Below are 42,987 nucleotides of genomic sequence, written 5' to 3' on the forward strand. Positions count from 1 at the left end.
TCCTTGCCTGCCACCTCATAGGTCACTGCGCGAACTTGCCAGTGTGTCGGCAACGCCGGGTTTTTCTTGCGAGCCTGAGGCGAGACCGTCATTTGCAACAGACGGTCACCGTCGCCATAGCGCTCAAGTTCCGTGTATACCAGCCCGTTGCGTTCCGGGATGAGCCAGTGACGGTCGGTGTCTTCGGCCTGAATACGCAGCAACAGGTCGGCACCGAAGAAGCCTTTATCCAGCAGGGTCACTGACTTGTCCGGCAATGAGTGAATGAACTCGCTGGCCAGGGGGATTTCCCCTTTGCGGTACGGGCTGATGGCCGCGTTGGCAATGACATGCGAGCGGACATTCATGAGCGTGACCAACCGCAGCATCGGGTAGGGTGTCTGCCGGTTGGTTGAGGTGTTACCCGAGCCGAAATGTGCTCTGAGTTCAGGCATATCCTGGGTTCGGAACAGGGCCCCATCGATGGCAAAGACCTGTAAACCGTGCCAATGGTCTTCAGGATAACGTTCCCGCCCCCACACATCGGCGCACTGTTTGAACAGCCACTCGAGCGGCTGTTTGCCGAGTCGCTGACGAGCCTGAGACAGGGCACTGTCCGCGAGCAAGGCATCATTGGCCAACCCTTCTGCACAGATGTTGAGGCGCCGAGCGACCTCGGAGATAGGCTCATTGCGGAAAAAGGCCATCCCCACGACGAGCCACAAGACCATATCAGAAGGTAAGCGGCGTCGGCGGATAGTGGCCTTTTCAGACAAGGCGGCAGCGGCAGTAATCCATTCGTCGGGAATATGGTCGGCAAAAATGGCCAGCCGAGCCAGCATGTCGCCAGATGCCTCAACAACATCGTTCAGATCGTTTGCAATAGACATAAAAAAATCCGGAACCAGTGATTGGTTCCGGATTGTCCTACAGCAGAAGGATCGGTCAATGGATCCTTAACTGATCAGCATTGCGCCAGCCGGCGGGCTTTTTGCTGGGCGTTATCTCATGGTCGCTCTCCATGGGGGACGTTCAGCCCGGGCGCCAGAAGGGCTTGTCCCCGAGAATGGTGGCCCTGTGCATCACCCGGCGTGCCGGCAGGTAGTCGGCATTGGCATAGTGCTGGGTCACCCTGTTGTCCCAGATGGCGATGTCGTTCTCCTGCCAGCGCCAGCGCACCTGAAACTCGGGGCGGGTGATGTGCTCGAACAGAAAGCCGAGCAGGGCCTCGCTCTCTTTGGGGGGCAGCCCGGGCAGCCGGGTGGTGAACCCCTCGTTGACGAACAGGGCCTGACGGCCGCTCACCGGATGGGTGCGGATCACCGGGTGGCGCAGGGGCGGGTGACGGGCCACGGCCGCCTGCCAGCGCTGGCGCGCCTCCTCGCTGTCATCATGGCGATGGGCGGGGAAGGACTTGGTGAAGTCATGCTCGGCTTCCAGCCCTGCCAGCAGGGTTTGCAGGGGCGGGGAGAGGGCCGCCAGCGCCGCGATGCCGCTGGCCCAGAGGGTGTCCCCCCCGGTGGGGGGCAACTGCTTGGCGGCCAGAATGGCCAGTGCCGGGGGAGTCTCGATAAAGGTCACGTCGGTGTGCCAGTTGTCGTTGTCCGGCGGATTGTCGTCGTGGGTATCGAGCACGATGATCTCCTCGGCCTCCTCCGTGTGGGGGTAGACGGGGTGGATGTGCAGATCCCCGAAGCGGTTCGCCAGCGCCCGCTGGGCTCGCGGGGTGATGGGCTGGTTGCGAAAGAACAGCACCTGGTATTTGAGCAGGGCGCGATGGAGCTGCTCGAACTGCCCCTGGCTCAGGGGCTCTGCCAGATTGACGCCGGCGATGACGGCGCCGATGTGGGGGCCGAGGGGGGTAATGGTCAACTTGTCGGTCATGGTCTTGCTCCATGTCTGGGGGCGTGAAGGCCCGATACCAATAGGAAAGGGGGGCGAAGGAAAGCGGTCAGCCTGTGGCTCATTGTCCTTCTCCATGCCAGGGGGTGAGCCTGCGCTGCAGGGCGCGCAGGCCCAGTTCCAGTACGAAGGCGATCAGGGCGATCACCAGGATGCCCGCCAGCACCACGTCGGTGGCGAGAAACTCGCCGGCGGATTGCACCATGAAGCCCACCCCCCGGGTGGCGGCGATAAGCTCGGCCGCCACCAGGGTGGACCAGCCCACCCCGAGCCCGATGCGCAGTCCGGTCAGGATGTCCGGCAGGGCGCCGGGCAGGATCACGTGCCAGAGCACCTGGGACCGGGATGCGCCCAGCGCCTGGGCCGCCCGCACTCGCACCGCGTTGGCGCTCTTCACCCCCGCCAGGGTCGCCAGGGCCACGGGCGCGAAGATGGCCAGATAGATGAGCAGCACCTTCGATGTTTCACCGATGCCAAACCAGATCACCATGAGTGGCAGGTAGGCGAGCGGCGGCACCGGGCGGTAGAGCTCGATGAGGGGATCCAGCACGCCGCGCACTGTGGGGGAGAGCCCCATGGCGATGCCCACCGTGATGCCAAAACACGCCGCGGCAGCGAGCGCCACCAGGATGCGCCCCAGGCTGGCCCCCAGGTGTTGCCACAGGGTGGCATCCATAAAGCCCGTTGGGCCTGCGATGGTGATGAGCTGTGCCAGCACCCGCTGTGGGGGCGGCAGGAACAGGGGATCGACCCAGCCGAAGTGGGCCACCAGCCACCACAGGGCCAGCAGCACGAGCAGGGTGGCGAGGCTCAGGGTCAGACGGCGGGACAGGGGCCAGCCCGCTGCCCGTGCGTGGGTGAGATCCCGTTGCCGGGCGAGGGCGAGGGTCATGCGAAGGCCTCCCGCTCTGCGAACACCCGTTCCAGCACGTATTCACGGCGCTCGATGAAGGCCGGATCGGACTTGATACTGCGGCAGGGCTCCCCGGCGGCGAAGCGGCGACCGAAATCCAGGGTCAGCCGCTCCGTCACCCGCCCGGGGGAGGGGGAGAGCAGCACCAGATCGGTGGCCATGAAGATGGCCTCCTCGATATCGTGGGTGATGAGCAGCACCTGACGCCGGTGCTCGTGCCACAGGCGCAGCAGCAGAGTCTGCATCTGCTCCCGGGTGAAGGCGTCCAGGGCGCCGAAGGGCTCGTCCAGCAGGAGCAGGCGGGGCTGGGTGGCCAAGGCCCGGGCGATGCCGACCCGCTGGCGTTGGCCGCCGGAGAGCTGCCAGATGGCGCGATCGCCGGCCCCCTCCAGCCCCACCTGACGCAGCAGTGCCTGGGCCTGTTCGGTGCGTTCGGCACTGGGCACGCCCGCCAGCTGCAGGCCGAGGGCCACGTTGTCTCGCACGTTGCGCCAGGGCAGCAGCCCCTCGCTCTGGAACACCACGCCGCGCTCGGCGCCGGGGCCGGTGACCGGCTTGCCCTCAAGGCTTATCTGGCCGTGGTGGCAAGGCTCGAAGCCCGCCACCAGGTTGAGGAGGGTCGTCTTGCCCGAGCCCGAGGGCCCCAGCACCACCATCAGCTCCCCCTCGGACAGGGAGAGGTTGATGTTGTCGAGCACCCGCCTGCCGGCGTACTCGGCGGACACATGAGAGAGCTGCAGCATGGTCGTCTCCTTGGATTTACTGGGCCACGGCTTTCACGAAGCGATCGGTCACGAACTGGCGGTAGTCCGAGGCGGCGTTCGCGACCTTGCCCTGGCTCTCGAGGAAGCGGGCGGTGTCGATGATGGTCTGGTTGACGAGGCGCCCGAGCTCGGCGCTCTGGGCCTTCGCATCGAGGTAGGTGTTGCCCTTCACCAGCGCGGGAACGTCCGCCTCGGGAACGCCGCTCAGCTTGGCCAGCTTGGCGAGGTTGTCCGGCTTGGTGAGCCAGCCGTCGGGGTTGGCCAGGTAGTCGCGCTGGGCGGCCAGGGTGCTGTTCACGAAGGCCTGCACCACTTCGGGGTGGGCCTTGGCAAAGTCCTTGCGCACCACCCAGACGTCCAGGGTCGGCGCCCCCCAGTCACCCACCTGGGCGGAGTCGGTCAGCACCTTGCCCTCCTTGGTGAGCTGGTTGAGGGCGGGGGCCCAGACATAGGCGCCGTCGATGTCGCCCCGCTGCCAGGCGGCGATGATGGCCGGTGGTTGCAGGTTGACGATCTGCAGCGTCGCGGGGTCGACGTTCCAGTGCTTGAGGGCCGCCAGCAGGCTGTAGTGAGTGGTGGAGGTATAGGGCACGGCGATGCGCTTGCCCGCGAGATCCTCGGGTTTTGCGAGCCCCTGCTTCACCACCAGGGCCTCGGACTCCCCGAGCTTGGAGGCGAGCAGGAACACCTCGATGGGTAGATTCTGGCTCGCCGCCACCGCCAGGGGGCTGGAGCCGATGTTGCCTATCTGCACGTCGCCGGAGGCGAGCGCCCGTACCACGCTGGCGCCGCTGTCAAACTTGCGCCAATCCACGGTGGCGCCGCTCTCCCTGGCGAAGCTGTTGTCGGCCTGGGCCACCTTGGCGGGTTCGGCGGAGGTCTGGTAGGCCACGGTGACGTCGAGGGCCTGTGCGGACTGGCCGAGCAGCATGGAGGCTGCGAGCCACAGAGAGATGCCTTTTGCTGTCATGATGCACTTCCTTGTTGGGGGGGGGGGGGAAGCCACATCTTTATCTGAACATCCCCGGGGGCGAAGGAACGAGAAGGGTGTTCTCATGCCGTTTGGTTCTTAGAAAAAGAACGGTAAATCAATGATCTGATTGAGATATGCCAGAAAGTGGATAGCTTGCTCACCCGCCATCTATCGGGTGGCTGGCGCAAGGGGTCAGCAGGTGCGTGCAGGGGCTGGCCAACAGGGAGGGCAGTGACTGGCAGGGAGAAGAGAGGAAAAGGCCCCGCCAGGGTGGCGGGGCCGGGGGATCAGCGCTCCACCAGCGGGGCCGAGCGGTAGCTCCACAGGCCATAGGTGCGCAGGGCGTCCCGGTAGATGCCAAGCAGCTCCTCCGGGCTTGCCTTGGCCAGGGCCGAGAGGGGCTTGTCCGGGTAGGCGACGCTGTCGATGCGGATGTTCGCCGGGCCGCTCTGCCAACAGGCGATTTCCAGCAGGGTCTGGCCCCGGCGCACATGGCTCGCCGAGCTCACCAGGGTGGCGAACTCAATCTCGTGGCGGGTGAGGGCATAGCCGCTGTAGAGGGCGTTCTCCACCGTGCTGGTGGCGTAGTTCTCCTCGATGATACGGGAGCGGTCGATGCCCTTTTTCGCCAGCCAGTCCGCCATCAGCTTGCCCTCGGTCTGGCGGTTCTGGGGCACGCCGCCGGTGAGGATGACGAGGGCCGCCGGATCGGCCTGGGCCAGGGCGCGGGTGGTCTCGAGGCGTCCCAGCAGGATGTCGTGCATGGAGCCGTCGGGATTGAGGGCATAGCCCAGGGTGACGATGGCGCGGCGCCCCTTCTTCTCGCCCCGTCCCTGACGCTCCTTGAGGGGGGTGGCGACCACTCTGTCCACGGTGGCGAACAGCCGCTGCAAGTCGGCGGCGCGACCGGCATTGAGCTCGCCGACCCGCTTGAGGTAGCCATCGGATTTGGCCTGGTTGCCCTTGAAGCGCTGCCAGGTGGCCAGATAGGTGTTGATGTCCAGATCGTCCGGGGCGGCGGTGAGGGCCTGCTCGAACAGGGCGATGGCCCTGTCCACGTTGCCGTTGTAGATCTGGGCGTTGGCCGCCGAGATGAGCAGATCGGTGCGATAGGGCTCGAGCTGGTGGGCCTCCAGCAGCAGGGTGGTCACCTGCTCCATGTTGCTCGGCATCTTGGCGGTAAAGCCCGCATCGGAGACCCGGGCGGGGGAGTGGAAGATGCGGGCGGCGTCTGCCAGCAGCTGATCCACCACCTGGCGCTTGCTGATGAACTGCTCGTAATTCTGCTCCTTTTGCAGGGAGCGCACCGGGGCGGCCCAGGCATCGGATGAGACAACGAGCGGCAGCGTCAGCAGGCTGGTGAGGGTCAGGGCAATCGCGGTTTTCTTCATCATGGGGCTCCCTCTGGGGTGCGGGGCGCGATGTCGTGGCTCGTCCCCTGAATGCTTTTCCAATAAAAACAGATGCTTGGTTTGCTGCCTACTCTACTCCCTTCCCGATGAAAAAACGTGAACCGTTCCGGTTATCCCGATGGCACCCCTCAGCGCAGCCCCAGACGCGCCTGCAGGAAGGCCAGCCAGGCCTCCACCTTGGCGGGCAGGTGGCGGCGCCTGGGATAGACGCACCAGATGCCGTGCTCGGGCAGGGCATGGTCTGGCAGGACGGGCACCAGCTGCCCGATGGCGAGATCCCGCGCCACGATGAAGTCCGGCATGTTGCCGATGCCAAGCCCCGCCAGCAGCGCGGTGTGGATGGCATCGCTGTTGTTGACCTCGAAATTGCCCCTGGGGGTGATGGCCACCTCTCCTTCGGGCCCGTGCAGCCGCCACTGGGTGCCGCCGCGAAACAGGGAGTAGAAGAGGCAGTTGTGGCGCTCGAGATCCGCCGGGGTGCGGGGCGTGCCGGCCTGCGCCAGGTAGGCGGGGGCGGCGCACAGGGTGCTGAGACAGGGGGCGAGGCGGCGGGCGACCAGGCTCGAATCCTCCAGCTCGCCGATGCGCACCGCCACGTCGAACCCCTCGGCCACCAGATCCTGCCGGGCGTCGCTCATCTCCAGCTGCAACTGCAGCTCGGGGTAGAGGGCGAGAAACTCGGGGACAAGGGGGGCGATGTGGCGCCGGCCATAGACCATGGGCACCGTCACCCGCAGCAGGCCGCGGGGGGCCGATTGCAGGGCGCCGATGGCATCTTCCCCGTCGCTGGCCAGGCGCACTGCATGGCGCACCGTCTCGAAGTAGCGCTCCCCCGCCTCGGTCAGGGTGAGGGAGCGGGTGGTGCGATAGAGGAGCTGGCAGCCGAGGGCCTGCTCGAGCTGGCTCACCTTCTTGCTCAGCACCGACTTGCTGAGGCCGAGCTGACGGGCGGCGCCGGAGAAGGTGCCCGACTCCACCACGGCGACGAAGGAGGGGAGCAGGGCGAAGGCTTCCTGGTTCATGTTGTTCTCGTTATGGAAGCAATATTGTTCCAGGAGGGTAGATTATCCCCAAATCAAAAACAATTTACCCTGCTCGTCAGTTGAACCAAGGAGCAACCCCATGATCCCCCCGCTTGTTGACCGCGGCCCCGGCCGCCCCGCCCTCGGACAGACACTTGGCCAGACCCTGGGTGCCCTGGCCGCCTTCGCCGCCGGCCTGCTGCTGGCGCTGATGATCGCCCAGAACGGCGCCCTGTCCCGCGCCACCGACCCCTGGCTCGCAAGTTGGCTGGCCCACGGGGTCGGCAGCCTGGTGGCCGGGCTCCTGTGGTGGCTCTCCCCAAGGCCCCCGACGCCGGAGGCGGCCCCGCCCTGGGCCTGGCTCGGCGGTCTGCCGGGGGCGCTCACCGTGGTGCTGGCGGCCCTGTGCCTCAACTCGCCCCTCGGCATGGCGGGCACCCTGGCCCTGCTGCTGCTCGGCCAGCTGCTGTTTGGTGCCCTGTGCGATGGCCTCGGCTGGCTCGGACTGGCTCGCCGCCGCCCCTCGGGAAAAGACGCGCTCGCCGCCCTGCTGGTGATGGCCGGCGCCCTGCTTATCGTGCTGCATTAGGAGAGACACCATGACCCTCTTGATCCTGCTGGGACTGCTGAACGGCGTGGCGGTGAGCCTGTCGCGCACCCTCAATGGCCGCCTCGCCAGCGCCCGGGGCGCCATGACGGCGTCCCTTGCCAACCACCTGCTCGGCTTCGGGCTGCTCGGCGCCCTGCTCATCCTCAAGGGGGCACCCTGGGAGCGGCTCGCCGGGCTCGATCCCTGGCTGCTGCTTGGCGGGGTGCTGGGGGCGCTGTTCGTCGCCATCAGCAGTTGGGCCATCGGCCGGATCGGCGCCCTGGCCTGCGCCCTGCTCATCGTCACGGGTCAACTGGCGGGGGGCGCCCTGCTCGATGCCCTGGCCGGACGGCTGGCCGCGAGCGATCTGCTCGGCATTCTGCTGGTGCTGGCGGGCGCCGCGCTGCAACGCTGGCAGGCCGGCAAGTCGCGCTCCCGAGGGTGAGTGATGCTGTGATGGCCTGGGTAAACCGGCAGGGATGACAAGAGTGTCGCCCTGCCTGGATGCCAAAGGCGGCTCGCCAGCCGGATCAGGGTCCAGATGAAAAGGAAAAGGCGAAAGAAAGGGAGGGAAAGGAAGAAACAGGAAGGTAAAAGAGAACAAAGAGAGAGGCGCCTGTCACCTTGGGCCGCCCTCAACAGCAGAACACCGGCGCAAGGCCGGTGTTCTGAACAGCATGGCGGCGGGCCCGGCGGGGCGCGCGGTCAGGGCCGCTTAGGCGTAGAAAGCCTCGACGGTGCCCTTGACGGTGATCAGCATGGGGTTGCCGTAGCGATCCTTGGCCTTGGGGGAGGGGATCTTCACCCAACCTTCGCTGATGCAGTACTCCTCGACATTGGTGCGCTCCTTGCCGTTTACGCGAATGCCGATCTCGTGCTCGAAGCACTCTGCCACATGGTGCGGGCTGCGCGGGTTGGCCGCCAGACGGTCGGGCAGTGCAGGTTTGTTGTCGCTCATTTTATTTACCTGAGTGTGATAAAAAGTGGGTCATTGTAGGCAATGCCCGTCATGGGCTCAAGGCCGGGTTGCGTCCCATGGGGGTGGACAAGGTCTGGCTACAGTTGCAGCTCGGGCAACAGCGTCGCCTGCGCCTGAAAATGGTGGCAACGGTGCTCAACGTCGTCTCTGTAACGTGCCAGATAAGCCAGCTCGGCGGGATTGTCTGTCTCAACCAGGGCGATGGCGGCATCAAGCTGATGCAGTATGTCGCTGGCCATCTTGTGCAAGGTCTGCTGCAACAGGCGTTTGGGCAGCTCGCATGCCTCGGCCATCTCCAGCAACTGCCATGCGTTGACCGCCTCGGGAGCAAACTCGTCGCCTATGGCCATGGCCAGATGCTGGTTGAACTCGGGGTAAAGCCCCACATTGACCAGATCGTACCAGGGGGTGGGCATCAGCCCTGCTTTTGATACGAAGAAGCTGTAGTTCTTGCCGTGGGCATCGTGATTGTTGACGCAGAGGTTGAAGAGCAGCCATTGCAGCATGTCCAGTCTGGCCTGCGCCGGATTGACGCAAAGTGCGCTGAGACTGAACAGCCGTGGCAGGCTCACCCCTTCCCGAATATGGGCCACGTCTCGCCCGTCACCGAAGTTGCGTTCATATTTTCGGGCGACGGGAAACCCCAGCCCCTGACAGGCATCGATCATGTGACGACGGCGCACCCTCAAGCCATCCTCGTCAAGGCGCCGATCGAACCGTTCCACCAGCAAGCTTCGGTGGGACTTATCGCCTTGGCCGACCCTGTGCAGTTCGACCCGCGCCACCGGCATGCCCAGCAGTGCGGCCAGTCGCATGGTCACGAACTCATTGATCACCAGATGAGGGTGATGCTCGAACTTGAGGAGGTGGGTGGAACAGAGCTCGCCCTCGCCAAATCCCAGCGCCCCCTCGAGTCGCAGCAGGTTGAGCTTGGCCTGCACACCCGCAACCGAGAGGCGGGGGCGACCATCCCAGACTTCCAGCGGCCAGATCTCGGGCTGTTCGAGGCGCAGCAACAGCTCCTCTGGGGTGATGGGGCGAAACCGGGTGGGGACGTCGGGCTCTGCGGGCAGGGTAAAGGTGACAGCCCCGGAGACATCGCGGCCGATGCCGTGGATCAGGGCAAAGAGATTGCTGCGCGAAACGGAGAGCGCCTCAATCAGATGGTCCAGCCCGCGATTTTCAGGCAGCAAGTTGCCGAGATACGCCCGGATCTGGGCACTGCTGGCCGATCCATCCAGCGCCAGTGGGGGGGAGAGCGGGAAGCCACGCGCCTGCCACTCAGGTGTATAGCCGAGCTGAAACGCATCCTGGCTGGAGTCATACTCGAGATGGCCGATCAGCTGGTTACCCAGCCGAAGTTCCAGCCGATGGCGCTCAGAACCATTCATCATCACCGACCTCGGGTTGGCTGTTGCCGCTCGCTACCTGTGAGCCCACTTCCTGCACCAGTTGCAAGTGCAGCCCCAGCGCCTTCATCACCTGCAGCAGGGTCGAGAGGTAGACATCTCCCCCTTTTTCAATCTTGATCAGGGTCTTCTTGGAGATGCCGCACAGTGAGGCCGTCACCTCCTGGGTCATCCTGGCGGCCTTGCGTCTCTCGCGGATCGCCAGCCCCAGGGAGGCGGGATCCAGTTCTTTCGGGCCGGCTTGCAACGATGCGTCTGCCATCATGATCACGAAAAAAAGTGTAGGTTGTTACACCTTAACTCATGGTAAGAGCAAACAGCAATTAAAAGTGTACGATAGTGCACTTTTTAAGGTCCTGGTGCTGGTTGAGATAAAAAGTGTAGAGGAGTTCACTTTTTAGAGAGGAAAAGTTGGTGAGGGATGGTCTGGGGGATGGCCGAGGGGCCGGGAGGATGTCGCTTGCAGAGCAGCATTGCACTTCACTTCACCGAGCGATGGCCTAAATTTCCTTTCGCTGAACCAGAGTGATAATTTTGGTTTCAGTGAAAAAACGGCTTATGGGGATGCGCAATGTTTTTCCAAACATATTACCGATTAGATCCGTGGAGATTTGAGCCGCCGCTAAGGAAAGTGCGAACAAGTATCCCACGAACAAAAAATGAAAATTTTAGTCATTTAATATCAATGGGTTACCAGTAAATGCTCTCGTGCCATATGACTTATTCGCACCTTCCCTAGTGCACGGGCGTGAAGAAACAGTAACAACCGAAGATGTACGCGAAATGCTCGAAGCCGTTCGCGACTTGCTGTACATGCTGGATTATTACCGAGGACATGGTTGGGCCATGAAGAGACTGAGTCCTGAAGTAGCTGCAAATCTCCAGGAGCAGTAGCACTCGTTGGCGACAGAACAAGGAAATAGAAAAGGGAGCCTGTCAGGCTCCCTTTTACGTGGTTATGCGAATTGGCATATCAGGTCCACAGACAGCTGACCCTATTCCTAACCTTATCGATTAGTCGCGGCCTTCATCCCTTCCACAAACTCCTTCAGACGGGTGAGCATATGCTCCGGGTTCTTGTGGTGGGTCTCGATGATCTTCACCACTGCCGAACCCGAGATGGCGCCGGCGGCGCCAGCCTTGATGGCATCGCGTACCTGGGCCGGTTCGCTGATGCCAAAGCCGAGCAAGGCGGGGGGGGCGTTGAACTCGCGCAGGGAGTTGATGAGGCCCTCCACCGGCATGCCGGCCTTGGTCTCGGCACCGGTCACGCCAGCACGGCTCACCAGATAGGTGTAACCGTTACCCAGCTCCGCCACCTGCTTCAGGGTTTCGGCGTCGCCATTGGGCGGGGCGATAAAGATACTGTCGATGCCGAACTTGTCGGCCGCCGCCTTGTAGGGGGCGCACATCTGCACCGGCACGTCGGCCACCAGCACCGAATCCACCCCCGCCTGCTGGCACTTCTCGTAGAAGCCGTCGATGTGGCGCACATAGACCAGGTTCGCGTAGACCAGGAGGCCAATGGGGAGCTGCGGGTACTTGGCGCGGATGCGGGCGAGCAGGCCGAAGCAGTCGTCCGGGGTGGTGTGGCTGGCAAAGGCACGCAGGGCGGCACCCTGAATGGTGGGGCCGTCCGCCACCGGATCGGAGAAGGGAATACCGAGCTCGAGGGCGTCGGCGCCCCCTTGGACCAGGGCATCGACGATGGCCAGGGACAGTTCGGGGGTGGGGTCACCCAGCATCACGAAGGGCACGAAGGCGCCCTGATTGGCCTTGTCCAGACGGGAGAAGAGTTGAGCGTAACGGTTCATGACAAGGTTCCTTCTTTTTCAAAGATGTCGGCAACGGTGAAGATGTCTTTGTCGCCACGGCCGGAGAGGTTGACGATGAGCACCTGCTCTTTTTCCGGTTCACTGCGGGCCATCTTGAGGGCATGAGCCAGGGCGTGAGAGGACTCCAGCGCCGGGATGATCCCTTCGGATTTGGCCAGCTCCTGGAAGGCGTCCAGCGCCTCCTTGTCGGTCACCGAGGGGTACTCGGCGCGGCCGATGGCGGCCAGGTGGGCGTGCTGGGGGCCGACGGAGGGGAAGTCCAGCCCCGCCGAGACGGAGTAGGACTCCTGGATCTGGCCCTGGTTGTCCTGCATCAGGAAGGAGTGCATGCCAAAGAAGACCCCCTTGCTGCCGTGACCCAGCGGCGCGCCGTGCTCGCCGCTCTCGATGCCGTGACCACCGGGTTCGACCCCGATAAGGCGCACTTCAGGGTTGTCGATAAAGTCCGCAAACATGCCGATGGCATTCGAGCCGCCGCCGACGCAGGCGATCACCGCATCCGGCAGGCGCTCCTCCTTCTCGAAGCACTGGGCCTTGGCCTCTTCCCCGATCATCTTCTGGAACTCCCGCACGATAGTGGGGAAGGGGTGGGGGCCGGCGGCGGTACCGAGCAGGTAGTGGGCGGTTTCATAGTTGGCAGCCCAGTCGCGCAGCGCCTCGTTGCAGGCATCTTTGAGGGTGCTGGAGCCGGAGTGCACCGGGATGACGGTGGCGCCCATCAGCTTCATGCGAAATACGTTGGGCTTCTGGCGCTCGCAATCCTTGGCGCCCATATAGACCCGGCACTTGAGGCCGAGCAGGGCACAAGCCAGGGCAGTGGCGACGCCGTGCTGACCGGCGCCGGTCTCGGCGATGATCTCGTGCTTGCCCATGCGCTTGGCAAGCAGGGCCTGACCCAGCACCTGGTTGGTCTTGTGGGCGCCGCCGTGCAGCAGATCTTCACGCTTGAGGTAGAGGCGGGTCTTGGTGCCCTTGGTCAAATTGCGGGTGAGGGTGAGCGGTGTCGGGCGACCGGCGTACTCGGTCAGGAGCGCCTGAAACTCGGCGACGAAAGCCGGATCATCCTTGGCATCGACGAAGGCCTTCTCCAGCTGGAGCAGGGCGGGGATGAGGATCTGGGGCACATACATACCGCCAAATTCACCGAAAAACGGATTGAGCAGGGTCATACATTATTCCTTGTGCTTATGCGCAAACGCAGTTCATTAATTCGTTGAATGAGTCACGGGGCGCTCACAGTTGGCGCAGGGCACCAAAGGCGGCCGCCAGCTTGTGGGCATCCTTCCTGCCCGGGGCACTCTCCACCCCGGAGTTGAAATCAAGGCCCACACAGCCCACCCGGGCGGCCTCGAGGGCGTTGTCGGGGTTGAGCCCCCCTGCCAGCATCAGTTTGCTCTTGTCGAGCCCGGCCAGCAGAGTCCAGTCGAACGCCTGACCGGTGCCGCCGCTCTGGCTGCCAACTTTGGTATCAAGCAGCAGGCGATCCGCCGGGTAGTCGAGGGTGGGCAGGGGCTCGCCGCTTGTGACTCCAATTGCCTTCCAGATCTGGCAGCCCGCCGGCAGCAGGGGGCGCAGGGTCTCGATATAGGCGGCGTCTTCGTCCCCGTGCAGTTGCACGGCGGCGAGCCCCAGCGCATCCACCGTCTTGGCGATGGTGGCGGGCTGGGCATTGCGAAACACCCCGACGTAAGAGAGCGGCGCACCCGCCATCACGGCGCGGGCGGCGGGAATGTCCACGTAGCGCGGGCTTTTCGCCACAAAAATGAGGCCGCCGAACACGGCGCCCGCCTGATGGGCGGCGGCGGCGTCCTCGGGACGGGTCAGGCCGCACACCTTGTTCTGGCCGAGCACGAGCTTGCGCACCGCGGCCTCCAGATCCGGCTCCGCCATGAGGGAAGATCCCACCAGGAAGCCCTTGGCGTGGTGGCGCAGGGCCGCCACCTGGGCGCGGTGGTTGATGCCGGATTCGCTGATCACCACCCGATCCCCCGGGATCCTGGCCGCCAGCTGCCGGGTGCGGGCAAGATCGACGCTCAAATCCCGCAGATCCCGGTTGTTGATGCCAATCACCGGGGCGCCGAGGTCGATGGCGCGGGTCAGCTCCTCCTCGTTGCTCACCTCGGTGAGCACCCCGAGGCCCAACTCTTTCGCCACTTTGAACAGGGCGCGATACCCCTCGTCGGTGAGCACGGAGAGCATCAGGAGGATGGCGTCCGCCTGATAGTGGCGGGCCAGATAGACCTGATAGGGGTCAATCATGAAGTCCTTGCAGAGCACCGGCTGCTGGACGCGGCCGCGTACCCGGGGCAGGAAGGCGAAATCCCCCTGGAAGAACTTCTCGTCCGTCAGCACCGAGATGGCGGTAGCGTAGTGGCCATAGATGTCGGCGATGGCCTCCGGGCTGAAGTCATTCCGGATCAAGCCCTTGGAGGGGGAGGCCTTCTTGCACTCCAGAATGAAGCGGGTGGAGCCTTTGCGCAGATCCCCCTCGAAATCCCGATCGCTCGGGGTCAGCGCGTCCTGGAAGCTCGCCAGGGGCTGGCTCTCCTTGCGGGCGGCGACCCACTCCTGCTTGGCCGCCACGATCTTGCCGAGGATGGTCTGGCTGATGGAGGCCATGTTCAGAAAGGCGTGGGGAGCAATGACATCTGACATCTCGTTATCCTTGCGAAGCTGGCTGTTGCCCGTCGGGCGTTCTGGGTGAGTGCCCCTGGGGCACGCTGTGGTGGTGGCTGACATCATGCCTCCTGATGGCTCAGGGTAGCGAGATCCCGGGCGAGGAGGGCGGCCTGGCCGCTTGCCAGCACCGCCAGCACCCGGGCGGCGGCCTGCCTAAAGTCCGGGGCCTCGCCCGCCATCACCAGGAGCGGCGCCACGTTGGCGGCGATGGCGGCGTTGTGGGCCGGGCTGCCGCGCCCTTCCAGGATGGCGGCGGTGATGGCGCGGTTCTCCTCGGGCTCACCGCCCTGGATGGCGCTGACCGGGTAGGTGTCGAGGCCAAAGTCCGCCGGGGTGAGCAAGTACTCGCGAATTTCGCCGTCGCGGATCTCCGCCACCTGGGTCGGGCCGTGGATGGCAATCTCGTCGAGACCGGCGCCGTGCACCACCATACCGGTTTTCAGGCCGAGTGCCAGCAGGGTTTCGGCGATGGGGCGCACCAGCTCGGGGGCATAGACCCCCATCAGCTGGAAGCTGGGGCGAGCGGGATTGATGAGCGGCCCCAGCACGTTGAACAGGGTGCGGGTCTTGAGGGCCTGGCGCACCGGCATGGCATGGCGCACCCCGGCGTGGTACTGGGGGGCGAACAGGAAGCAGACCCCGAGCTCGTCCAGGCAGCGGCGGGCCTGGGTCGGGCTCATGTCGAGCTTGATGCCCATTTTATCGAGCAGATCGCTCGACCCCGACTTGCTCGAGACCGAGCGGTTGCCGTGCTTGGCCACTTTCAGGCCGCAGGCGGCGGCCACCAGGGCCGAGGTGGTGGAGACGTTGATGGTGTTGAGGCCGTCCCCTCCGGTGCCGACGATGTCGCAGAAGGCATAGTCCGGGCGCGGGAAGTCGCGGGCTTCGGCCAACAGCGCCTCGGCGGCGCCGGCGATCTCCTCCGGGGTCTCCCCCTTGATCTTGAGAGCGGTCAAAAGGCTCGCGAGCACGATGGGATCCACTTCACCACGAACCACCTGGCCGAAGGCGTCGCGGGCGGCGTCGCGGGTGAGAGACTGACCCTGATAGAGGGTGTTGAGATGTTGATGCATGGTCTCTTCCTTACCGCACGTGGCTTTCTGGACGGGTGACATGGGCGAGGGCCTGGGTGAGCAGGCGGGCCCCTTCGCTGGTCATGATGGATTCCGGGTGGAACTGGAAGCCCAGCACCCGCTCGTCACGCTGCTCGATGGCCATGGGCATGCCCTGATAGTGGGCAATCACCTGCAACTCTTGTGGCACATAGGTGGCCACCAGGGAGTGGTAGCGGGCCACCGGCAAGGGGCTCGGCAGCCCCGCGAAGGCGCCATGGCCGTTGTGCTCGATGAGGGAGCGCTTGCCGTGGACGATTTCCCCCGCCGCCCCGACGGTGCCGCCGTAGGCTTCGCACAGGGCCTGATGACCGAGGCAGATGCCGAGGATGGGCACCCGGCCCCGGGCCAGCTTGATGAGGTCGATGAGGCAGCCCGCCTCATGGGGCGCGCCCGGCCCCGGGGAGAGCACCAGGACGGCGTCCCCTTCGCAGGCGTCGATCTCACTCATGATGCGGCTCGCCTGCAGGCTGTTGCGGTAGATGCGCACCGGGTAGCCCAGGGTGCGGAACTGGTCGACGAGGTTGTAGGTAAACGAGTCGAAGTTGTCGAGCAGGAAGATGTTAGTCATGGCTCACGTCCTTGTGTTGTTCCTGCTGGGCGCTGAGGGCCTGCAGGGAGGTGCCATGGCTGGCAGCGATGGCGGCCAGCACGGCCGCCGCCTTGGCGCGGGTCTCGTCCGCCTCGGCCTGGGGTTTGGAGTCATAGACCACCCCGGCGCCGGCCTGGACATGGGCGACCCCCTCTTTCACGAAGGCGGAGCGGATGACGATGCAGGTGTCCATTTCCCCTGCGCCGTTCAGGTAACCCACGGCGCCGCCGTAGCTGCCGCGACGCTTGCCTTCCACCATGCGGATAAGCTCGCTGGCGCGCAGCTTGGGGGCACCGGTCAGGGTGCCCATGTTCATGCAGGCCTGGTAGGCGTGCAGGGCGTCAAGGTCGGCGCGAAGGGTGCCCACCACCCGGGAGACCAGGTGCATGACGTGGCTGTAGCGATCCACTTTGAGCAGATCCTTGACGTAGCGGGTGCCGGGGGCGGAGATGCGGGCGATGTCGTTGCGGCCCAGATCCACCAGCATCAGGTGCTCGGCCACCTCTTTCTCGTCCTGGCGCAGCTCCAGCTCGATGCGGCCGTCCAGATCCAGGTTGATGCTGCCGTCCGGGTTGAGCCCACGGCGGCGGGTGCCGGCGATGGGGTACATCTCCACCTGGCGGCTGTTGGCGCAGAACTTGACCGCGCTCTCGGGGGAGGCGCCAAACAGGGTGAAGCCCTCGTCCTGCACGTAGAACATGTAGGGGCTGGGGTTGGTCTGCTTGAGACGGCGATAGGCGGCGACGGGATCCGGGCAGGGGAGGGAGAAGCTGCGGGACGGCACCACCTGGAAGATGTCACCACGGCGGATGAAGCCCTTGAGCTTCTCGACCTCGGCGCAGAACTGCTTGTCCCCCTTGTCGACGGCCAGGGCGCCGGTCAGCGGCGCCGTGCCTTGCGGCGCAGGCAGCGGCTGCTGACAGGCCTGCTTGAAGGACTCGAGGCGAGCGGTCAGGCGGGCGTAGCGCGCGTCCAGCTGCTCATCCTCTTCGCCGCCGAACAGGCAGGCCACCAACTGGGTGCTCTGCTTGATGTGGTCGATGGTGATCAGGGTCTCGGCCACATAGAAGCAGTAGTCAGGGCAGTCGTTGCTCCCCTCTGGCACCTCGGGCAAGTCTTCAAAGGAGGCGATGAGGTCGTAGGCGAAGCTGCCCGCCATGAAGAGGGCCTCTTTGCCCTGCTGGCATTGCAGCTCCCGCTGCAGGGTGCGCAGCACGTCCAGCACGCTGCTGCCCTTGAGGCGGCTGTCTTCGTCAAGCTCCCGATCGGACGCCGGGAAGTCGAGGTGCAGCTCGTCCACCACCCGGGTCTGGGTGATGACGGCGGGCAGGCGCTGCTCCAGCAGGCGCAGCAGGGCGGCGCCGTTGTCGCCGAGGGGGCGCACCTGCACGGCGCGGCCGCGGCACTCGATGCGCAGGCAGGCGTCCACCAGCAGCAGGCTCTGGGTACCGGCCTTGGAGTCGATCTCCACCGATTCGAGCAGCAGGTTGTTGGGTCTGTCCTGGCAGAGTCGGGTATAGAGTGCCAGGGGGTCTGTCACATAGGGGGCATTGAGCCGGATGGTATCGAATTCGCCCAGGGGCAAACGGGTCTTGTTGCCTGTCATAATGCCTTCCCTTGCATGTGTTGTGTGTCACCGATGGTCATGGCGCTGTCTCTCTTGAAAATGGGTCGGGTTCGGGTCACGTCAGCGAGTTCGCCATCGCCATGTCAGTGTGCTTCTCTGAATTGTCGGTTTCATCACAGGTCCATTTGCCGGATAATAAAAAAGCCCGCTGGGGTCAGCGGGCTTTTTCTTTGGGTTCTTAACTTGCTGTCAGATTACAGGTACAGCAACGACCACACGCCCGCATGTCAGGGAGTGTGCCACCACCAGATGGTCAGGATGGAAGTCGCTTGCATGAGATTGAGTCCTGTAAAAAGATGTTTGCAATGAAGTGCCTACAGAAAACGATAAAGCCGCGGCCAAGTCAAGTCGCTTTTTTGCCGGCCTTTTCCAGGCAGGTCCCAAACAAGAGCGAAACACGCCGATGAGATTCGATCTTCATTGCCACACCACCGCCTCGGACGGGGTGCTGAGCCCCGCCGACCTGGTGCGCCGCGCCGCCGAAAAAGGGGTGGAGGTGTTAGCGGTCACTGACCACGATACCCTCGACGGGCTTGAGGAGGTGCGCCAGACCATCTCGGCCGATCAGTTGCCACTGCGCCTGGTGAGCGGGGTGGAGATCTCCACCGGGTGGGAGCATCACGAGATCCACATCGTGGCCCTCGGGGTGGACGAGAAAAATCCCCAGTTGCTCGCCTTTCTGGCAGGGCAGCGAGCCCGCCGGGAGGCGCGCGCCGAGGAGATCGGGCGTCGTCTGGAGAAGTGCCTCATCCCGGGCACCTATGAAGAGGCCAAGCAGCTTGCCGGTGACGCCGCCGTGACCCGGGCCCACTTTGCCCGGGTGCTGGTGGCGCGCGGGGTGGCCGACAATATGCAGAAGGTGTTCAAGAAGTACCTGAGCCGGGGCAACAAGGGCTATGTGCCCGCCGAGTGGCCTGGGATGGGGGAGGCCATCGAGGCCATCCACGCCGCAGGCGGGCTGGCGGTGCTGGCCCACCCGAGCCGCTACAATCTCACCGCCAAGTGGATCAAGCGGTTGCTGGTGGCCTTCAAGTCCGTCGGGGGGGATGCCATGGAGGTCTCCCTGCCCCAGCAGAGCCCACAGGAGCGGGCGAATCTCGGCCAGTGGGCCAGGGAGCACGATCTCTATATTTCGGTGGGGTCCGATTTTCACTTCCCCTCCAACTGGACCGAGCTTGGCCGCCACCTCTGGCTCCCCAAGGAGGGGATGCCGCTGTGGCTGGGCCACCCCGGCCATTTCGGGCTCACCCCCGAGGAGCATGCGGGCCTGCTGGCCAGCCGCTGACCCCCCGGGCCGGCATCTTTGATGCAGGCGAGTCTGCGTCAAACAGGTTAAGGTAGTGTCATGGGCCAAGGGGCCCTTGACCATGAAGCGGGCAACGAGCGTGCCCCCTATCGCGAGAAGAGCATATGAGTCAGCATTTTTACGTACATCCCGACAATCCCCAGGTTCGCCTCATCAGCCAGGCGGTGCAGATCCTGCAAAACGGCGGCGTCATCGTCTATCCCACCGACTCCGGCTACGCCCTGGGCTGCCAGATGGGCAACAAGGATGCTTTGGAGCGCATCTGCCGCATCCGTCGCATCGAGCCGAACCACGACTTCACCCTGGTGTGCCGTGATCTCTCGGAGATCTCCACCTATGCCAAGGTGGACAACACCGCCTTCCGGCTGGTCAAGAACAACACCCCCGGACCCTACACCTTCATCTTCAAGGCCACCAAGGAGGTGCCGCGTCGCCTCATGAACGAGAAGAAGAAGACCATCGGCATCCGGGTCCCGGCCAACAACATCGCGCTGGCCTTGCTCGAGGCCCTCGGTGAGCCGCTGCTCTCCACCACCCTGATCCTGCCGGGCTCCGAGATGGCGGAGTTCGACCCCGAGGAGATTGCCGACAAGCTCGGCAAGCAGCTGGATCTGGTGGTCAACGGCGGGTATCTGGGCGAGCAGCCCACCACTGTGGTGGACTTCTCCGACGACGAGCCCGTGCTGCGTCGCCGCGGTGCCGGGGATCCGACGCCGTTTGAGTGATCTTGCCGACCCCGTGCCCGCGCTGACAACCCCCGCGGGCACGACGGGGGAGGCTTCCCTTCCCCCGCCCATCGCCACCGTGCTGGGGCAGCCCTACCATGAGCTGCCCCAGGACTTGTTCATCCCCCCCGATGCGCTGGAGGTGTTTCTCGACACCTTCGAGGGGCCGCTCGATCTCTTGCTCTACCTCATCCGGCGCCAGCAGCTCGACATCCTCAACCTGCCCATCCTGCAGATCACCGCCCAGTACATGGAGTACGTGGATCTGATGCAGGGGCTCAACCTCGAGCTGGCGGCGGAATACCTGCTGATGGCGGCCTGGCTCGCGGAGATAAAGTCCCGCTTGCTGCTGCCCAAGGCCCCGGAGCTGGAAGACGAGGAGGAGGGGGAAGATCCCCGCGTCACCCTCATTCGTCGCCTGCAGGAGTACGAGCGCTACAAGCTGGGGGCGGAGCGGGTCAATGCCCTGCCGAGGGTGGAGCGGGAGATCTTCGTCGCCGCCGCCATGGCGCCGGATTTTGGTGCCTTGAAGCCATTGGCGCCCGATGTTTCTCTGGTTGAACTCGCCCTTTACATGCAAAGTGTGGTAAAACGCGCGACTCATTTTGAACATCACCAGATCCGCCGCGAGCAGATCCCGACCCGGGTACGGATGGCGGAGATCCTCGCCATGCTCTCCCTGGGCCAGACCCTGCGCCTGGAGCAGGTGCTGCGGGCCGAGGAGGGGCGCATGGGAGTGCTGGTGACCTTCCTGGCCCTGCTGGAGCTGTGCAAGGAGCAATTGATCTGGATCTTGCAGGCGGAGCCCCTGGGCCCCATCCATTTTGCCCTGGCCAGTCAGGGGAAAGGGGAGGAGCATGAGCATCTACACTGAGCGAGGGGCGGCGCCAGGGGCGCGGACCCGGGAGGTCCACCGTGGCGCTGCCTGCTGAACGATTGAAGACCCTGATCGAGGCGGCGATCTTCGTGGCGGGGCGTCCCCTCACGGTGAGCGAAATCAAGGGCAGCGTGCTCTCGGACTACCCGGTCACCGGCCGCTATGTCCAGCTGCTGCTGGCAGAGCTCAGACAGGATTACAGCGAGCGGGGGGTCGAGCTCAAAGAGGTGGCCTCCGGCTGGCGTTTCCAGGCCCGCCAGGAGTATGCCGAGGAGCTGTCGCGCCTGTGGAGCGAGCGGGCTCCCCGTTATTCCCGCGTCGTGATGGAGACGCTGACGCTGATTGCCTATCGTCAGCCCATCACCCGGGCGGAGATAGAAGCCATCCGCGGGGTGGCGGTGTCGAGCCAGATCGTCAACACCCTCAAGGAGCGTGGCTGGGTGCGCAGCATCGGCCACAAGGAGGTGGCGGGTCGCCCCGAGCTGCTCGCCACCACCCGTGAATTTCTGGACTATTTCAACCTGCAGAGTCTGGAGCAGCTCCCCGAGCTGGATCCCGAGCTGCAGGCCCCCTTGTCGCTCATGCCGGGCGAGGGCGGTGACGGTCAGCCTCTGGCAGGCCGTGCTGAGCATGAACATGGTGGGGAGGCCAACGGGGCCTTCTCACAAGAGCCAAGGTTGTCCGCGATGTCGGCGGGCAGCGATCAACAATCAGGTAAACCCGATGAGTGAAAAACTGCAAAAAGTATTGGCCCGCGCGGGTCAAGGCTCCCGTCGTGAGATGGAGGCCCTGATCACCGCAGGTCGGGTCAGCGTGGATGGCAAGGTCGCCACGCTGGGGGATCGCGTCGAAGTGAACGCCGTGATCCGGGTGGATGGCCACCAGGTCAAGACCCGCGCCGCAGAGGAAGTGATCTGCCGCGTGCTGGCCTACCACAAGCCCGAAGGGGAGATGTGCACCCGTCACGATCCGGAAGGACGTCCCACCGTGTTTGATCGTCTGCCCAAGATGGATGGCGCCCGCTGGATAGCGGTCGGCCGCCTCGACGTCAACACCTCAGGCCTCTTGCTGTTCACCACCGACGGCGAGCTGGCGAACCGCCTGATGCACCCGAGCCACGAAGTGGAGCGGGAATACGCGGTGCGGGTCTTTGGCGAGATCACCGAAGCCATGCTGCAGCGCCTGCGCAAGGGCGTGCAGCTGGAAGACGGCATGGCCAAGTTCAACAAGATCAAGCCGGCTGGCGGTGAAGGGCTGAACCAGTGGTTCAACGTCACCCTGACCGAGGGCCGCAACCGGGAAGTGCGCCGCCTGTGGGAATCCCAGGAAGTGCAGGTGAGCCGCCTGATGCGTATCCGCTACGGCGACGTCAAGCTGGATCGCGGCATCCCCCGCGGCGGCTGGCAGGAGCTGAAGTTGCCCGAAGTGAACTACCTGCGCGGCCTGGTCAACCTGCCCAACGAGACCGAATCCAAGGTCGATCTGCAGCAGGATGGCAAGAGCACCCGCCACAAGCAGGCCGCCCAGATCCGTCGCGCCGTGAAGCGCCACAAGGAGATGCAGGGCAAGGAGCCGCGCGCCCGTGCCACCACCGCCCGTCGCAAACCGACCTCCTCCACCCGTAATTCCGGCACCGGCAGCAAGTAAGCCGCCGCCACGGGCCGCTCGCCCCGGACACGCCACAAGCCCGCACCCCAAGGTGCGGGCTTTTTTGTTTTCTGCTCCTGCCGGGCTCCTTGAGACTGAATCGCACAGGGGAGAGAAAGGGCCAGACAAGCTCCTCCCCCTTTTGAAGGGGGAGGCTGGGAGGGGGTGAGTAGTTGTTATGCTGACAGGGGTCATAGTCGGAGGAATACTGTCATGAACGAGAAGCCAGTTCGTGTTTTCAACCGCGAGGCCACGCTGGATAAACGGCGTGAACAGCGAAACAATCCAACAGAGCCTGAACGGCGATTGTGGCAGGCGCTTCGGGCTGGGCAACTCGGAGTCAAGTTTCGCCGTCAGCAAGGTATAGGCCCATACATTGCGGATTTTTACTGCCCCGGGCGGTTGTTGGTCATTGAGGTTGATGGCGACAGCCATTTTGACATGCGGGGTCTGCGTCATGACAAGCGACGGGATGCCTACATGGCGGCCCTGTCGCTGACGGTACTGAGATTTAGCAACAGGGAGGTGATGGAAAATCTACCCGGGGTGGTTGTCTCTATTCGGGCATGGCTTGATCGCGTCTGACCCCACCCCAGCCCTCCCCTTGCCAGGGGAGGGGGCCAGAGTGCCCTCTGTACGGGCTGGAAAGCGTCATACACTTCCCTTTTTTGAAGGGGAGGTGGTTGCAGACGGGGATGTGCATCAGGATGGTTGCCCTGCCGGGACGGGCTTGTTAGCCTTTCGCGCACAAAGACAGGAGAAACCAATGAGCAAGGTACTGGATGAGCTGCTGGCGTTGCTGGCGCTCGAAAAGATCGAGGAGGGCCTGTTTCGGGGCCAGAGCCAGGATCTCGGGTTGCGATCCGTGTTTGGCGGACAGGTGATGGGGCAGGCCTTGTCAGCCGCCAAGCAGACGGTGGCAAGCGACCGCCAGGTCCACAGTTTCCACTCCTACTTCCTGCGCCCCGGGGATGCCAACAAGCCCATCGTCTACGACGTGGAGAACATCCGCGACGGCCAGACCGTCTCCACCCGCCGGGTCAAGGCCATCCAGAATGGCAAGCCCATCTTCTACCTCAACGCCTCCTTCCAGGTGGAAGCCGAGGGCTTCGAGCACCAGGCGAAGATGCCGGGCGGCATCACGCCCCCGGAGCAGCTCAAGAGCGAGCTGGAGCTGGTGCGTCCCTACGAGCAGATGATCCCGGCGGCCCTGCGGGACAAGATCCTGTGCGAGAAGCCCATCGAAATTCGCCCCGTGACCCTGGTGGACCCCATTCGCCCGGATGTCCACGAGCCCCTTCGCTACACCTGGTTCAAGGCCAATGGCCCGGTGCCGGACGATCAGCGGGTCCACAACTACCTGCTGGCCTATGCCTCCGACTTCCACTTCCTGTTCGCCGCCCTGCAGCCCCACGGGGTCTCCTACTGGGAGCCGGACATGCAGGTGGCCACCATCGATCACTCCATGTGGTTCCACCGGGAGTTCCGGCTGGACGACTGGCTGCTCTACGTGGTGGACAGCCCGAGCGCCAGCGGCGGTCGGGGTCTGGTGCGCGGCCAGTTTTTCACCCGGGATGGGGTATTGGTGGCGAGCACCATGCAGGAAGGGGTGATCCGCCGCCGGGGCTGAGACGCCCCCTTGCGCCAACGAAAAACGGGAGCCGATGGCTCCCGTTTTTTATTGCCTGCGCTATCAGGCTGCGTCCTGCTCGGTGCTGAGTGCTGGCTCGCCCCGGGCGAAGCGGTCGGCCCACAGGGCGATGACGCCGTCACCGGTGACGTTGCAGGCGGTGCCGAAGCTGTCCTGGGCCAGGTAGAGGGCGATCATCAGGGCGATGGAGGCCTCACCGAAGCCGAGCATGGAAGTGAGCAGGCCGAGCGCGGACATGACACCGCCACCCGGTGCGCCCGGCGCGGCAATCATGATGACGCCCAGCATCATGATGAAGGGCACCATGGTGCCGTAGCCCGGAATGGCCAGGTGTTCGGAGAGGAACATCACCGCCGTGGCGCAGGTTACCAGGGTGATGGTGGAGCCGCACAGGTGGATGGTGGCGCACAGGGGCACGGTGAAGTTGGCGATGCCGTCGCTCACGCCGTTGCGCTTGCTGGCTTGCAGGGCCACCGGAATGGTGGCGGCGCTGGACATGGTGCCAAGGGCGGTGAAGTAGGCGGGCAGCATGTTCTTGATGAGCATGACGGGGGAGCGCCCCTGGGCGAGACCGGTGCCGACGAACAGGACGCAGAGCCAGATCCAGTGCATGACGATGGCCATCACCAGCACTACCCCGAAGGTCTTGAGGGTGGCGAAGACGGTACCTTCCACCGTCATCTCGACGAAGACGCCGGCGATGTAGAAGGGCAGCAGGGGAATGATCACGCGAGCCAGCAGGCGGTCGATGATGTCACGGCCCTGATCTGCGACCCGGCGCAGGTCGGTGGCCTGGGTGGCGCTGATGCCGATGCCGAACACGAAGGCGGCGGCCAGGGCCGACATCACCCCGAACAGGGGCGGGATCTCGAGGTTGATGTAGGAAGCGAGCTTGGTGGCTGCCTCGGCGGTGGGCTCGGCGGCCGTGGTCAGGTGCGGGATCAGGTGGCTCGCCACGGTGAAGGCGAACAGGCCCGCCAGTATGGTGGAGCAGTAGGAGAGCCCCACCGTCTTGCCCAGCAGCTTGCCGGAGTTCTTCGGCAGGCTGGCGATGCCGCTCATGATGAAGAAGAGGATGATGAGCGGGATGGTGAAGGTGATGAGCTGGCCTATCACCGTCTTGGCGGTGAACAGCACGCGGGCGACCCATTCGGGGGCATAGAGACCGAGCAGCAGGCCGGCGAGGATACCGGCAACCAGATTGAGAACGAGTTTCATGGGGGAATCCAGGTGTTGGTGTCTGATTTGTTATTTAATTTTGATTTTAATGCCGCTTTTTAACACAAACGCCGCATCTTGTCTGCTTTATGGTGGTTAACTCAGGGTTAAATATTGTTAACGGGCTGAATGCCGTGAGGTGTCACTGTCCCCGGGGGCTTTCGCGGATCAGCGCCGCACCAGCAAGGCGTGCAGCCAGGGGCCGTTCACTTCATCTTCCCCCACCCAGCCATGGTGCAGGGTGAAGGGGAGGGGAGCGATCAGGCGTCGCAGCCCCGCCTCGTCGAGCCGGGTCTGCAGGGGATATTCCCCCGACCGTGGTTGCGGTTCGCCCTTCCCGTGGGGGAAGGAGGCGTAGAGGGGGCCCCCGGCCTTGAGCAGGGTGGCCAGATGACCGAGCGCCGGGGCTATCTCGTGTTCGGGCAGACAGGGGAGGGAGCCGCTGGCCCAGATGCCGTCATAGGGAACGACGCTTTGCATCTGCTCGACGCGGCAGACTCGCACCGGCTGACCGCACAGGCGCGAGGCGGCAGCGGCCTGCGCCCGGCTCGCATCGAAGGCGGTCACGGTGAGGCCTTGCTGGCGAAAGAGGCGCAGATCCTCTCCTGCCCCGCAACCGGCCTCCAGCAGATGACGGCCGTTGCCCAGCAGGGCCAGGAAGGGGGCATGGGCGCCTGCCACGAGGGCGGGGCGAGGGGCGGCGTCGTGCGCCGGCGCGGGGGCGTGTGGCAAGGGTGTCGGGCTCATCGTGGTGGGGGGCGTTACTCTAGCAGGTTTGCCCCCGGCTGTTGAGCATTGGCGGGGGCGGCGCGTCTTGCCGACTCAGGGGTGGCGGCGAAGGGTGGGGCTCGCGATGAGGGTGAACAGGGTATCGAGGAGAAAGTCCGACTCCTCCATCAGATCGATGCGATCCGGGAAGTGCAGCCAGTTGATGATGTAGCCGTCCAGAGTGCAGTGGAGCAGGGTGGCGGCGCGGCGCAGATCCAGCCCCTCGGGCAGTTGGCCACGACGCACGGCATTGGCCAGGGTGATCTCCAGATCCCGGAAAAAATTCATGGATTGCAGGTGCATGTGCTCGCGCATGACGGCGGCCTCTCCCTCCATGGATTCCAGATTGAACATGATGGTGAACATCTGCTGGTGGGCGGGCTCGGTGCTGATCTTGAGCATCACCTCCTTGAGAAAGCTGCGCAGCTTGCCCAGGGGATCCGGCTCCGCCTCGTCGACGCAGGCATCGAGCTGGTGGGAGAGGGGGGCACACAGCTCCTCCCACAGGGTGACGAACAGCTCTTCTTTATTCTTGAAGTGCCAGTAGATGGCGCCCCGGGTGAGGTCCGTCGCCTTGGCGATATCGGTCAGGCTGGTGCGTGCCAGCCCCTGTTGGCAGAAGAGATCCAGGGCCGTGCTCATGATGTTGCAGCGGGTTTGCTGCGCCTCTTCTTTGGTGCGTCTGGCCATTGACTCCGGTCCTGTTTAAAAGTGAAAAAAGTTTCTTACATACATTCGTGAATGTATGTATATTGCCTCATCTTCGCCGTTTTACCAACAGGGGCCTTATAAACCCTGTGGTTTTGTCACTTCTTTTTGATTGAAACTGAGGTTCAGAGACTTGATGCATAAACATATTCTCGCACGTTCGGTCGGCCTTGCCTTGCTGGCAAGCGGCCTGCTGGCTGGCTGTGGTGACAAGGACGGGGCCCAGCAGGCCATGGGGGAGATGCCTCCCGCCGCCGTGGACGTGGTCACCCTCCATACGGCCCCCCTGCAACTGTTGTCCGAGCTCACCGGCCGCACCGCCCCCCTGCGGGTGGCCGAGGTGCGTCCCCAGGTGAACGGCATCATCCTCAAGCGCCTGTTCACCGAGGGGAGCGACGTCAAGGCCGGTCAACTGCTCTATCAGATTGATCCCGCCGTCTATCAGGCCGAAGTGGCTTCCGCCAAGGCCAACCTCGCCAAGGCCGAGGCCAACGAGCGCAGCGCCCGCCTCAAGGCCCAGCGCTACGCCGAGCTGGTGAAGGTGAAAGCCATCAGCAGCCAGGAGTATGACGACGCCGACGCGGCCTGGAAACAGCAGCTGGCCGAGATCGGGGCCGCCAAGGCCGCATTGCAGACCGCCAACATCAACCTGGCTTACACCCGCATCACGGCCCCCATCAGCGGCCGCATCGGCAAGTCGGCGGTGACCGAGGGTGCCCTGGTGACCGCCCAGCAGGCGGACAGCCTCACCTCCATCTCCCAGCTCGATCCCATGTACGTGGACGTGCGCCAGTCCACCGCCGACCTGCTGCGCCTCAAGCGCCTGGTGGCCGAGGGCAAGCTGACCCAGGGGGAGAAGGACGGGGCCGGTGTCAGCTTCCAGCTGGAAGATGGCAGCCAGTATGGCGAGAAAGGGGCCCTCCAGTTCTCCGACGTGACCGTGGACGAGGCGACCGGCATGGTGACCCTGCGGGTGATCGTGCCCAACCCGGATCAACTGCTGCTGCCCGGCATGTTCATGCGTGCTACCTTGCAGGAGGGCGAGCGCCCGCAAGGCCTGCTGGTGCCCCAGACTGCCGTGACCCGTACCCCCAAGGGCGGTGCCACCGTCATGGTGGTGACGGCGGACAACAAGGTGGAACTGCGTGAAGTGCAGGTCGGCCGCATGTCCGGCGACAGCTGGGTGGTGGAGTCCGGTCTCAAGGCTGGCGAGAAGGTGATCGTCGCCGGTCTGCAGAAAGTCAAACCCGGGGTCGTGGTGGCGCCCACTGAACGTGCCGGCAACAGCGCACAACAGACCCCGGCAACCAAGCAGTAGGATGGAGTAGTCGCCTCATGGCACGTTTTTTCATAGATAGACCCATTTTCGCCTGGGTGATCGCCCTGGTGATCATGCTGGCCGGGGCCATGGCCATCATCGGCCTGCCGGTGGCCCAGTACCCGACCATCGCCCCGCCGGCGGTTGGCATCTCCGCCAGCTACCCGGGGGCCTCCGCCAAGACGGTGGAAGACTCGGTGACCCAGATCATCGAGCAGAACATGACCGGGCTGGATCACCTGCTCTACATGTCGGCGCAATCGGACTCGTCAGGGAACGTCAGCGTGACCCTCACCTTCAAGCCGGGTACGGATCCCGACATCGCCCAGGTGCAGGTGCAAAACAAGCTGCAACAGGCCATGTCGCTCCTGCCCCAAGAGGTGCAGCAACAGGGCGTGCGGGTACAGAAGACCTCCAGCAGCTTCCTGATGGTGGCCGCCTTCATCTCCACCGATGGCGCCATGACCAACGATGACCTGGCGGACTATGTGGTAGCCAACATCAAGGAGCCCCTGAGCCGTCTGGACGGGGTCGGTGACATCACCTTGTTCGGCAGCCAGTACTCCATGCGCGTCTGGCTGGATCCGCACAAGCTCAACCGGGTGCAGATGACCCCGGCCGACATTCAGGCCGCCATCAAGGCCCAGAATGCCCAGGTTGCCTTCGGCAAGCTGGGGGGGACCCCTGCGGTGAGCGATCAGCAATTTACCGCCACCATCATGGGCCAGACCCGGCTCTCCACCGTGGAGGAGTTCAACAACATCCTGCTGCGGGTGAACCAGGATGGCTCCAAGGTCCAGCTCAAGGACGTGGCCCGGGTCGAACTTGCCGGTGAAAACTACGACGCGACCGCGCTCTACAACGGCCAGGCCACCGCCGCCGTCGCCATCAAGCTGGCGACCGGTGCCAACGCCCTGGACACCGCCGAGCACGTGCGGACCAAGCTGGGTGAACTCTCCGAGTACTTCCCGGCCAACATGGAGATCGTCTATCCCTACGACACCACGCCGTTCGTGAAGATCTCCATCAAGGAGGTGGTGCAGACCCTGATCGAGGCGATCTTCCTGGTGTTCTGCGTCATGTATCTGTTCTTGCAGAACTTCCGGGCAACCCTGATTCCGACCATCGCGGTGCCCGTGGTCCTGCTCGGCACCTTCGGGGTGATGGCGGCCTTCGGCTTCTCCATCAACACCCTGACCATGTTCGGTCTGGTGCTCGCCATCGGCCTCTTGGTGGATGACGCCATCGTGGTGGTGGAGAACGTGGAGCGTCTGATGAGCGAGGAGGATCTCTCCCCCCTCGAGGCGACCCGCAAGTCCATGACCCAGATCACCGGCGCCCTGGTGGGCATCGCCCTGGTGCTGTCGGCGGTGTTCGTGCCCATGGCCTTCTTCGGTGGCTCTACCGGTGCGATCTATCGCCAGTTCTCCCTCACCATCGTCTCGGCCATGGTGCTCTCGGTGCTGGTGGCCTTGATCCTGACACCGGCGCTCTGCGCCACCCTGCTCAAACCCATGAAGCACGGTGAATTCGGCGCCCAGCGCGGCTTCTTCGGCTGGTTCAACCGCTTCTTCGACACCAACGCCAACCGTTACCAGAACGGCGTGCGCAAGGTGATCAAGCAGGGCACCCGCTACGGCATCATCTATCTGGCCATGCTGGCGGTGCTGGCGGTGCTCTTCATGCGCATGCCCACCTCCTTCCTGCCGGAAGAGGATCAGGGGGTCATCATGTCCATGGTGCAGCTCCCGGTGGGGGCGACCAAGGAGCGGACCGAGGTGGTGCTCGGGGAGATGCGCGACTACTTCCTCGAGAACGAGAAGGAGAACGTGGACTCCGTGCTGACGGTGGCGGGCTTCAGTTTCGCCGGTAGCGGTCAGAACAGCGGCATGGCCTTCATCAAGCTCAAGGACTGGAGTGAGCGCAAGGGAGAAGAGCGCAGCGCCAATGCCATCATCGGCCGCGCCATGGGGTTCCTGTTCAGCATCAAGGAAGCCCAGGTCTTCGCCTTCAACCTGCCCCCCATTCCGGAACTCGGCACGGCCACCGGCTTCGACTTCTTCCTGCAGGACCGCGGCGGTCTGGGTCATGAGAAGCTGATGCAGGCGCGCAACCAGTTGCTCGGCATGGCGTCGCAGGATCCCAACCTGGTGCGGGTACGCCCGAACGGGATGGAAGACACGCCCCAGCTCGACATCAAGATCGATTACGAGAAGGCGCTGGCCCAGGGGCTCTCCATCACCGACATCAACAACACCCTGTCTGCGGCCTGGGGCTCCTCTTATGTGAACGACTTCGTCGACAGAGGCCGGGTCAAGAAGGTCTATCTGCAGGCGGATGCCCCTTTCCGGATGAACCCGGAAGATCTGAAGCTGTGGTACGTGCGCAACAGCGCGGGCCAGATGGTGCCCTTCTCCGCCTTTGCCAGCACGGAGTGGAGCTTCGGCTCGCCCCGTCTTGAGCGCTACAACGGTGTCTCCGCCATGGAGATCGTCGGTGAGGCGGCCCCGGGCAAGAGTACGGGTGATGCCATGGCTGCCATCGAGGAGATGGTGAAACAGTTGCCGGAAGGGATCGGTATCGAGTGGACCGGCCTCTCCTTCCAGGAGCGTCAGGCAGGCTCCCAGGCGCCGGCCCTGTACGCCATCTCGCTCCTGGTGGTCTTCCTCTGTCTGGCGGCCCTCTACGAGAGCTGGAGCATTCCGTTCTCGGTCATGCTGGTGGTGCCGCTCGGGGTGCTGGGGGCCATTTTGGCCGCGACCCTGCGCGGGCTTGAGAATGACGTCTACTTCCAGGTGGGCCTGCTCACCACGATCGGGCTGTCGGCCAAGAACGCCATCCTCATCGTCGAGTTCGCCAAGGAGCTGCACGACAAGGGGATGAGGCTCGGGGATGCGGTGGTGGAGGCCTCGCGTCAGCGCCTGCGCCCCATCCTGATGACCTCGCTCGCCTTCATCCTGGGGGTATTGCCCCTGGTGATCAGTACCGGGGCGGGCGCCAGCAGCCGAAACGCCATCGGGACCGGCGTGATGGGGGGGATGATCAGTGCCACCGTGCTCGCCATCTTCTTCGTGCCGCTGTTCTTCGTGCTGGTGATGCGCTATTTCACCGAACGCAAGCATGCCGGGGAAGAGAGTGTCCACACCAAGGAGATCAACCATGACTAAGACCCTGATCGCCCTTGGTGTGACCCTGATGCTGGGGGGCTGCTCCATGGCCCCCGACTACCAGCGCCCCGAGCTGCCCCAAGGTGCCTCCTGGCAAGCTGACCTGGCCGCCAAGGGGGAACTTGCCCCCTGGCGCCAGCAGTTCCAGGACCCGGCCCTGCAGACGCTGATCGGCACCGCCCTTGAGAGCAACCGGGATCTGCGCCTGGCAGCCCTCAACGTCGAGGCCTACGAGGCGAAATACCGTATCCAGCGGGCGGCCCAGTTGCCGACCCTGGCCGCCAGTGGCAGCGGTACCCGCCAGCAGGGATCCGATGATCTCAGTAGTACGGGGCAGGGCACCATCAGCAGCCAGTACGGCGCCAACATCGGCATCACCGCCTATGAGCTGGATCTGTTTGGCCGGATCCAGAGCCTGAAAGATCAGGCCCTTGAGACCTATCTGGCGCAAATCGAGACCCAGCGCAGCACCCAGATTGCGCTGGTGGCCTCGGTGGCCAATGCCTACTTCACCCTGCTGGCGGATCAGGAGTTGCTGGCCCTGAGCCAGGCGACCCTCGCCACCGAGCAGGAGAGCTATGCCCTGACCGAGCACAAATACCGCTTGGGCGCCGCCTCCGAGATGGAGCTGGCCCAGGGGCGCACGGCACTGGAAAACGCCAAGGTCAGCCAGGCGCAATACCAGCGTCTGGTGAAGCAGGACAGAAACGGTCTGGCCCTGCTGCTTGGCACAGATATCCCGGTGCTGGCGGCACAACCGGCCACCCTGGCCGAGGTGAAACTGGCGCCGATCCCGGTGGGAGCGCCCTCCAGCCTGTTGCAGCAACGCCCGGACATCCTGGCGGCGGAGCACAACCTGAAGGCGGCCAACGCCAACATAGGGGCGGCCCGCGCCGCCTTCTTCCCGACCATCTCGCTCACCGCGACGGCGGGCACCGCCAGCAACCAGCTGAGTGGTCTGTTTGACGGCGGCACCGGCACCTGGACCTTCATGCCCCAGATCAATCTGCCCATCTTCGATGGCGGCAAGCGCGTTGCGGATCTGGACGTGGCCGAGGTGGGGACCAGGCAGGCGGTGGCGAGCTACGAGAAGAGCATCCAGACCGCCTTCAAGGAGGTCGCGGACACCCTCGGTGCCCAGGCGGACTACGCGCAGCAGCTGCAGGCGCAACAGGCGCTGGTGGATGCCAACCAGACTTACTTCAGGCTGGCGGAGGTGCGTTACGAGCAAGGGGTGGACAGCTACCTGACCCGCCTCGATGCCCAGCGCTCCCTGTTCAGCGCCAAGCAGGGGCTCATCAGCACCCGGCTCGCCCAGCTGAGTAACCAGGTCGCCCTCTACAAGGCCGTCGGTGGCGGCTGGCAGGCGCCGAAGGACGCAGAGCCGGCATCAGACAAACAGGGTTGACCCCTTGGGGTTGACGTAAAAAGCATCAGGGGCGAACCACTAGGTTCGCCCCGTTTTTTTATCTGTCATGTCGAGAAGCCAAATCGAGGCAGGTGACAACGGCGCTCCCTGCCCGGGGCAGGGCGCGGGCAGGAGGAGCCCCACGCTCATGGGCGCCGCCCTCGGCAACCATCATGACCTGCCTGGAGGTGACCACCTCATCGCCGTCATCCGTTGCACCGGACCCAGGAGATGCCATTTATCGCATAAGCTGAGCAGTAATTATTCTTTCAAAGAATAAATGGTCGACTCTTATAGTCAGTCACTCGCCCCTCATTCCAAGGATGTGAAATGAAACGACTCGTGCCGGCCACCCTGCTTGTTGCAGGACTGGCTCTCGCCCCGCTGGCCCAGGCGACCACCCTGCTCAACGCCTCCTATGACGTGATGCGCGATTTTTACAAGGAGTACAACGAAGCCTTCCTGAAGCACTGGCAGGCCGAAGGCGGGGAGCCACTGCAGATCAACATGTCCCACGGCGGATCGAGCAAGCAGGCGCGCGCCGTCATCGACGGCCTGCCCGCCGATGTCATCACCATGAACATGGCCACCGACATCAACGCCCTCGCCGAGCATGGGGGCCTGGTGCCCAAGGGGTGGGCGGATCGCCTGCCGGATCACAGCGCCCCCTTCACCTCGGCCACCGTGTTCATCGTGCGAAAGGGCAACCTTAAGGGGTTGAAGGATTGGCCTGATCTGCTCAAGGAGGGGGTACAGGTCATCGTGCCCAACCCCAAGACCTCGGGGAACGGCCGCTACACCTATCTGTCTGCCTGGGGGTATGTGCTGGAGCAGGGGGGCGATGAAGATGCGGCCAGGGCATTTGTCGGCAAGCTGTTCAAGCAGGTTCCCGTGCTCGACACCGGCGGCCGCGCTGCCACCACCACCTTCATCCAGAACCGCATAGGGGACGTGCTGGTCACGTTCGAAAACGAAGCCGAGATGATTGCCCGGGAGTTCGGTCGTGGCAGCTTCGAGGTGGTCTATCCGAGCGTCACCGCCGTGGCCGAGCTGCCGGTGTCAGTGGTGGACAAGGTGGTCGACAAGCAGGGTACCCGCAAGGAGGCCGAAGCCTATCTGGCCTATCTCTGGTCTGACGAAGGCCAACGCATTGCTGCCAGCAACTATCTACGCCCGCGCAACCCGGCGATCCTCGCCGAGTTCGCAGACCGTTTCCCGAACGCCACCTTCCTCGACGTGGTGAAGGCCTTTGGCGAGTGGCCTGTGATCCAGCGCACTCACTTCAAGGAGGGCGGGGTGTTCGACCAGATCTATGCCCAGCGCTGAGGGGCCCCGGGATAACGATGCTCACCCAGGTGCAGCCGGGGCGTGGCTGCCTGGCTGCCCTCTCTGATGGTGGGGCCAGGTTGGTGCGTCAGGCTCTGAAAGATGAACAGGACCGTCGCGGATGGCGGTGTCCTGGAAGGGGAGGGTGTTCTGGCACAGTCACACCGGCGTCTTGGCCAGAGACCCGGGACAAAAAGCACGAAGGGTTGGCCTCGCACTGAGGCCAACCCTTCGTCTGTCTGGTGCCGGTAATAGGAGTCGAACCTACGACCTTCGCATTACGAATGCGCTGCTCTACCAACTGAGCTATACCGGCGGCTTGATGTTCAGAGTCGTGAAAAAAGCCGGACAAGTCAATTGAGCCAACTCGATTTTATGAGTTGGCTCATGATGTTAAGGCATATCAGAGGTCAACGAACTCCGGGATGTGAGCACGGCCGCGGCTCTCGAGAAAATCGAGCAGTGCGCGGGGGGAGCGGGCCAGGATCCGCTCATGTGGGAAGTTGGCTTCGGTGACCAGCCGATGGCAGTGATCAAAGTCGCCGAGGCTGAAAGCCACGTGGGAGTCGGAGCCGAAAGTGAGGTAGGCACCCAGATCGCGCGCTGCCTCGACGATGGCGCGGCAGTTGCTTTCGCTGCCTGCACGGGAGTGACTGAACGAGGAGTTGTTAACCTCCAGCGCCACTCGATACTCTGCCGCTGCCTTGACCACCGCCTGGATATCGATGGGGAAGGCGGGGTTGCCGGGGTGGCTTATCATGTCGACCCGACCACTTCGAATGGCGTTGATCATGGCCTGGGTATGGGTCGCCTGATCGCAGGGGGGAAACACCGGTTCGTGAAAGCCCGCCATGATCATGTCGAGCCGCGATTCGTAGCGCTCGGGGAAGTCTATTTCACCGTCGATGTTCTTGATGTTGGCTTCGATGCCGCGCAGGATGCCGACCCCGTCCACGACCCTGGGCAACACGTGCAGATTGACGAAATGCCAGTAATGCGGGGCATCTGCCATGTCCGGGCCATGGTCCGTGGTGGCGAACAGCTTGATCCCCTTGGCTTTGGCGATGGGCAGGTAATCGTGAATGGTGCTGTAGGCGTGGGTGCTGGCGACGGTGTGCGTGTGGGTATCGACCGTATACTTCATCTTCTCTCCCCTCTGGCATGAGGCGACAGCATAGCAAGATTGGCGAAGCCGGGCCATGTGGCTGGTTGCCATACTTTGTCACAATTTGGGTCTGTGCTGACAAAGTCTGATGACGTTTCACTGCGAGGATGGCGACATCGATGCAAGCCTGAACACCCATCGATGGGTCGACACTGGATGGTCAGACCCGTTTTCCCCGCCGTCGCCCCTGCGACGGTTTTTTTTGGTTCTCTTTTAGCGCATCGGGTGACGGCAGGGCAAAAAAATGCCCAACTAGCATGACGCAGGTTGGGCGAGACTTAATGTTTAATTGCAGTGGCATAGATATAGAGTGCCGTCTCGCCGCGAAGTTCCCGCCATCTTCCCTCTTTTTTGATTAAAAACATTTAGCCAACACTTGTTCACATTCTCTTGACATGGGTGGGCGTGAAACGTACTTTTTAAACATTCGTTTAAGTGAGGTGTCCAGTGAGTAAAATCGATACCAAGAACCGTATTCTCGATGCCGCCGAGGTGCTGTTTGCCGAGCGGGGGTTCGCCGATACCTCGTTGCGTCTGATCACCAGCGAGGCCGATGTGAACCTGGCTTCGGTCAATTATCACTTCGGCTCCAAGAAGGAGCTTATCCAGGCGGTGCTCGACCGTTATCTGAGCCTCTTCATGCCGGCACTGGACGGGCGGTTGCAGACGTTGATGGCGCAGGATCAGCTGACCCTGTTGCAGGTGTTCGAGAGCTTTGTCGAACCTCTGATGAAACTGTCGGCCGTCAGGGCGAATGGTCCGGCGCTCTTCATGCAGTTGCTGGGGCGCGGCTATATCGACAGTCAGGGCCACCTGCGCCGCTTTATTACCACCCATTATGGGGCGACCCTGCACGGGATCACCCAGGCCATCTCCAAGGCCAATCCGGATTTGTCGCCAGCGGATCTCTTCTGGCGCCTGCACTTCACCCTGGGCACAGTCGTCTTCACCATGGCCTCTGCGGATGCCCTGCGTGACATCGCCCAGGCCGATTTTGGCCAGCAGCTCGATGTGGAAGGGCTGGTGCGCAACGTCATTCCTTATCTGGCGTCCGGTGTCGGGGCGCCCGTGGAGTCGACCAGGCTCTCCCTGGCCGTGTAACACCTAACAATAATCAACGGAAACAGTGAAATAGAAGGAACTTCGGTATGATCACATTGCTTGTCCTGCTGGTGCTGGCGATAGCCGTGGTGCTCGGTGTCCCCGCCATCCGTAAAAAGGTGGTGACCCGCCCCGTGTTCGGCATCTTCAAGAAGATACTGCCGCCCCTGTCGGCCACCGAGCGGGAGGCCATGGAGGCCGGCTCCGTCTGGTGGGACGGGGAGCTGTTTCGCGGCAACCCGGACTGGAAGAAACTGCACGGCTACGGCAAGGCCGAGCTGAGCGCAGAAGAGCAGGCCTTTATCGACAACCAGGTCGAAACCCTGCTCGCCATGGTGGACGACTTCAAGATCGTCAACGAGACCAAGGACCTGCCGGAGCCGGTGTGGGACTATCTGAAGAAAGAAGGCTTCTTCTCCCTGATCATCCCGAAATCCTACGGCGGCCGCGAGTTCTCGGCGATTGCCAACTCCACCATCGTCACCCGTATCGCCACCAAGAGCCTGAGCGTCGCGGTCACCGTCATGGTGCCCAACTCCCTCGGCCCGGGCGAGCTGCTGATGCATTACGGCACCCAGGCCCAGAAAGATTTCTGGCTGCCGGGGCTGGCCAACGGCAAGGAGGTGCCCTGCTTCGCCCTGACCGGGCCGGAAGCGGGCTCCGATGCGGGCGCCATCCCGGACAAGGGGATCGTCTGCAAGGGGGTGCACAAGGGGGAAGAGGTGCTGGGTATTCGCCTGAACTGGAACAAGCGCTACATCACCCTGGCGCCGCGCGCCACCGTGCTGGGGCTGGCGTTCAAGCTCTATGACCCGGAAAAACTGCTGGGTGACAAGGAAGAGATCGGCATCACCTGCGCGCTGATCCCGACCAGTCACCCAGGCGTGCGCGTCGGCGATCGCCACTACCCCATGGGGCTGGCGTTCCTGAACGGCCCGACCTTCGGCAAGGATGTGTTCATTCCGCTCGACTGGATCATCGGTGGCCCGGATTACGCCGGCCGTGGCTGGCGCATGCTGGTGGAGTGCCTCTCCGCCGGTCGCGGCATCTCGCTGCCTGCTCTGGGTACCGCCTGTGGTCACATGGCGAGCCGCACCGTGGGCGCCTACTCCTACGTGCGCAAGCAGTTCGGCATGTCCATCGGCAAGTTTGAAGGGGTGCAGGAAGCGCTGGCCCGCATTGGCGGCCTCACCTATCAGCTCGAAGGCGCTCGTCGCATGACCGCAGGTTCCCTGGATTTGGGTCAGGCACCGGCCATCGTCACCGCGATTTCCAAGTACCACATGACCGAGATGGCCCGCCAGGTGATGGATGACTCCATGGACATCCATGCCGGTCGCGCCATCCAGCTGGGCCCGAAAAACTACACCGGCTACGCCTACATGGGCATTCCGGTGGCCATCACGGTGGAAGGGGCCAACATCCTGACCCGCAACCTGATGATCTTCGGGCAAGGGGCCACCCGCTGCCATCCGTATGTGTTTGCCGAGCTGGAAGCGGCGGCCGACACCGATGTGGAGCGCGGTCTCGAGAAGTTTGACGCCCTACTGATGAAGCACATCGCCTTCGGTACCGGCAACTTCTTCGGTGCCCTGTTCCAGGGGCTGACCCTGGGTCAGTTCAACAGTGCCCCGGTGGCCGGCGAAACCGCCCGCTACTACAAGCAACTCTCCCGCATGAGCAAGGGGCTGGCCCTGTGCGCCGACGTCTCCATGCTGATGCTGGGTGGCGATCTCAAGCGCAAGGAGATGATCTCCGCCCGTCTGGGTGATGTGCTGAGCCACCTCTACCTGGCCTCCGCCACCCTCAAGCATTACGAGGATCAGGGCCGCATGGTCTCTGACCTGCCGTTCGTGCAGTATGCGGTGGAGCGCAACCTCTACCTGATTGGCAAGGCGTTCGAGGGCTTCTTCCAGAACTTCCCGAACAAGGTGGTGGGTGCCGTACTCAAGCGGGTGGTGTTCCCGTTCGGCGTTGGTTACAAGATGCCGGCGGACGATCGCTGCCATGCCATCTGTCTGGCCATGATGACGCCGGGCGAGTTCCGGGATCGTCTGACCGCGCTCTGTTATGTGGGCAAGGACGAGGCGGATCCGGTGGGGCTGATGGAGCGTGCCTTCCAGGCCATGGTCTCGGTGCAGCCCATCGAGAAGAAGCTGGTGCAGGCCCAGAAAGAGGGCAGACTGCCCCGCAAGCTGGCGCTGCCTGAGCTGGTGGCTGCCGCCCTGTCCCAGTCCATCCTCGGCAAGGAGGAGGCGGACAAGCTGCTGGCCGCCGATGCCTTGCGCTACGAGGCGATCCAGGTGGACAACTTCGCTCCTGGCGAGCTGGAAGGATTGTCTCAACCGAACCCGGTCGAGCATGCAGCCTGACCCCGAGCGTAAACCGACAACCGGCCCTAGTGGCCGGTTTTTTGTTGTTTAACCAGGCATTTACAAGGTCGATTAATTCCAGTTTAATGCAATGGCCCCCACCCTTGGGGCAGGAAGCAAGGCCATCGGAATGGCCGATAACAACAACTCAGGAAGAGTGAATGAACCTCGCCAAAACGGCGATCGAACGCCCCATCTGGGTGGCGGTCTCGGTCGTGCTGATTTTTTTGCTGGGCCTGCTCAGCATCCGTGGACTGCCCGTCCAGCTGTTTCCCGACATAGACCGTCCTCACCTCAACATCACGGTGGACTGGCGTTCGGCCTCGCCCCAGGAGATGGAGTCGGAGATAACCGATCCCATCGAGCAGGAGATGCAGGGGGTACAGGGGCTCAAGAGCCTCAGCAGCAACAGCTACCCCGGCTTCACCGAAATCGACATGGAGTTTGCCCTCTGCACCGACATGCAGCGGGCCCAGCTTGACGTCATCTCCCGCCTGAACCGGGTCTCGGGGCTGCCGGACAACATCGGCGGTCCTTACGTCAACAACTACAGCAGCAACGACACCCTGACCTTCTTCTTCATCCAGCAACTGCCCGGCGCCAAGGGGGAGATAGACGATCACCAGGCGCTGATCGAGGCGAGGGTCAAGCCCGAGCTGGAGCGGATCCCCGGGGTGTCCACGGTCGACATCGAGGGGATCAACGAGCGCCAGATCCAGATCCGTTTCGACCCTTACCGCGCCGCCGAGCTGGGGGTGGAGATCCCAGTGCTTGCCAGCCGGGCAACGACGGGCTGGGATGTGTCGGCCGGCACCCTCGACATCGGACGCTGGGAGTACAAGCTGCGCTTTGCCGGTCGCTATGACGTGGCGGCCCTGGGGGACAAGGTGGTGGACTGGCGTGACGGCCTGCCCATCTATCTGCGGGACGTTGCCGAGATCAGAGTGGCCCGGGAGGAGAACCCGGTGTTGCGCATCCAGAACGGCAACACCGCCATCGCGGCGCAGATCTTCAAGGAGAGCGGTGCCAATGCCCTGGCGGCGCTCGAGGGGATCAAGGCCAAGGTCGGGGAGCTCAACCGGGAGGTGCTGGAGCCGGTTGGCCTGCACATGGAGCAGTCGTTTGACGCTTCCCTCTACATCAACCGGGCGGTGAGCATGGTGACCGCCAACCTGGGGCTAGGAGTGCTGCTCTCCTGCGCCATCCTCTGGGTCTTTCTGCGCCAGCTCAAGGCGACCCTGATGATCGCGATCGCCATTCCCATCAGCATCATGCTCACCTTCTGCCTGCTCAAGGTGATGGGGCGGACCCTCAATATCATCTCCCTGGCGGGCATTGCGTTTGCGGTCGGCATGGTGCTCGACGCCGCCATCGTTGTGCTGGAGAGCATCTACCGGCGCCATGAGCGGGGTGACATCAGCAAGGGAGAGGCGGCGCTGGAGGGCACCCGCCGGGTGTGGACCGCTCTGGTGGCGTCCACCCTGACCACGGTCGCCATCTTCCTGCCGGTGCTCCTGCTCAACGATGTGGAAGGGCAGTTGTTTGCCGATCTTGCGCTCACCATCGCCTGCGCGGTGACCGTCTCCATGGTGGTGGCGGTCACGGTGTTGCCTGCGGTGGCGGCGCGCTGGATGGGGCACGAGCGGCTGATTGATCCCTTTGAGCGCCTGTGGTGCCGCGCCACTCGCCATGTGATCCGCTGGACTGCCACCGCCCCCAGGCGCTGGGCCATCATCGTCCTGATGATGACGGGGCCTGTGCTGGCGAGCTGGCTGCTGCTGCCCAAGATGAACTACCTGCCGGATGTGAAGCGGGACGCCATCGATGTCTGGATGAGTTTCACCCCGGGGGTCAATCTCAAGGCCCAGCGGGAAGAGGTGATCGATACCCTGATTGCTCGCCTCGACCCCTATATGAAAGGGGAGAAGGATCCTGTCCTCAAGAACTACTACATCCTGCGCTACCCGGGCGGTGCCCAGATCGGGGTGCGGCCAAAGGAGGAGAGCCAGATCAAGGTACTGGAGCAGCTTTTGATGAAGCAATTGCTGGTGGGCATTCCCGACACCCGGGTGTTTGGCGGTCAGGGGTCCCTGTTTGGCGGTTTTGACAGTGAAAACAGCATCTCCCTGCTGATCCAGGGAGGTGGGCTGCCCGAACTCTATCAGGCGGCCCGGGAGAGCATGACCATAGTGCAGCGGGACTTGCCCGGCGCCCAGGTCAGGCCAGAACCCGGGCTCGATTTCACCGCTCCCGAGCTTCGGCTGGTGCCCCAGGACAGGCGCCTGGCCGAGGTGGGCTGGGATCGCTCCCCCATGCCCGCAATCATCCAGACCTTTGGCGATGGTCTGCGGGTCGGCGAATATTTCGACGGGGATGAGCGGCTCGACATCCTGCTGATGGGGCAGGCCTCCGCCAACCCGGACGAGCTCAAGGCGGTGCCGCTTGCTACCCCGTCCGGGCGTATCGTTCCCCTTGGGGAACTGCTGCGGGTAGAGCCGCAACTCGGGCCTGAGAGCATCTTCCGATCCGATGGGCGGCGCAGCATCAGCCTGCAGATATCGCCTCCTGCGGGGATGAGCATGGAGCAGGTGCTCGACACCCTGCAGCACAAGAGCTTTGCCGCCATCCGGCCGTTGCTGCCGGCCGGGGGGGAGCTGCGGGTCGCCGGCAATGCCGACAGCCTGCAACAGGCGCTCGGCAACCTCGGCAGCATCTTCCTGTTCGCCGTGATGATACTGCTCATTCTGCTGTGGGGGGTCTTCGCCTCCCTCAAGGATGCCGTGCTGGTGCTGCTCACCTTGCCACTCGCCACCGTAGGCGGCGTGCTGGCGCTGCACCTGAGCGGTCTGGTGGCGCCGCTGCCGATGGACTTGCTCACTATCATCGGCTTCGTCATCCTGCTCGGGTTGGTGGTCAACAACGCCATTCTGCTAGTGCACCAGACCAGGATGGCCGAGCGGGAGGGGATGAGCCGACAGTCGGCAGTCACCGATGCTCTGCAAAGCCGGATGCGTCCCATCGCCATGACCAGCCTCACCAGCATCTTCGGCATGCTGCCCCTGATGCTGAGTCCGAGCGAGGGGAGCGAAATCTACCGGGGGCTGGCCACCGTCATCGTCGGCGGCATGAGTTGCAGCACCCTCTTCACCCTGATCCTGTTGCCCGTCTTCCTGCGGTTGGGGGAGCAGACCGACATACCGCACGCCCTTCGGCAGCGTGCCTGAGCAAGGAGCTCATCGATGACACAAGGTTTCACAAGGATGGTGGTGGGGGCCCTGCTGCTGACTGGCGGGCTGCCTGCGCTTGCACAAAGCAAGATGGTGACGCTGGCGGAGGTGGCCCAGGGAGAGGCGGGGGCCAGCATCTGGGTCAGCGGCACGGTGGCGAGCCGCCAGCAGGCGGCGCTCAGCGCCGAAGTGAGCGGTCGGGTGGAGTGGATAGCCGAGTTTGGCAGCCGGGTGAAGGCGGGGGACGAGTTGTTGCGCCTGGACAGCGCGACCCTGCGCCTCTCGCTGGAGCAGGCGAGGGCGGAACAAGCCAGAGAGGGGAGCAACCTGCGTTACGCTCGCGCCGAGTTCCAGCGCCTGGATCGTTTGCACCAGCAAAAGAGTGCTTCCCAGAGCCAGTATGACAAGGCGCGTTATGACGTGGAGCAGGCTGAGCTGTCCGAGCAGCTTGCGCGGGTGCAGGTGCGCCAGATTGAGGAGCAGCTGCGCAGAAGCCGCATCTTTGCCCCGTTTGACGGGGTGGTGAATGAACACTTCATCCAGCCGGGGGAGCATGTGGATGCGGGCGAACAGGCGCTTGAGCTGGTCAATCCGGACCAGCCGGATATCCGGTTGCGTGCGCCTATTGCCTGGGCCCGGCAACTGGCCACCCAGGCCCGGTTGCGGGTGGAAGGGGAGCAGCTCAGTAGCCACGCCATCTATTACCAGCGGGCGGCGAGCGCCGATCCCAAGTCACGGCTCATCGAGCTGCGCCTCAAGCCGGAAGCGGGCTCGTTCATCATCGGCTCGCCAGTGCGGGTGGCGCTGCCAATGGGAGAGCAGCACACCATGCTGCTGCCACGGGATGCCCTGGTGCTCGGCACCGAGGGAAGCGTGGTCTATCAGGTGGAGCAGAGCGGCGAGGCGCTCACGGTGAACCGGGTGCCGGTCACCGTGCTCTTTGGGGACAGCCGGGAGGTTGCGGTGAGCGGCGCTCTCAAGCAGGGAGACAAGGTGGTGGTGCGCGGCGCCGGCAGCCTGCAGGATGGAGACAAGGTGGAGCTGTTTCGCGGTTGAACCTGGGCAGATCCCATAAAAAAAGGTTCATCGCGGCTTTCCGGGGAAGGCCGCCTTGATTTTCAGAAAAAAGTATTCTGAGTCCCTAAATCCATATGCCATGCGCTTTATCACTTTGATCTTGTTGTTCACCCCTTCCAGCACACTCGTGTGCATCGGG

General features: G+C 63.7%; 37 protein-coding genes, 1 tRNA gene and 1 pseudogene. 17 read left to right on the plus strand and 22 right to left on the minus strand.

Translation table 11 applies throughout. The annotated features are described in order from the left end of the window. The 7 genes and pseudogenes from J9889_RS14055 to J9889_RS14085 form a co-directional block, all read right to left on the minus strand. Positions 1–869, minus strand: a pseudogene (locus J9889_RS14055) (IS4-like element ISAeme15 family transposase); the annotation flags it as partial. 142 nt (positions 870–1,011) lie between these two features. Beyond that, positions 1,012–1,863, minus strand: a complete 852-nt coding sequence (tauD, locus tag J9889_RS14060; RefSeq protein WP_043155533.1) for a taurine dioxygenase — start codon at positions 1,861–1,863, stop codon at positions 1,012–1,014. Between the two features lie 79 nt (positions 1,864–1,942). After that, positions 1,943–2,773: a taurine ABC transporter permease TauC gene (gene tauC / locus J9889_RS14065; protein ID WP_053288287.1), complete on the minus strand. Its 831-nt coding sequence runs from the start codon at positions 2,771–2,773 to the stop codon at positions 1,943–1,945. Next, complete coding sequence (tauB, locus tag J9889_RS14070) at positions 2,770–3,537, minus strand: taurine ABC transporter ATP-binding subunit (protein WP_042014207.1); 768 nt, start codon at positions 3,535–3,537, stop codon at positions 2,770–2,772. Before tauB ends, tauC begins: the two co-directional genes overlap by 4 nt. A 16-nt stretch (positions 3,538–3,553) precedes the next feature. After that, a complete protein-coding gene (gene tauA / locus J9889_RS14075) occupies positions 3,554–4,528 on the minus strand; it encodes a taurine ABC transporter substrate-binding protein (protein ID WP_042014206.1) in 975 nt (324 codons plus the stop codon). A gap of 290 nt (positions 4,529–4,818) precedes the next feature. Beyond that, positions 4,819–5,922: a YdcF family protein gene (locus tag J9889_RS14080; RefSeq protein WP_210557093.1), complete on the minus strand. Its 1,104-nt coding sequence runs from the start codon at positions 5,920–5,922 to the stop codon at positions 4,819–4,821. Positions 5,923–6,071: 149 nt separating this feature from the next. After that, entirely contained in the window at positions 6,072–6,965 is an 894-nt protein-coding gene (locus J9889_RS14085) for a LysR family transcriptional regulator (RefSeq protein WP_210557067.1), read from the minus strand. A gap of 100 nt (positions 6,966–7,065) precedes the next feature. Here J9889_RS14085 and J9889_RS14090 point away from each other — a divergent pair, with 100 nt between their 5' ends. Both J9889_RS14090 and J9889_RS14095 read left to right on the plus strand, forming a co-directional pair. Then, complete coding sequence (locus J9889_RS14090) at positions 7,066–7,554, plus strand: DMT family transporter (RefSeq protein WP_080769911.1); 489 nt, start codon at positions 7,066–7,068, stop codon at positions 7,552–7,554. A 10-nt stretch (positions 7,555–7,564) separates the two neighbouring features. Then, positions 7,565–7,999 (plus strand): DMT family transporter, encoded by a 435-nt coding sequence (locus tag J9889_RS14095; RefSeq protein WP_042864154.1) that lies wholly within the window; start codon positions 7,565–7,567, stop codon positions 7,997–7,999. Between the two features lie 270 nt (positions 8,000–8,269). On the opposite strand, the gene J9889_RS14100 is transcribed toward J9889_RS14095, so the two are convergent. The 9 genes from J9889_RS14100 to J9889_RS14140 all read right to left on the minus strand — a co-directional run bounded on the left by J9889_RS14100 (position 8,270) and on the right by J9889_RS14140 (position 17,766). After that, positions 8,270–8,512, minus strand: coding sequence for a DUF3297 family protein (locus tag J9889_RS14100; RefSeq protein WP_010673692.1), 243 nt, complete (start codon positions 8,510–8,512; stop codon positions 8,270–8,272). A 98-nt stretch (positions 8,513–8,610) separates the two neighbouring features. Further along, a complete protein-coding gene (locus J9889_RS14105; RefSeq protein WP_124813919.1) occupies positions 8,611–9,927 on the minus strand; it encodes a HipA domain-containing protein in 1,317 nt (438 codons plus the stop codon). Further along, a complete protein-coding gene (locus tag J9889_RS14110; protein ID WP_041213413.1) occupies positions 9,911–10,204 on the minus strand; it encodes a helix-turn-helix transcriptional regulator in 294 nt (97 codons plus the stop codon). The genes J9889_RS14105 and J9889_RS14110 overlap by 17 nt, the downstream gene beginning before the upstream one ends. A 745-nt stretch (positions 10,205–10,949) precedes the next feature. Then, positions 10,950–11,756, minus strand: a complete 807-nt coding sequence (gene trpA, locus J9889_RS14115; protein WP_201872673.1) for a tryptophan synthase subunit alpha — start codon at positions 11,754–11,756, stop codon at positions 10,950–10,952. Continuing rightward, positions 11,753–12,946, minus strand: coding sequence for a tryptophan synthase subunit beta (gene trpB, locus J9889_RS14120; protein ID WP_041213214.1), 1,194 nt, complete (start codon positions 12,944–12,946; stop codon positions 11,753–11,755). Before trpB ends, trpA begins: the two co-directional genes overlap by 4 nt. 64 nt (positions 12,947–13,010) lie before the next feature. Continuing rightward, entirely contained in the window at positions 13,011–14,516 is a 1,506-nt protein-coding gene (gene trpCF / locus J9889_RS14125) for a bifunctional indole-3-glycerol-phosphate synthase TrpC/phosphoribosylanthranilate isomerase TrpF (RefSeq protein ID WP_210557073.1), read from the minus strand. Further along, a complete protein-coding gene (trpD, locus tag J9889_RS14130; RefSeq protein ID WP_053288294.1) occupies positions 14,516–15,529 on the minus strand; it encodes an anthranilate phosphoribosyltransferase in 1,014 nt (337 codons plus the stop codon). The genes trpCF and trpD overlap by 1 nt, the downstream gene beginning before the upstream one ends. Before the next feature lie 10 nt (positions 15,530–15,539). Then, entirely contained in the window at positions 15,540–16,139 is a 600-nt protein-coding gene (locus tag J9889_RS14135) for an aminodeoxychorismate/anthranilate synthase component II (RefSeq protein ID WP_069785302.1), read from the minus strand. Then, the gene (locus J9889_RS14140; RefSeq protein ID WP_182975920.1) at positions 16,132–17,766 is read right to left on the minus strand and encodes an anthranilate synthase component 1; all 1,635 of its coding nucleotides are present in this window, start codon (positions 17,764–17,766) and stop codon (positions 16,132–16,134) included. Before J9889_RS14140 ends, J9889_RS14135 begins: the two co-directional genes overlap by 8 nt. A gap of 424 nt (positions 17,767–18,190) precedes the next feature. On the opposite strand from J9889_RS14140, the gene J9889_RS14145 reads away from it, so the two are divergent. The 7 genes from J9889_RS14145 to tesB all read left to right on the plus strand — a co-directional run bounded on the left by J9889_RS14145 (position 18,191) and on the right by tesB (position 23,972). Beyond that, a complete protein-coding gene (locus J9889_RS14145) occupies positions 18,191–19,072 on the plus strand; it encodes a PHP domain-containing protein (RefSeq protein WP_010673701.1) in 882 nt (293 codons plus the stop codon). A 125-nt stretch (positions 19,073–19,197) separates the two neighbouring features. After that, a complete protein-coding gene (locus tag J9889_RS14150) occupies positions 19,198–19,818 on the plus strand; it encodes an L-threonylcarbamoyladenylate synthase (protein ID WP_010673702.1) in 621 nt (206 codons plus the stop codon). Continuing rightward, positions 19,811–20,692, plus strand: coding sequence for a ScpA family protein (locus tag J9889_RS14155; protein ID WP_010673703.1), 882 nt, complete (start codon positions 19,811–19,813; stop codon positions 20,690–20,692). Before J9889_RS14150 ends, J9889_RS14155 begins: the two co-directional genes overlap by 8 nt. A 41-nt stretch (positions 20,693–20,733) precedes the next feature. Continuing rightward, entirely contained in the window at positions 20,734–21,426 is a 693-nt protein-coding gene (gene scpB, locus J9889_RS14160) for an SMC-Scp complex subunit ScpB (protein WP_210557077.1), read from the plus strand. Beyond that, positions 21,419–22,342, plus strand: a complete 924-nt coding sequence (gene rluB, locus J9889_RS14165; protein ID WP_039039190.1) for a 23S rRNA pseudouridine(2605) synthase RluB — start codon at positions 21,419–21,421, stop codon at positions 22,340–22,342. The genes scpB and rluB overlap by 8 nt, the downstream gene beginning before the upstream one ends. Before the next feature lie 213 nt (positions 22,343–22,555). Further along, on the plus strand, positions 22,556–22,927 hold the full coding sequence (locus tag J9889_RS14170; RefSeq protein WP_039039189.1) for an endonuclease domain-containing protein: 372 nt from the start codon (positions 22,556–22,558) through the stop codon (positions 22,925–22,927). 181 nt (positions 22,928–23,108) lie between these two features. Beyond that, on the plus strand, positions 23,109–23,972 hold the full coding sequence (tesB, locus tag J9889_RS14175) for an acyl-CoA thioesterase II (RefSeq protein ID WP_041214836.1): 864 nt from the start codon (positions 23,109–23,111) through the stop codon (positions 23,970–23,972). A gap of 63 nt (positions 23,973–24,035) precedes the next feature. Here the strand turns inward: tesB and J9889_RS14180 are convergent, their stop codons facing one another. The 3 genes from J9889_RS14180 to J9889_RS14190 form a co-directional block, all read right to left on the minus strand. Next, on the minus strand, positions 24,036–25,211 hold the full coding sequence (locus J9889_RS14180; protein WP_042014198.1) for a dicarboxylate/amino acid:cation symporter: 1,176 nt from the start codon (positions 25,209–25,211) through the stop codon (positions 24,036–24,038). A 168-nt stretch (positions 25,212–25,379) separates the two neighbouring features. Continuing rightward, positions 25,380–25,943, minus strand: a complete 564-nt coding sequence (locus J9889_RS14185) for a methyltransferase (protein WP_234935984.1) — start codon at positions 25,941–25,943, stop codon at positions 25,380–25,382. Positions 25,944–26,033: 90 nt separating this feature from the next. After that, the gene (locus J9889_RS14190) at positions 26,034–26,669 is read right to left on the minus strand and encodes a TetR family transcriptional regulator (RefSeq protein ID WP_052815707.1); all 636 of its coding nucleotides are present in this window, start codon (positions 26,667–26,669) and stop codon (positions 26,034–26,036) included. 154 nt (positions 26,670–26,823) lie between these two features. On the opposite strand from J9889_RS14190, the gene J9889_RS14195 reads away from it, so the two are divergent. The 4 genes from J9889_RS14195 (at position 26,824) to J9889_RS14210 (ending at position 33,906) form a co-directional block, all read left to right on the plus strand. Next, positions 26,824–28,005, plus strand: coding sequence for an efflux RND transporter periplasmic adaptor subunit (locus J9889_RS14195; protein WP_010673710.1), 1,182 nt, complete (start codon positions 26,824–26,826; stop codon positions 28,003–28,005). A gap of 17 nt (positions 28,006–28,022) precedes the next feature. Next, positions 28,023–31,172, plus strand: coding sequence for an efflux RND transporter permease subunit (locus tag J9889_RS14200; protein ID WP_210557084.1), 3,150 nt, complete (start codon positions 28,023–28,025; stop codon positions 31,170–31,172). Beyond that, on the plus strand, positions 31,165–32,580 hold the full coding sequence (locus J9889_RS14205) for an efflux transporter outer membrane subunit (protein WP_103261412.1): 1,416 nt from the start codon (positions 31,165–31,167) through the stop codon (positions 32,578–32,580). Before J9889_RS14200 ends, J9889_RS14205 begins: the two co-directional genes overlap by 8 nt. 330 nt (positions 32,581–32,910) lie before the next feature. Then, the gene (locus J9889_RS14210; RefSeq protein WP_210557086.1) at positions 32,911–33,906 is read left to right on the plus strand and encodes a sulfate ABC transporter substrate-binding protein; all 996 of its coding nucleotides are present in this window, start codon (positions 32,911–32,913) and stop codon (positions 33,904–33,906) included. A 240-nt stretch (positions 33,907–34,146) separates the two neighbouring features. Here the strand turns inward: J9889_RS14210 and J9889_RS14215 are convergent. Both J9889_RS14215 and J9889_RS14220 read right to left on the minus strand, forming a co-directional pair. Further along, positions 34,147–34,222, minus strand: a tRNA-Thr gene (locus tag J9889_RS14215). An 87-nt stretch (positions 34,223–34,309) separates the two neighbouring features. Then, on the minus strand, positions 34,310–35,050 hold the full coding sequence (locus J9889_RS14220; protein WP_005324180.1) for a phosphatase: 741 nt from the start codon (positions 35,048–35,050) through the stop codon (positions 34,310–34,312). A 468-nt stretch (positions 35,051–35,518) separates the two neighbouring features. Here J9889_RS14220 and J9889_RS14225 point away from each other — a divergent pair, with 468 nt between their 5' ends. The 4 genes from J9889_RS14225 (at position 35,519) to J9889_RS14240 (ending at position 42,827) form a co-directional block, all read left to right on the plus strand. Next, positions 35,519–36,172, plus strand: a complete 654-nt coding sequence (locus J9889_RS14225) for a TetR/AcrR family transcriptional regulator (RefSeq protein WP_005324182.1) — start codon at positions 35,519–35,521, stop codon at positions 36,170–36,172. 47 nt (positions 36,173–36,219) lie between these two features. After that, entirely contained in the window at positions 36,220–38,544 is a 2,325-nt protein-coding gene (locus tag J9889_RS14230) for an acyl-CoA dehydrogenase (RefSeq protein WP_202017020.1), read from the plus strand. Between the two features lie 161 nt (positions 38,545–38,705). After that, the gene (locus J9889_RS14235) at positions 38,706–41,768 is read left to right on the plus strand and encodes an efflux RND transporter permease subunit (RefSeq protein WP_210557089.1); all 3,063 of its coding nucleotides are present in this window, start codon (positions 38,706–38,708) and stop codon (positions 41,766–41,768) included. Positions 41,769–41,783: 15 nt separating this feature from the next. Continuing rightward, complete coding sequence (locus tag J9889_RS14240; protein ID WP_210557091.1) at positions 41,784–42,827, plus strand: efflux RND transporter periplasmic adaptor subunit; 1,044 nt, start codon at positions 41,784–41,786, stop codon at positions 42,825–42,827. 27 nt (positions 42,828–42,854) lie between these two features. On the opposite strand, the gene J9889_RS14245 is transcribed toward J9889_RS14240, so the two are convergent. Next, positions 42,855–42,987 (minus strand): transposase (locus J9889_RS14245; RefSeq protein WP_162231338.1); only part of this gene is annotated, 133 nt, incomplete at its 5' end.

Source organism: Aeromonas sp. PrichA-15 (genome assembly GCF_017939245.1).
In the GTDB taxonomy this organism is placed as follows: domain Bacteria; phylum Pseudomonadota; class Gammaproteobacteria; order Enterobacterales; family Aeromonadaceae; genus Aeromonas; species Aeromonas caviae.

What these genes read in the sequence shown, in the direction of transcription:
- tauD (WP_043155533.1), bottom strand. Translation starts at nt 1,863, where the DNA reads ATGACCGACAAGTTGACCATTACCCCCCTCGGCCCCCACATCGGCGCC.
- J9889_RS14100 (WP_010673692.1), bottom strand. Translation starts at nt 8,512, where the DNA reads ATGAGCGACAACAAACCTGCACTGCCCGACCGTCTGGCGGCCAACCCG.
- J9889_RS14200 (WP_210557084.1), top strand. Translation starts at nt 28,023, where the DNA reads ATGGCACGTTTTTTCATAGATAGACCCATTTTCGCCTGGGTGATCGCC.
- J9889_RS14210 (WP_210557086.1), top strand. Translation starts at nt 32,911, where the DNA reads ATGAAACGACTCGTGCCGGCCACCCTGCTTGTTGCAGGACTGGCTCTC.
- J9889_RS14220 (WP_005324180.1), bottom strand. Translation starts at nt 35,050, where the DNA reads ATGAAGTATACGGTCGATACCCACACGCACACCGTCGCCAGCACCCAC.
- J9889_RS14110 (WP_041213413.1), bottom strand. Translation starts at nt 10,204, where the DNA reads ATGGCAGACGCATCGTTGCAAGCCGGCCCGAAAGAACTGGATCCCGCC.
- J9889_RS14090 (WP_080769911.1), top strand. Translation starts at nt 7,066, where the DNA reads ATGATCCCCCCGCTTGTTGACCGCGGCCCCGGCCGCCCCGCCCTCGGA.
- J9889_RS14205 (WP_103261412.1), top strand. Translation starts at nt 31,165, where the DNA reads ATGACTAAGACCCTGATCGCCCTTGGTGTGACCCTGATGCTGGGGGGC.
- J9889_RS14240 (WP_210557091.1), top strand. Translation starts at nt 41,784, where the DNA reads ATGACACAAGGTTTCACAAGGATGGTGGTGGGGGCCCTGCTGCTGACT.
- J9889_RS14135 (WP_069785302.1), bottom strand. Translation starts at nt 16,139, where the DNA reads ATGACTAACATCTTCCTGCTCGACAACTTCGACTCGTTTACCTACAAC.
- trpD (WP_053288294.1), bottom strand. Translation starts at nt 15,529, where the DNA reads ATGCATCAACATCTCAACACCCTCTATCAGGGTCAGTCTCTCACCCGC.
- J9889_RS14080 (WP_210557093.1), bottom strand. Translation starts at nt 5,922, where the DNA reads ATGAAGAAAACCGCGATTGCCCTGACCCTCACCAGCCTGCTGACGCTG.
- tauA (WP_042014206.1), bottom strand. Translation starts at nt 4,528, where the DNA reads ATGACAGCAAAAGGCATCTCTCTGTGGCTCGCAGCCTCCATGCTGCTC.
- J9889_RS14180 (WP_042014198.1), bottom strand. Translation starts at nt 25,211, where the DNA reads ATGAAACTCGTTCTCAATCTGGTTGCCGGTATCCTCGCCGGCCTGCTG.
- trpA (WP_201872673.1), bottom strand. Translation starts at nt 11,756, where the DNA reads ATGAACCGTTACGCTCAACTCTTCTCCCGTCTGGACAAGGCCAATCAG.
- J9889_RS14190 (WP_052815707.1), bottom strand. Translation starts at nt 26,669, where the DNA reads ATGGCCAGACGCACCAAAGAAGAGGCGCAGCAAACCCGCTGCAACATC.
- J9889_RS14095 (WP_042864154.1), top strand. Translation starts at nt 7,565, where the DNA reads ATGACCCTCTTGATCCTGCTGGGACTGCTGAACGGCGTGGCGGTGAGC.
- J9889_RS14140 (WP_182975920.1), bottom strand. Translation starts at nt 17,766, where the DNA reads ATGACAGGCAACAAGACCCGTTTGCCCCTGGGCGAATTCGATACCATC.
- trpB (WP_041213214.1), bottom strand. Translation starts at nt 12,946, where the DNA reads ATGACCCTGCTCAATCCGTTTTTCGGTGAATTTGGCGGTATGTATGTG.
- J9889_RS14150 (WP_010673702.1), top strand. Translation starts at nt 19,198, where the DNA reads ATGAGTCAGCATTTTTACGTACATCCCGACAATCCCCAGGTTCGCCTC.
- J9889_RS14230 (WP_202017020.1), top strand. Translation starts at nt 36,220, where the DNA reads ATGATCACATTGCTTGTCCTGCTGGTGCTGGCGATAGCCGTGGTGCTC.
- J9889_RS14085 (WP_210557067.1), bottom strand. Translation starts at nt 6,965, where the DNA reads ATGAACCAGGAAGCCTTCGCCCTGCTCCCCTCCTTCGTCGCCGTGGTG.
- rluB (WP_039039190.1), top strand. Translation starts at nt 21,419, where the DNA reads ATGAGTGAAAAACTGCAAAAAGTATTGGCCCGCGCGGGTCAAGGCTCC.
- J9889_RS14145 (WP_010673701.1), top strand. Translation starts at nt 18,191, where the DNA reads ATGAGATTCGATCTTCATTGCCACACCACCGCCTCGGACGGGGTGCTG.
- tauC (WP_053288287.1), bottom strand. Translation starts at nt 2,773, where the DNA reads ATGACCCTCGCCCTCGCCCGGCAACGGGATCTCACCCACGCACGGGCA.
- J9889_RS14105 (WP_124813919.1), bottom strand. Translation starts at nt 9,927, where the DNA reads ATGATGAATGGTTCTGAGCGCCATCGGCTGGAACTTCGGCTGGGTAAC.
- J9889_RS14195 (WP_010673710.1), top strand. Translation starts at nt 26,824, where the DNA reads ATGCATAAACATATTCTCGCACGTTCGGTCGGCCTTGCCTTGCTGGCA.
- tauB (WP_042014207.1), bottom strand. Translation starts at nt 3,537, where the DNA reads ATGCTGCAGCTCTCTCATGTGTCCGCCGAGTACGCCGGCAGGCGGGTG.
- J9889_RS14170 (WP_039039189.1), top strand. Translation starts at nt 22,556, where the DNA reads ATGAACGAGAAGCCAGTTCGTGTTTTCAACCGCGAGGCCACGCTGGAT.
- tesB (WP_041214836.1), top strand. Translation starts at nt 23,109, where the DNA reads ATGAGCAAGGTACTGGATGAGCTGCTGGCGTTGCTGGCGCTCGAAAAG.
- J9889_RS14235 (WP_210557089.1), top strand. Translation starts at nt 38,706, where the DNA reads ATGAACCTCGCCAAAACGGCGATCGAACGCCCCATCTGGGTGGCGGTC.
- trpCF (WP_210557073.1), bottom strand. Translation starts at nt 14,516, where the DNA reads ATGTCAGCCACCACCACAGCGTGCCCCAGGGGCACTCACCCAGAACGC.